Origin of the sequence: Sulfitobacter sp. CW3 (assembly GCF_019392245.1) — a bacterium.
Taxonomy (GTDB): Bacteria; Pseudomonadota; Alphaproteobacteria; order Rhodobacterales; family Rhodobacteraceae; genus Sulfitobacter.
On record NZ_JAHXRL010000013.1, the window covers coordinates 1 to 53,142 of the forward strand.

Here is a 53,142-nt window from a genome sequence, read left to right on the forward strand (position 1 = left end):
TATGCTAACAGGTCAGAAGAGGACCAAAACTTGAACAGAGCTAACCTAAATTAGCGGACTCAATGGGGAGCAGGTCAGCTGGTCCAAGGTTGGGGGCAAGTGCACAAACCAAATGCCTCCAAGCGAAGCTGGAGGAAACGTGGGGCGCGGGTCAATGCCTTTGTCGCCGCACTCTAACTCGTTCATGGTGAACGAGTTAGAGTGCGGCCGCCAGCTCAGTCCTAGCTAAAATACAGATTGAGTAATCGACAGGCCCAACACTTACTGTTAATCCATCATCCAGACTTTAGAGCGAAGAAGATATTCTTGCGCTCTCGAACCTAGTTTTCTTAAGGAATTTGAGCTAATGGATCTGATTGAAAAGCTTAATAGCAGGACTGCTACTATTGGCATCTTAGGTCTTGGCTACGTTGGTATACCTCTGGCTCTGACGGCATCGCGTGCTGGGCTGCGAGTTGTTGGGTTCGATGTCGTTCAAAGCAGAGTTGATCAACTGAACGAGGGAAAAAGCCCGATCAAGCATATCGCTCATGATGAGATAATCTCTATGAAGGAAGCTGGGTTTGACGCGACAACTGATTTTTCCAGAGCGGCTGACTGTGACGCGTTAATTATATGTGTGCCAACACCATTGAATGAATATCGTGAGCCCGATCTTAGCTTTGTAGTCTCCACAATGGAGATGGTTGCGCCATATCTGCGTGAAAATCAGTTGTTAAGCCTTGAGAGCACAACTTGGCCGGGGACAACCAAAGAAATATTGCTTCCGTATGCTGAAAGGGCCGGCTTCGTAGTTGGGCAGAATTTCTTTCTTGTTTATTCGCCAGAACGCGAAGACCCTGGGAACCCAAATTTTGAGACACAGACCATTCCAAAGGTCGCAGGTGGCCACACGCCCGCATGCCTGAAGGCAGCCGAGGCACTTTATGGGATTTTTATTGATCGCGTCGTTACCGTTAGTTCCACTGAAGCTGCCGAGATGGTGAAGCTTTTGGAAAACATTCATAGATCGATCAATATTGGTCTTGTTAATGAAATGAAAATCGTAGCTGACGCCATGGGCCTTGACATATTCGAAGTCATTGATGCCGCAAAAACTAAACCTTTTGGTTTTACGGCATACTACCCCGGTCCGGGAATCGGTGGCCATTGTATTCCAATCGATCCTTTTTACCTCACTTGGAAAGCCCGTGAATATGGGTTGCATACAAGGTTCATAGAATTGGCTGGGGAGGTGAACGCCTCGATGCCCCAGTATGTAGTAGACAAAACGGTACGGGCGCTGAATGAAGCTGGAAAAAGCCTTAAAGGGGCTAAGGTGCTCGCGCTTGGCATAGCCTATAAACGTGACGTAGACGACATGCGCGAAAGCCCGTCGGTTTTTGTGATGGAGCTGTTGCGCGACTGGGGGGCCGATATTGCCTATTCTGATCCCAATGTACCTGTTTTTCCCGAGATGCGTGAACACAGCTTCGATCTTTCGTCCGTAGACCTGTCGCCCGATGTGGTCGCTGGATATGATGCCGTGATCTTGCTGACCGATCATACTGACTTCGACTACGACATGATCCATAAGAATGCACAGCTGCTTGTGGATACGCGGGGCAAGTTCCGCGGTGAAGCCGACGTTGTTCGAGCATAAGGGGATTTGAAGTGACTACACAATACGCTCTAATAGGTGCTGCGGGATACATTGCGCCACGGCATCTTAAAGCCATTAAAGACACTGGCGGAAACCTCGCCGTAGCCTTTGATGTCAATGATAGTGTCGGCATCATGGATAGCCATTTTCCGGATGCCGCGTTTTTCACAGAGTTTGAGCGCTTTGAGAGCCACGTGGACGATCTGCGTCGTAAAGGGCGGGGGCCATCCTATGTTGGCATCTGTTCGCCGAATTACCTTCACAAAGCTCACATGGGTTTCGCCTTGAGGTCTGGCGCTGATGCAATTTGCGAGAAACCTTTAGTCTTGGAAGTGAGCGATATCGACGATCTGGCAGCGCTCGAAAAAGATACCGGCCAACGCATCAATTCGATTCTTCAGTTACGTTTGCACCCAGCAATTATTGCCTTGCGCAATCGCATTGCCGCGGGCCCCAAGGACAAGGTCTACAATGTAGACTTGGGGTACTTTACGTCTCGTGGTGCTTGGTATCACGCCAGCTGGAAAGGTTTCGATCAAAAGTCCGGTGGCATCGCAACAAATATCGGTGTGCATTTCTATGATATGCTAAGCTTTGTATTTGGCCCGATCCGTGGAAATGTCGTACATCATCGCGGCTTGGATTCAGCTGCTGGATACCTAGAATTTGCTCAGGCTCGGGTACGTTGGGTACTGTCGATCAACCGTGATCACCTGCCCGCACACACACCTGCTGGTCAAACAACGCATCGGTCAATCACAGTTGAAGGCGAAGAGATCGAGTTTTCAGGTGGGTTCACGGACTTGCATACTGCAAGCTATCAAAATGTGCTTGATGGACATGGATATGGGTTAGATGTTGTTCGCCCGTCGATTGAAGTTGTGAGCCATATCCGTACAGCGCCTATCGAACCGAGCAAAGGTGAACAGCATCCTGACATCGCGAAAGTGCTAGGATAGACAAGTGTTTACAAATAATACAATTGATCTCGCTTCCCTTGCTATGGGTGAAGATTTCGATGTTAAGCGTGATTGTCAGCTTTCGTATATCGGGAAAATACCTTCACGTTTACAAAGAAGGTTTGTTCCGTGCCGTGAACCTCATCACATTAGCGATGCAGCGAAGATTCCTGATATTGTAGGCATAGCGACCACCGAGGAGTACGCACATCTAGTCCCCGCCAATTTGGGGTTGCTGGTTGCCGCAGACCCAATAGCAGCTACGCTGACGCTTCATGAAAAGTTGTGCGATATTGATGGATTTTTATGGAAGCATTTTGATTCACGGATTCATCCGACTGCCAAAATCCATCCTCGAGCTGTTATTGCTGACCGTGATGTTGAAATAGGGGCAAATGTTACCGTTGGCCCAGGAACGGTCATCCAAGAGCGTAGCATTATTGGCGAAAGCTGCCACTTGGGCGTCGACGTGGCCGTTGGCGTCGACGCATTGGAGATTTTCCAAGGGACGCAACCTCGACGCATCCTCCGCCAAGCAGGAGGAGTATTCTTGGAGCGAGGAGTGACCGTCATTGCGAAGTGCATAATAGCAAGAGCAACTTTCGGTGGATTTACCCAACTTGGTGAGGGATCAATACTCGAATCCCTGGTTCATCTGGCTCATGACTGCCGGCTAGGAAAGAACGTTACTTTAGTAGCCTGTTGTGAGGTCTCTGGCCGATGTGAGCTAGGAGATGGAGCGTATGTTGGGCCGAATGCATGTATTAGGAATGGCGTGAGGGTTGGGATTGGCGCAACTGTGACGATGGGCGCAGTCGTAACGAGAGACGTGCCAGATCATGAAACTGTATCTGGAAACTTTGCTGTACCTCACAGTAAATGGCTTAAGTTTATTAAGGGTTTGTAATGAATTTCATTGATCTCGCGGCCCAACAGGACCGACTCCGCACGGAAATTGAATCAGGGATTTCTCGCGTGTTGGCGCACGGGAAATACATCATGGGCCCAGAGGTAACCCAACTGGAAGAAGCCTTGAAGGCTTACACAGGCGCTAAATACTGTATTTCTTGCGCGAACGGGACAGATGCATTGCAAGTTGCCTTAATGGCACTGGGCGTCGGGAGGGGTGACGAGGTCATAACCCCGGGATTTAGCTACATAGCTACTGCTGAAACTGTAGCACTCTTGGGCGCTAAGCCAGTCTACGTTGATATTGATCCTTTAAGTTTTAATATGGACCCGCAGTTGCTTGAAGCCGCGATTACGCCAAAGACGCGAGCCATTATTCCAGTTTCTCTGTACGGGCAATGCGCTGATTTTGATAAAATAAATGCGATTGCCGAAAAGTATGGACTGCCAGTAATTGAAGATGGCGCTCAAAGCTTTGGCGCTTCTTACAAGGGGCGCAAATCTGGTAACTTAAGCACAATCGGATGTACGAGCTTCTTCCCTTCAAAACCACTAGGCTGTTACGGGGATGGCGGCGCTATTTTCACTAACGATGACGAACTTGGTCGCGTTATGCTACAGATTGCGAGACATGGGCAGGATCGTCGCTACCACCACGTGCGTATAGGCGTTAATAGTAGGCTTGATACGATTCAAGCCGCTATTCTGCTACCAAAGTTAGCAATTCTCGATAACGAAATCGAGGCGAGACAGCGTGTGGCAGAACAATACGATAGATTACTTGAGGGTAGTAACGTACTGGCTCTACCAAAGATCCAAAGTCACACTACAAGTGCTTGGGCACAATATACTGTAAGATTACAAAACCGGGCTTTTGTTCAGTCTGCGCTGAACGAGGCTGGAGTTCCAACGGCAGTGCATTACCCTTTGCCGCTCAATCGGCAGCCTGCTGTGGCCGATGACAATGTGGTATTGCCCCATGGCGATCTCGCATCTAACGAGGTGATGAGTTTGCCCATGCACCCTTATCTCAACTCAGAAGATCAACACTATATATTCAAAACGATATCAGCCGCGGCATGTTGATAAAAGCAATACGACCCAATGGTAAACCCAATACACGGGTCATTACACTCATCGTAATGTTTCTTGTGGCGGTTTGGGTCTACGCACTTTTCTATCCAGCGCTGAACTGGCCGGATGAGGCTTATAAAGTTGCAAGGGTTGGGCAAGACCCAAACCCGTATTTGCAACTTCTGTCATGGTTAACTGTTGACTACTGCTATCTCACTTACGAACATGACCTTCAAGCGGGGTACGTATCTAACACTTTGCATATGCATCTGACAAATGGGCACTCCTGTTATTATATGCTTAAGATCGCCAATACTGGGCTAGCTTGTATTATTTTCTTGACGTGTATGTTTGCACTAAAAACCCGTGAAAAGCGCGAGCTGTTCGGCATGTCCTTAATTTGGCCTGCCGCAGTATTTTATATGACTGGAATTAATCAGCAGGTTGTTTTTTCAATAGTTTCACCAGCAATAGTTATTGGGGTTATATATTCATCTAAAGTGTGGCCTTATATACTGGCTTCACTTCTTCTAACCGCAATTGATCGATCCTTCGTTGCGCTATTCACCTTTCTAGCTATGTTATCGGTTTTTCGGTCAAGTCCGCGACTGGCATTTCTTATGTTCGTTTTATTGATCATCGCGGGAAAGGTTATTCTTTCATACATAGGTGGTCTGAGTCTATTCCTAGGCGGACAACAGTCTCTTAATGAACTAAAGTCCAGCTTATCTTATCTGTCTGACTCGCCTCTATTAAGCCTTATGTTCTTCTTTATTTCATTCGTGTACCTTGGAGGTACTAATTCCATTCTTGGTATAGGGCTAGACTACGCCATAGTTTTTTTTGCACTTGTCGCACTGTTGTGGAACAACAGGAGTAACTCACAGATGGTCCCTTATCTTGTTTCGTTCTTGGCGACCTTTTTTATTGTAATAAACTTTGTTCCTACATTGCAAAGTTTTAGATATTATGTTTTTATAATGCCTGCAATTATTCATTTTTTGGCCTACAAGAGAATAAATAAAGATTTATATGTTGGGTATTGTTCAGTGATGTTACTTGTTTATATTTTTCAGGTGAGTTTGATAAATGCCTAAATCACTCCCGAGAATTGCCATATTGATGGCTAGTTATAATGGCGAAGAATGGATTGCGGAGCAGATTCAATCCATTCTTCGCTGTTCCAATGTTGTTACTCATATTTTCTTGTCAGATGATGGCTCGACAGACAATACAGTGGCAATTGCGCGGGATGTTGGCGGTAGTGATATAACGATTCTACCCACCAAACGGCAAGGATCAGCGGGAGCCAACTTTTACCGACTAATACTGGATACTCCGTGGGATGACTTTGACTTCGTCGCGTTAGCCGACCAAGATGATATATGGGTGCCTACTAAACTTGCGCGGGCGGTCACGTCGATCCAGAGCGGTGGGTATGCCGCTTATTCTTCTGATGTAATCGCGTTTTGGCCCGATAATAGAACGCTCTACATACGAAAGAGCCAACCGCAGCGCAAATGGGATCACCTATTCGAAGGTGGTGGACCCGGCAATACTTTTGTTTGGCCACGTGTTGAGGCAGATTTTTTACGAGAACGATTGCTCGCCAGTGACCCAGACGTATTGGCAGCGACCGCACCTCACGACTGGTTGTTTTACGCTATTTTCCGAGAGGCAGGAAAGAGCTGGCTAATTGATGAGTACTCGGGTTTGAATTATCGTCAGCATGGCGCAAATGTCATGGGGGCAGCGACAGGGCCAGCGGTAATTTTGAAACGAGTAAAGATGCTACGCAACCAGTGGTATCGGTCGCAAGTTTTGAACATTGCCCATATTACATCTGCAGAAAATCCAGTATTAAATTTCGTGCGGGCACCCACTCTTATAAATGTATGGAACGCTCTTGCTATTTCCCGACACTGTCGACGAAAGCGGCGTGATACTGTGGCGCTCATGATTTTCTTTTTTCTCATGGCCGTCAGACATAAATCAAAGGAATAGATATGCGTATTCTTTACCTAACATGGGGTGAGGTTCCACGTCTTTCATCGGTATACGGTGGACAGGCGGTGCAAATGGTTTCAGCCTTTCAACGGCAAGAGACAGTTGAAAGTGCTCAGCTATTGGCTGGTTATCCAATAATCCACTCTGGTCTTGTCCGCGAAAAATGGCGTTATAAGCAGCAACTAACTGCAATTTCTGAACGCCTAGGTGCCGAAAACTTTACGACCCGACGGATTCCAGTACCACCCGTCGGCGTGCATCCCAAAAAATGGCAGCTGCCATCGTTTACGATGGGCCAACATCGTTTCCTGGCCAAGAAAATTAGGAAATGTCGGGCTGATGTCATTCAATGTCGTTCCTATGTCGCAACGCATTTAGCCCTTGAAACGCGCGCGCGTTTCGGCCTGACATGTAGGGTCGTATTCGACGCGCGGTCACTGATGCCCGAAGAAGGTGCGATTAGTGGACGGTGGGATCATAATGACGCTAATTTTGCCTTCTGGAAGCAGCGAGAGGCTAATATTCTTGCCTCCGCCGATCTTTCTTTAGCAGTGTCGCAGCCAATGCAGGATCGCTTTGATAAACTTGGTGCGCGGCGCAGTGCGTTAATTCATCTTAATGTCGATATTGGCGCACTTGATGAAAAGCGAATTGCCGATACTTCTCGGGTTAAGGCGGGCGCGCCTGTCGTTGCATACTGTGGTTATCTGGCAGAGAATACTTGGCATAGCCCTACTAATCTTTGGGAGGCCTTTAATTCGTTCCTGAGTCATTGCCCAGGGGCTCGCTTACTGGTCATTACAAAATCTAGTCACAAAATGCTACGCGAAAGCCTGAAGGCACAAGGCATGGCAGAGATGTTGAAAGTCATAACATTTACCTCAGCTCCTTCACCCGCAGAGACTGTATCACTTTTGCAGGATGCAGATCTGTCCATATTCAGCTACAGAACTCCTGCCAACTCTTTTGAAAAAGAAATGGCGGAGCCAGTTTTTGCTACTAAATCGGCGGAGTATCTCTGCGCTGGCCTACCGATGATTGTGAATAATTTTTGTGGTGGCGCTCGAGACTATGCAATTGATCGCGATGCAGGTGTAGGATATGACGTTGAGGCATTGCTATCGGCGCAAGATGTAGAAACTTTGATGCGGCAAGCGTGTGACAGAGTCCGCATTTCGCATACTGCACGAGCGGACTTTTCTATTGACCAGAATGCGAAGCGGCTGGCGTCCCTCTTTCATGACCTTTCCCCCAGGACACCGGACTCTATGAATTATGGTGATAATGCCAGATAACCCAAGAAGGTAGCGTCGCAAACCCGGCGCGGTTCAATCGCGAGCGCTCCCAATTGACTGACCAGATCGAGGCTTTCAAAGTGTATGCAGAGCGCCGACCACAGGCAGGCTCTAGCGGTTCTGACAGATCAGCGTGAGAAGGAAGGGCACAGAGCCATCCAAGCGTGGCCTCTGGGCACGTTTTATGAAGTGATGAGGTGCCCCTAGATTTGTAGACGCTTTGCTTGGTAATTTTGGAACCAAGGAGAGACGGAAATGAACAAGGGAATACGTTTTACGGACGAGTTCAAACAGGACGCTGTGGCGTAGGTTGTTGAGCGTGGATATGCGTTCAGCGAAGTAGCTGAGCGGCTAGGGATCAGCACTAAGTCGTTGTACACGTGGAAGGCTCAGTTTTCGAAGTCGCCACGTGTCCGATCTGAGTTTGCCGATCAAGCTGCTGAGATCAGACGTTTGAAGCGGGAACTGGCGCGGGTCACCGAGGAACGTACCATTCTAAAAAAGGCGACCGCGTACTTCGCGCGCGAGTCTCAGTGAGGTACGCGTTTATTCATTGCCCGGCAGTGTATGTTTACATGCACGAGAGGGGAGGCTCACCGCGAGGAGTTTTCGGTACGGTCGATGTGCCGGGTACTGACGGTGCATTTCAGTGGGTTTTACGCATGGCTTAAAGAACCGTTAAGTGCGCGTGCGCTTGAAGATGCACGGCAGACCGAACTGATCCATCAGGCCTGGACCGACAGCGGCAGGGTCTATGGATATCGGAAGCTGACAGATGACCTGCGTGACGCAGGCGAGGTCTGCTCGGAGAACCGTGTGGCACGTTTGGCCAGTCTTGCGGGTATCCCGGCGCAAATCGGCTACAAACGCCGCCCTGGTCGATATGGTGGCAAGCCTGCTGTGGTCGCTGACAATACGCTGGATCGACAATTCGAGATTGAAGCGCCCGATACGGTTTGGGTGACCGACATAACTTACATCAGAACGCATGAGGGGTCGTCTTATCTGGCCGTCGTGATTGATCTGTTCTCAAGACGGGTCGTCGGATGGTCAATGCAATCTCGCATGACAACGGACCTTGCGTTGCAGGCTTTGTTGGCTGCCGTTTGGCGGCGCAAACCAAAGCAAAAGGTCATGATCCACTCCGACCAAGGTTCCCAATTTACCGGTAAAGAGTGGCAGTCGTTCTTAGCTAAACACAATCTGATGGCCAGCATGAGCAGGCGCGGGAATTGCCACCCCTCTCACACATGTAAGCATGTGTTGCCGGGCAACGGACAATGCGGTCGCGGAAAGCTTCTTTCAGTTGTTGAAGCGAGAACGGGTCAGGCGGCGAACATACCTCACACGCGACGCAGCAAGGCAGGACGTGTTCGAATATATTGAGATGTTCTACAATCCGACACGCAAGCACACCAACAACGGCATGCTATCGCCAGTTCACTATGAGGCAAGAGAGTTGAAACTGAACAAAGCAGGCGTCTAGGAAACTAGGGGCACCTCAGACTGCCGTATCTTGGCGCATGGATGAAACGTACATTAAGGTTAAAGGAAAATGGACCTACTATTACAGAGCCGTCGACAAGACAGGCAAAACCCTTGATTTCATGCTCTCTGAACGTCGCGACAAGGCTGCAGCGCGGCGGTATTTCAAGCGCGCAATTTGGACCTGTCGCGGTTTGATGCCGCTCCTTTGATAGCATTTACTGCACCAAAGGAGACTGACTATGGGACTAAAACGGACAGACGAATTCCGCCAGGATGCGGTGCGTATCGCACTGACCAGCGGGCTTACACGCAAGCAGGTCGCTGACGATCTGGGTGTTGGGGTGTCGACGTTGAACAAATGGATCACAGCGCATCGAGACACGGATGTGGTGTCAAAAGAGGATATGAGCCTCGCTCAAGAGAATGACCGGCTTCGACGTGAGAACCGCATTCTCAAGGAGGAAAGGGGAATCTTAAAAAAGGCCACGGTGTTCTTCGCGAGCCAAAAGCCGTGAGGTTTAGGTTCATTGAGGAACACCAATCTGCATTCTCTATCGGACGGATGTGTCATGTCATGAATGTCAGCCAGTGCGGTTTACGTGCGTTCCGCAGCCGCCCCGCCAGCCGCAGGCAGCGATCTGATTTGGTCACGCTCGCCCATATCAAGGAGCAATCACGTCTCAGTCTGGGCAGTTATGGCAGGCCGCGTATGACTGAGGAGCTCAAAGAGATAGGACTTGATATCGGTCATCGTCGCGTGGGCCGCCTGATGCGCCAAAACGGTATATCGGTGGTCAGAACACGCAAGCACAAGGCAACCACAGACAGTAACCACAAGTTCAACATCGCCCCGAACTTGCTGGATCGTAACTTCCCAGCGGATCAGCCAAACCAGAATTGGGCTGGTGACATCACTTATATTTGGACGCGTGAAGGCTGGCTCTATCTTGCTGTGATCTTGGATCTACATTCGCGTCGAGTGGTTGGTTGGGCCGTCAGCAACCGCATGAAACGAGACCTGGCGATCCGAGCGCTAAACATGGCTATCGCTTTCCGTGCGCCGCCTAAGGATTGCATCCACCACACGGACCGTAGCAGTCAATACTGTTCGCACGATTATCAGAAAATCCTGCGGCAGCACGGCTTCAAAGCGTCGATGAGTGGCAAAGGGAATTGCTATGATAACGCCACAGTCGAGACGTTCTTCAAAACCATCAAGGCTGAGCTGATCTGGCGGCATTCATGGGGAACGCGGCGACAGGCTGAGATGGCCATCTTCGAATACATCCATTGCTTTTATAATCCACGACGACGCCATTCAGCATTGGGCTGGAAAAACTCCGTCGCTTTCGAAAGGAAACTGGCTTAGACGAGCACCCGGGGCGGCACAAAAGCGCGACAGGTCCAATTGGCACCAATGGTGTGCCGGATCGGGTCGTCATCGACAAGAGCGGCGCTAACCTGGCAGGCCTGCAATGTGTCAACGTCATCCTGAAGTTCACGAACTCAGGGAACACCATCAAGATCCTCCAAGTCAAATACCTTAACAACATCATGGAACAGGATCACCGTTTCATAAAGCGGATCACGCGCCCTATGCTTGGCTTCAAGGCCTTGCACTCGGCCGACGCAACATTGGCTGGGATCGAGACTGCACACATGATCCGAAAGGGGCAACTCGACGCCATCGGGCTCACCGCATTCCAGCAGTTTGGGGCGCTCGCAGCATAATTGCGTCCGCACAACGGCCGCCACCCGAGCGCCCAAAAACTAGGCGACACTCTTTAGATGGCCTCAAAATCTTGCGTTGACTGTTGTACCTCTGCATCCCGCGCGGCAACAATTACCTATGTCAGTAATACCCGCGATCCCGATTTTAGTATTTACCGACCTCGACGGAACGTTGATTGACCACGCCACATATGATGCTTACGCAGCGCGGCCCGCATTGGATGCATTACGTGCCTGTGGCGGTGGGTTGGTTATGGCCAGCAGTAAAACCGGCCCCGAAATCGCACGCATCCGCGACGCCCTGGGTTGGCCGGATTTTCCGGCGATTGTTGAGAACGGCGCGGGTCTGTTGCCAGTCAGCGGGGCAGGGCAGGGCGACACCGCACAATATGATGCGCTGCGCGAGATTTTGAACAAGGCACCGGAAGCGCTGCGGAACGGATTTGACGGATTTGGAGATATGACCGCTGCCGAGGTTTCTGCCGCAACTGGGCTGAGCGAGGATGACGCGGCGCTGGCAAAACAGCGCGCGTTTTCCGAGCCGGGCCTGTGGCGGGGGGGCGATCGCCAGCTTGATCAGTTCTTAAACTATCTGTCGGGGCAGGGGGTGACAGCGCGCGAAGGCGGCAGGTTTCTTACCCTGTCTTTCGGCCAAACCAAGGCGGACCGGATGGCGGATTTGATAGCCGAATTTAACCCGTCGCACACCGTCGCCTTGGGCGATGCGCCGAACGACGTTGAAATGTTGCAAGCCGCAGACACCGGCGTGATCGTGGCAAACCCGCACCGCTCCGCGTTACCCCGCCTGCCGGGCGAAGAAACCAGCCGCATCATCCGCACCACATTGCCCGGACCGCAGGGCTGGAACGCTGCAATCCTCGAACTACTCTTAGAGTTAAAGCTTAGATAGGAACGATTACACATGTCAGATTTTCATCAAAACGGTAACATCGCGACGCTGCATAATCTGCGCACCCGTTCGTTGCAGGAACTGACCTACGAGCTGGAGACATTCGCGCAGACCCGCAAGATGACGCTGATTTTGCCCTGTCTCTATTCCGAGCTTGAAACCGATGCGATGCCCAACATCCTGGCCGAACTGTCCAAGGTCACATATCTGCACCGTATCATCATTGGCCTTGATCGCGCGGACGAGGCGCAGTTTCGGCATGCCAAGAAGTTCTTTGAGGGGTTGAACCAGAACCATATCGTAATCTGGAATGACAGTCCGCGGATGCTGGAACTGGGGGCGCGGCTTGATGCGTTGGGGCTGGCCCCGACCGAACCGGGAAAGGGCAAAAACGTCTGGACCGCGTTGGGGTATCTGATGTCGTGTCAGGACAGTTCGGTGATGGCGCTGCATGATTGTGACATCGTGACCTACACGAACGAATTGCTGGCGCGGCTGATTTACCCCGTCGCAAATCCACATTTTCCCTATCAGGTGGCCAAGGGTTATTATGCGCGGGTGGGCAATGGCCATCTGAACGGGCGGGTGACGCGGCTGCTGATCAGCCCGTTGCTGATTGCGCTGAAAAAGGTGGTCGGGGATCGCGACTTTATCGATTATCTACGGTCGTTCCGTTATCCGCTGTCGGGGGAATTCGCGATGCGCACGGGGATTTTACCTGATCTTCGCATCCCGTCCGATTGGGGGCTCGAGATCGGGGTGCTGTCCGAGGCGTGGCGCAATCTGGCCCCTCAGGCGGTCTGCCAGGTCGAGATTTGCGACAACTATGATCACAAGCACCAAGACCTGTCTGCCGAGGATGCATCCGCAGGTCTAAGCCGGATGTCGACCGATATTTGCAAGGCGATGTTCCGCAAGCTTGCAGCGGATGGGACCATCTTTACCAACAATGTTTTCCGCACCCTTAAGGCCACATATTACCGCACCGCACTGGACCTGCTGGAGGCGTATCACGCGGATGCGGTGATGAACGGGTTGACGATCGACCGCCACAAAGAAGAACAAGCCATCGAATTGTTCGCGGATAACATCATGCGCGCGGGCAGCTTTTTCCTGGAGAACCCGCACGAGACGCCGTTTATCCCCACGTGGAACCGAGTGCATTCGGCCGATCCGGGGTTTCTGGCCGACTTGCACGCAGCCGCGGCGGCGGATGAGGCTGAATTTAGCTAGGGTGGTTGGTGATCCAGCGGCACTGGTAGGGGGCCAGCGATATCGGTTCGGCCTCGGGGTGGATGGTGTCACCTGACAGCAGATCAACCCATGTTTCGTCTTCGATCATGTTAAGGGCTGTGGCCGCGATGGTGACGGTTTCATCGCTGACATTATGCAGGGCAAAGATCGATTGCCGCCGGTCCAGACTTTGCCGCCACAGCGCAAAAACCCGTGCGTCTTCAAGGTTAACGGTGAATTGTGTGGCATTGGGGTGAAAGGCGGTTTGGCGCGCGCGCAGCTGTAGCCGGTCGGTGAGGGCGGCCATCACGGCGGCCTGCGGGCTGGTCTGGTCTGCAAGCAAGGCCTGAAGGCTGGGGTAATCCCAGCGGTGGCGGTTGATGGCGCGGTTCATGCCCCGATGTTCAACGCCTGCGTGATCGTTGGACGTGGCGAGCAGCGAATGGATGTAGAACGCGGGGATCCCTTCGAGGGACATGACGATGGTTTGGGAACAGATAAACCGGTCGAAATGATAGGCATCGGTGCCTTTGAAGGTGCGGCTCATCGCGTCGTAAAACGTCGTGTTCAGCTCGTAGGGGGATTGCCCGCCATCAGGCAGGGCGCGCATGGACACCAGCCCCCCCAATTCACGCACCGTTTGAATGACCTTTTCTTTCTCATCCTCGGGTAACAGACCTTCGGCGGGGCGCATCCCGATGCCGTCATGGCTGGCGGTGAAATTTAGATACGCACAGCCCAGCGGGGCAGGGGGCATGGCGCGCTGCCATTTGCGCAGATATTGGGCCGACCCTGACATCATCGCGTGCAAAATCAACGGCGGGAGCGGGAAGTTATAAATCGCATGCGCTTCGTCCCGCTGGCCAAAATAGCTTAGGTTTTCGCCCTTGGGGACGTTGGTTTCGGTCAGCAGAATGATTTTTTCGGGCGTGTAATCACACAGCAGGCGCATCAATTTAATGATCGCGTGGGTTTGGGGCAGATGCACCGAGGGGCTGCCGACGACCTTCCAGACAAAGGCGACGGCATCAAGGCGAATGATCTGCACACCATTGTCGACATGCAGCCGGATGATCCGCAGAAATTCAAGCAAAACCTCGGGGTTGCGGAAATCAAGATCGACCTGATCATGGCTGAAGGTACACCAGACATGGCGCGGGCCGTTGGTGGTTTCGATCTCTTGCAGCAGCGGGGTCGTGCGGGGGCGCACCACCATGCTGAGATCGTCGGTTGGGTCGGCCTCGAAAAAGAACCGGTCATAGGGCGCTTGGCCTTGACGGTAGGCGTTGAACCAATTGCTTTGGCTCGAGACATGGTTCAGCACCAAATCCGACATCAGCGAGAAATCTTTGGCGATACGGTTAATGTCAGGCCAATCGCCCAATTGCGGGTGCACCGATCTGAAATCGGACACGGCAAAACCGTCATCAGACGTATAGGGGAAAAACGGCAGGATATGGACGCTGTTCACCGCCCCCTTGAGGTAGCGCAGCAGGAAATCATGGAGCAAATCCAAAGGCTTGTATGCACCGTCGACAATTGAATTGCCGTAGGTGATGATCAGCGCGTCTTTCTCGGACCACAGATTGTTGCCGGGGAAACGGCCGCGTTTGCGGCGGGGGGCCTGTGCGGGCCAAAAGGCGTCGACGATCAAACTGGCAAGAACATTGGCGTCTTGATCGGGATAGATATCCTGAACGATCCGCGCGATTTTGACGCTAAGGGGCGGTGTTTTCTCGACCATGAAAGGCTGCCTAATTATTGGACTGCCCGATGATTTTGAACCAACCACTAGAAAAAGCAAAGGCTTTCAAAGGGATCGCGCGGGACTCTGCGCGCTTGTTTGGGGCGGATGGCCTAACGATTGGGCAGTTTGGCCATCGGGGTTTGATTAATCATACCCGCCATAGCCGATGCCGGCCCCCTGATGGCGGCATTTGTTCAAGATTACCCCCAGCATTTCCGCCTGGCCCGATAATTCACGTTCGCATTGGTCAATCTCTTTGGTCGTTGTCACCTCGGCAGCGGCGACGATCAGAACGCAATCAACGTGGCTGGCGATGGCCATCATATCATGGCTTTGCAGCATGGGCGGGGTATCAAGGATCATGATGTCGGGGGCATAAGTTTTCTGGATATCACCCAGGGCAAGGGGCAGGTAGCGGCTGGCCAGGATCGGCGCTGCGTCGGGGGCGGGGGCGTTGTTGGTTCCGATGGCCAGATTGTCCCCGACACGCAGCGCGGCCGAACCAAACGGCCGGTCCCCGCGCAGAAAATGTGCCAGATCAACGGGCGGGGCGGTGCCCAGCATATCGGCCAGAGACGGGCGGCGCATGTCCATTTCCAACACAATACTATGGCAATCGCGCAGGCGCTGAAGGCTCAGCGCGAGGTTCAGCGCGACCGTGCTTTTGCCGCATTCCGCCGTGGGAGAGGTGATCGCGACACGCCGCCACCCGTTTGCGCGCATGTGCCGGATCAGGCGGGTGCGCAGCATGTCATAGGGCATCGCATCAATGCCCGAACCATGGGCGAAAACGCGGTGTGATGACAGGTGATCGGGGTCGAGCGTGCAAGGATGAAGCGCGTCCCAAGCGGCATGAAATGCGCGGGTTTCCTGTACCGAAGGAATGGGCTTGAGACGCGGGTTTGTCGCTGCCCTTGGCGGGTCGGGTATGGGGCGCGGAACAGTCACCTTGCGGGTTATCCTTGTGGCTTGGGCAGGGCTGCGACGACATGTGCGTTGCTGCCGGTTGAGGCACCGCCATAGTAGGTTTTCATCGCCCAAACCCCGGCGGGCACCCCGGCCAAAAGCATGACAGCCGCTGCAACTGTCAGCCTGCGACGGCGCTGTATTTCGGCGCGGGTACGTTGATAGGGGAGCGTGGCAAACGGCGTGATACCCAATGCGCCACTGATATCTGCGGGGCGGCGAATGCGTTTGCTGACGTGGTCCCTGAGGAACACAAAAACAAGCCCGGCAAACAGCCCAAACGCCAGGCCCGCGGCAAGGGCCATCGTCCGGCTAGGCCCTTGGGGATAGAGGGCGGGGATGGCGGCCTCGAACAATGAAACATGTTGCCCCTGGCGTAGGGTCTCGATCGTCTTGCCGGTTTGCGCCCGGACCTTGTTGGCGATCGCCTGATCATGTTGCAGGCGCGTGTTGGCCTGCGCGCGTTCCAGATTGCCAAGGGTGATTGCGTTGGAGGGCGTTGCTTGGATCGACGTCGCAAGCGCCGCCATTGAGGCCAGTATGCGGGTTTTGCGGGCCGCCAGCTCGGCCAAATCGGCGTCGACCTCGGCGCGTTCAATTTCGTAACCGGTTAACGGATCGGGGATGGCTGCGGTGTCATCCGCAGTTTCCAGTCGCTGATGAAGCCCCTTCACCTGAGAACGCAATATCTTAACCCGTGGATTGTCGGGGGAAAACAAGGTGGATTGCGTCGCTAGATCTTCCTCAAGCTGGGCCAGTTGCATTGCCTCGTTCGACTGGGAACCCTTGCTGGCCGCAGCGGCAAGGATTTTCTGGTGACGTTGCGCCTTGGCCCGGCGGTCTTGCAGGTTTCCGATTTGCTTTTCGACCTGCAACAGACGTTCTTGGCCGGTGGTTTGTTGGCTGCGCCGAAAGGCGAGGCTATCGGGCAAGCTGTTTGCATTTTGCTGCCGGAAGGCCAGAATTTCAGCATCTTGCGTGGCCAGTTCCGCCTCGAGCCGCGCGACGTCTTGGGTAAAAAACTCCAATGTTTTACGCGCGGTTTGGGTGCGCGTGGCAACGTCATCTTGCAAAATCATATCCGCAATATCATTCGCCACATCTGCGGCCAACTGGGGAGAGCGCCCCTTGAATGTGACGCTGACAAGGGGGGCGGCATCGCGGCCGGGCGTATGGGTCATGGCGATTCTCGCGCGTAAATCGCGGACCAGATCATGCGGTGAAAGGGGTGCCGTTTGATAAACCGCCTTGCGCGCGGCCAGCTGTAAAAGACTGTCGCGGGCGAGAATGCGTTGCAGGGTCAGCTCCAGCTGCGCAAGTGTTTGCAAGCGTACGGTCGATGGGGCCAGATCACCCGGTATTTGTTCGGATTCCACCAAAATACGCGCGGTTGCGACATAGGTCGGCGCACGCAACCCCATGAACGCCGCGGCACCGGCCACCCCCAACATGCCGAAAACCAAAAGCCAATGCAGCTGTCGCATCAGCCGCGCCATCTGAAACCGGATGTCCATGGCTTAGCCCATACAGTCCAGCGCGGGGCGATCAGCGGTGTCGTACAAGAACCGTTTTTGGGGCATTGGCGCGGGCGCTTTCCGTTCGGTGAAATGTGAACAAGGGGTTTGGCAATCGCCCTCTAGTTGGTCCGCATAACGTTAAATCGTGGTTAACGGTGCCGCGCTTTTCGGAGCCATGTGCGTCAAGTGGGACAGGCCACAAAATCCCCGGTGAACTTAACCTTCTGGTAACGGTCTTGGGCCTAGCACTTTGACAGCGATTAACCACCATACGGTCCCGGTTCGGGGGATCGAAGCGGCCCGACGGGCCCAAATAAGGAGAGCGCTGCGATATGATATTTCACGATTTTGACCGTGCTTCACCGTCGATCCACATCACCCGTGCGCATCCCCTACGACCATATAATCTGCACGAATCCGATCGAAAAAGCCTGTACCGGAATGGTGGGAAACGTGTATTTGATCTGCTGGTCTGCCTGGCCATCACACCGCTGGTGGTTCTGCTTGTCGGGCTTTGTGCCGGGCTGATTGGGTTAACCGGATATAAACCGTTTTATTCGCAGTTTAGGGTCGGGCTGAATGGGCGGGTTTTCAAGATGTGGAAGCTGCGGTCGATGGTTAACAACGGCGACAAAATCCTTGCCCTGCATCTGGCGCGCGATCCGGTTGCGAAACTGGAATGGCACTGTCTTCAAAAGCTGAAACGCGATCCTCGGGTGACCCGGTTGGGGGGCTTTCTGCGGCGGACGTCCTTGGATGAGCTGCCGCAAATCTGGAACGTCATAAAAGGCGAGATGAGCCTTGTGGGACCGCGCCCGATGATGATCAGCCAAGAGCCGCTTTATTGCGGGCGGGATTACTATGATTTGGTGCCGGGGATCAGCGGAAACTGGCAGGTATCTGCGCGCAATCAAGCGGATTTCGCCGACCGGGCGGGGTTCGACAGCGACTATTCCGCGACCCTGTCCTGGCGCGGTGATCTGGGGATTCTGGCCAAGACCATCGGCGTGGTTCTTAAGGCCAATGGTCACTGAAATGGGCCGACCAGCGGCCGCCGAAGTGACGGTGATTATCGTCAGTTACAACACAGTCCAACTGACCTTGAAGGCGATCGCGACCCTATACGCCAACACCCACGAGACGACATTCGACTGCGTGGTGTTCGACAACGCGTCGCACGATCATTCGGCGGCAATGATACGCGCGGCATTCCCCCAAGTGCAGGTCATCGCATCGAATCAGAACATCGGATTTGCGGCGGCGAATAATCGGGTCGCCGCGGGGTGTGAAACGCCATATTTACTACTGCTGAACCCGGACACGGAAACCCACCCCGGCGCTGTGGATGCGTTGGTTCGGTTCGCCAAATCGCGGCCAAGCGCAGGTATTTGGGGCGGGCGGACCGTCTTTGCCGACGGGTCATTGAATCGCGCATCATGTTGGGCAACGCCGTCCCTCCGAGGTCTGTTTTTCAGAGCGGTTGGTGTCGCAGCCCTGTTCAGAGAAACGCAGTTCGTGAACCCCGAAGCATATGCCGGTTGGCAGCGCGATTCGGTCCGCGAGGTGGATATCGTCGTGGGATGTTTTTTGCTGATTGGCAGGCCGCTTTGGCGGCAGCTTGGTGGCTTTCAGCGCAAATATTACATGTACGGTGAGGACGCGGATCTGTGTTTACGGGCGCGTCAGATGGGGTATCGGCCCTGCATTACGCCCGATGCGCCAATCATCCACCATGTCGGTGCATCTACGGTGCGAGACGAGGAAAAAACGATACTGGTCATGAAAGCCCGTGCGTCGATCATTCGTGATCATTGGCCGGAATGGAAGGTGGGGGCCGGGATTTTTCTGATGTGGCTGTGGGCCGCATTGCGGTATTTAGGGTCCCGCCCGTTTGCGAAGTCGCGGCGCGCGTCGGCGGATCGTTGGCGCGCGGTTTGGGTGCGGCGGGCGGAATGGTTGCAAGGTTATGCGTAGGCCTGAACCCACCGTTTGGCGACGACAGTTGGTGAATAACGATCAACGTCATGTAACTGCGTGCGCGACATATTTCCCAGATACGAGGCGGTCACCGAAAACGTCGAATGGCGCGAATAAATCAGATGATCACAGCGCGACAAAAGCCACATGTCGATCAGGGCATTTTCGGCCTCTTGCAGTTTTTCAATATCCGATGTCGGCCAATGCAACCTGCTGCCGTCGTCCGGAAGATGCTTGTTGATATGATGCACATTGCTGAATTCCGACGCGATCTGTGCTTGGATATCGGCGTTATCGGTCGCCAGAAAAATCGAGGCATCTGGCATTTCCGCCAGTTTTTGCCTCAGCGCGTTTTTGATGGGGCCGAGCGGAATTTTACGATCCGTATAGCGAATATGAACGCCGATGCTTGGCGCAGTGAGCGTGGCCGCGACGGTGTTCACCTGTTGTAAAATGCGATTATTCGGGGTGAAGAACTGCTCAAGATAGCCGGCGATGATGTCTTTTTCGGACCTTGTGGCGAAATTGGAGTCGCGGCGCAGATGGTGGGCGATCCGTTTGAATTTCGGCAGATATGACCAGAACACAGCGATGTCTTGGGGCGTATCCAGATCGGCCAAGTTCACACAAAACCTCCGATAGGCGAGGGGGTTTGAATGGCTGCGCGGGGCGAATTTTTCAATCATCTCTTGGGGGGTTAGATTCAGGTTTCCGGCCCAAATAAGGGGCGAAACCGATGTCGAAACTGGGTCAAATGCTTCGCATTTTTGGGTGATCGGCGTTTGGAACAGCAGCGGATAGGCGTTGGTTCCGATGGGGGCATAGCTTCCATCGCGCCAATCGATAATCGCGGTGCGACCGGTCAGATCGGCAAAGGCAAGGCCGCAGATGGCGGACAGCATGCGATTGCCCAAGCCACCTTTGCCCTTGATCAACAATATCGGTTTGACCATCGATCGCCGGACCCCTTTTACCCTGCGCCAGCCGCGCATGGGGTCAGGATCATGGTTAACCATTTACATTTCTTTAACCGCTGAGGGGCCAAGCTGAAGCGATCGTCGTGACGTTTGAAAGGAATGAAATGCGCCGCTTGAGTGCTTGGAAGTCAGAGGCCCTGTGGCGGATATTTTTGCTGTGTTTTGCGATGCTGCTGGGTGTAAACAGCGCCGCCGCGCAATCCTATCACATTCGGGCAGGCGATATTTTACGGATCGAGGTGTTGGAAGACCCCGAATTAAACCGGTCGGTTTTGGTGACGCCCGATGGCCGTATATCAGTGCCGATGGCCGGAACGATGCGGGCATCGGGCCAACCGATCGAGGCGGTTCAACGTGGGCTGGCGGGGCGTCTGGCTGGTGCTTTTACCAACCCGCCCAACGTTTTCGTATCCATTGAGCGTTTGGCGGACCCACGTCTGGATGCACGGAAACAGGCCAAGCCACAGCTTATTTCCGTCTTTGTGATGGGCGAGGCGAACACCCCCGGCATGTTGGAAATTCCGCCAAATACCAGTGTCTTGCAGGCTTTTGCCGCGATGGGGGGATTCACCAAATTTGCGGCGATTAAACGCATTCAACTGCGTCGCGCGGCCACGATTGTGCCGCTGAACTATCGTCAGATCGAAGCGGGATCAGCAAGTGGGCATATGAAATTGCGCGATGGCGATGTGATAATCGTGCCGCAAAGACGGTTGTTTGAATAAGGGCATTCGCGTGACTGGCGGTGTATGTCGGTGCTGTGCAGCTTTGGTCTGTTTTATGGCCTTCCCCGGGCTGGCGCAGGGCGCGGGATCGGGCGGGATGGCGCTTGATCTAGCGGTTGAAACCTCGGTTGATGTTCGATCAAACCCACAACTGGACGTGGTAAACCCGCAGCGTGTGGATGAGATCAGCAGCGCGTTCAGTTTTGGATTTCTTACCGAAACGCGTAGCCAAAAGCTGTCGCTTGGGGGTGGAATATCGCTGCGCGGCTCAGATGGGCCAGGCGGTGGAGGGGTCGCAAACGGGGTCGTCGATCCGTTCTTAGCCCTGCGATATTTGCGGCAGGTACGTGATGCATCTTTGTCCTTTGATGCACGGATGCAAGAGACGGATCTGACACAAACCGACCCCGGCGAATTTGCCGTCATGATCCCAACCGGGAGCGCGAAACAGCGGTCTTATAGCGCTGAAATCAACATGAGGTGGAGGGAAACGGCACCTTTGGGATTTGGTGTTTTGGCGGGCTTTCAAAAAGCCGCGTTCATCGATGGGTCGGCGTTCGGGCAAGGCGGGCAGGCGCTAAGCGGCACGACGCGGCATCGGTTCGATTTTCTGGCTCGCCTCGATCTGGATGCGGCCCATCATTTAACCACGACTTTGGGCTATCGCGTGTTCGGGCAAGAGGCTGCTGCGGGCCGCCGCGAGAGTTTTCAGTTGAACAGCGTTTATCAGATTGATCGGCCGCGGGTGCCATTTGCGATCAAGCTTGGATATATCACGACCGAGGCGGGCCACCAATTGAGCGGATTGGTGGCCCGTCATTTAGCATTGCCGAACGGTGCCGCGCGGGCGGGCATCGGGGCCGCCCGTGCGACGACCGGTGGCAGATATGTGACGGGTCATTTGCATTATGAAACTGTATTTTCGCGGGGCCTGTTCGAGGCCAGTGTGAACCGGAAACTGACCAGCAGTGATCAAGACGACAGTGAACAAATCAGTACGGCGATGGGCCTGCAGTACAGGATAGACGCGACGCCATTGGACGGATTTGCCGTTGGCATTGATTGGGCCGAAGCCAAAAACACCCATTCAGGATTAACCACGATGAACCGTATCCTTACTGTTTCCTATACCCGGCAGATGGGCCGCGAGGTGGATTTCAACATCGGGCTGCGCAGGCGCGATGTGCGCGACAGCGTCACCGGAGCGAGACAGTCGAATGAGATATTCATGTCACTGACGCGCAAATTCAGGACGCATTTTTAGGGCGATTTTTCAAACAAGCGCGCGTATGCCGCCAAAAGATGCGGTTCTGAATGCGCCCAAGACAGCTGATCCAGAACCCGTTTTCGCCCAGCCCATCCCATGTCCCAACGTAGCGACGTGTCATTCATCAACGTTTCGATTTTACGCGCAAAATCAACAGGATCGTTTGGATGCGCATAAAGAGATGCGTCGCCGGCCGAGACGCGCCCCTCGGTCAGGTCGAACTGCACGACAGGTTTCTCCAGCGTCATATATTCCATCACTTTATTCATGGTGGAAATGTCGTTCATGGTGTTCTTGGGGTCTGGGGCCACGCCGATATCAATGGCGTTCAAAGCATCCTGAAGATCGCGGTCGTACAGTGCGCCGGCAAAGGTAAAGTGGTCTTGCAGCCCTTGTTGTTCGACGTCGCGGGTCATGTCGCAATGTGCCGGACCAAATCCGATAATCAAAAAATGTACATTTGCGCCGATCGTATTAACCAAGTAATCGGCGGCGCGGACCAGCAGATCCATACCCTCTTGCTGGCCGATGACGCCGACATATCCAATCAGGGTTGCGGCCCCCTTGCGATAGGTTTGATTTCCGGCGGCGGGTAAAAATTCATCGGTTTTTGGCGCCGAACGGACAGTAAAAACATCCGACGGGTTCATGCCGCCACGCGTTATTGCGATGTCACGAAAACTGTTATTGGTCGCGATTGAAACATCGGCAGTCTTAAAGGTGATACGTTCAAGCAGGCGCATCAAGTGGTAAATAGGGCCGCGTTTCGCAAACTTGGCTTCGAACAGTTCGGGGCTGACATCGTGGTGATCAAAGATATAGCGCGCGCCGCGACGCCGATACCAAAGTGCTAGCAGAAACACGAGGTCAGGCGGATTGCAGCCCTGAATGGCGTCGAACGGGCGTCTTTGCCAGATCTTTTTAGCGAGTTTGAACCAGTGCCGGATCGCATGCCCGTATTCGCGCGCATAGGCGAAAACGCCTGAATGTGCCTCGGTCGGTTGGGGGTAGCGGTAGATGTGAACGCCGTCGATCAGTTGGTAGTCTTGGTCCCAGCCGCGCCCCATGGGGCAGATGACCGATACCTCATAACCGGCACGCTGCAAGGTTGTTGCCTCGAGCCAGACGCGGCGGTCTAGGGGGACTGGCAGATTTTCCACTACGATTAGGATGTGGCGATCTGGAGTGGTCGTCATATGTCCAACGTGACTGGGGGAGGGTCCGTCTATTGAGGGCAGAAGGTATAAATTTTCGGTAAACCTGCGAAAATTTATTCTTAAACCGTCTGAATGGGGCCCATGTTCGACCGCGGATTGCCGCGAAGTTGACACATCTTTGCGGTGGTTTGACGGTGCTGTCGTCCCATGCCCGAGAGAAGTCCATGCAAACCGAAGAACCGCTCATACCTGAAACCAGTTTGGCCGCGCTTAATATTGCGGGGATGATCGCCATTTTTGCGCTTGTTTTCATATTGGGCGGATGGGCGGCGACCACAAAAATCAGCGGTGCCGTCGTTGCAAAAGGCCAGGTCGAAGTCGCCGGAAAACGAAAGATTGTGCAAACGCTTGATGGCGGAATCCTTGCCGAGATTTTGGTGACTAACGGGGATCATGTGGCAAAGGATCAGGTGCTTGCGCGGCTGGATCCGACGCTGTTGCAGATCAATCTGGATATGGCGCGCACGCGGTTGGCAGCAGCCCTTAGCCTGCGGGCGCGGTTGGAGGCTGAGCGTATGGGCACCGTGGATTTGGTGTTTGATTACGCAGATTTGCCAGTGCCTGCCCAACATCTGGGAGAGGTCATTCGCAAGGCTGAAAGCCGCCAGCGCGATATATTTGAAGCCCGGCAGGAAATGCGCGCAGGCGCGGAAAAGCAGATGCGCGGCCGCTTGGCGGATCTGGACACCCAAGCGCAGGGTATTTCAGGGCAGATGACGGCGTTAGAGAGACAGCTATCGTTTGTGGGGGGCGACTTGGCGAATATTAACGCGTTGCTAGGCAAAGGGTTGTCGCGCCGCGATAAGTTAACCGAGGCCTTGCGCAGGCAAGCGGCGCTGCAAGGTGATCTGGCACAGCGACAGGCCGAGTTGGCAAGCGTGAACAACCGGCGCCGCGAGATAGCGGTAAATGCAGATCAAGAGAAGCGGGCGCTGCAGGAGCAGACCGTGACAGAACTGCGCGAGCTGTTCGTCGAAATAGAAGAACTGACCTTGGCGATTGTCACGCGCGAAGCACAGCTGGAACGCGTGGAACTGCGCGCACCGGCGAGCGGCATTGTCCATGAATTACAAATGACGACATTGGGCGGTGTGATCCCTGCGGGGGGGACGTTGTTGCATGTTATCCCGCAGGATTCAGGGTTGGCATTCGAAGTGCGCGTGCCACCGCGTGACATCAACAAGGTCCGCCGTGAACAGCCGGCACAGATTGTGATGACGGCCCTTGATCCGCAGAAAACGCCAAAATTGGCGGGGCGGGTCGGGGCCGTGTCGCCCGAAACCGTGAATGATCCCGTAACCGGGCAGCCGTTTTACCGCGTGGCTGTGCACATCGCCCAAGAGGAACTGGCCCGTTTGCCATCGGCAGCGAGATTGATCGCAGGGATGCCCCTTGAGGCGTTTTTACAGGCGCGCGAAAAAACCGTGTTAAGCTATCTTACCGAACCTTTGATGTCGCAGTTGAGCCATGGGTTTCGCGAATAAAAATGCGGGCGCAGACGCCGCGCATTAAAGAATATTTAACCTCGAAGATGCCCTAAGAGGGGATGACTTACGCGCGCTTGCCCTCTGTTATCACGGTCGTGGTTCCGCATCTTAACCAGCGTCTTGGGCTGTTTCGCTGTTTGGCGGCCCTAGAAGCGGGTCATCGTCGCGCAGATGGAATTATCGTCGTCGATAACGGGTCTGAACGCCCGCCCATCGAAATTTGCGCCCAGTTTGAAAATGTTCGACTGCTGCATCAGCCTGCCGCCGGGCCCGGCCTAGCGCGCAATCTGGGGGTGGAGAGCGCGGTGGGCAACGTCCTTGCGTTTATTGACGCGGATTGCATCCCAAGCCCCGAATGGCTGGCGGTTGCGCAACATGTTTTGCAATCGGGGCAGTTCGACATTTTGGGCGGCGATGTGCGCATTGCCTGCGAAGACCCCAAATCGCTGACGATGGTTGAAGCTTACGAGAGCATTTTTGCCTATCGAATGGATCGGTATATTGCGCGTCAGGGGTTTACGGGGACGGGAAATCTGGTGATGCGGCGCGATGTATTTGACCGCGTCGGGCCGTTTGCGGGGCTGACAACAGCCGAAGATCGCGAATGGGGCCAGCGGGCCACCGCGTTGGGGGAACATATCCAATTTGTCCCCGACATGCGGGTATTTCACCCCGCGCGCGCCAGCTTTGCCGCGTTGCAGATTAAATGGGACCGCCAGATTTTTCACGACATGCAGCGGTGCAGGGGGTGGCAAGGCAAATTCAAATGGACCTTAAAGGCGGTGATGTTAGTCGGATCCCCGATCGCCGAGATTCCGCAGATTTTGATGAGCAAACGGATCACGGGTACCCGCAACCGGGCCAAGGCGTTCATCTGCCTTGCAGGCATCCGGCTCCATCGTGCCGCGAGGATGCTGCAGATGTTGGGCGGCGGGAATACGGGTCATTACATCGCCCGATGGAACCGATCAGATGCAGGTTGAACAATGGGCGTGTGACCCTTTGCGAACCGGCCCGAACGCGCCAAAGCCGGGCTGAAGCCGGATGGTGCGTTCTATCGGATTGATCCTGTCGGGAAATATAGCAAGTGCGGCGTTGATGATGGCGCGTACCCTGTTGGTTTCGCGGCTTATCAGTCTTGAGGATTTTGGCACCGCGTCGGTTTTCCTGTTGGCGGTTGCGCTGGTCGAAATGGTTTCGGCCTTGGGATTCCAGCAGCAAATGGCCCAATCGGCCAATGGCGATGCGCCCAAATTTCAATCGGCATTGCAGGGGTTTTCGATGCTGCGGGGTCTGTTCAACGCGGGCTTACTGCTGGCCCTTGCGGCACCACTTGCGTCGTTTTTCGGCGTACCGCATGCGATCTGGGTGTTTTACGGGATCGCAGTCTTGCCACTGATGTCTGGCTGCGCCCATTTCGATGCTTTCCGGTTTGGCCGTCAAATGGCGTATAAAGCATCAATGTGGGTGACCGTGCTGCCGCCGGTCGCGTCGCTGATATCGGTGTGGCCGCTGTTTCACCTTTTCGGCGACTACCGGGTTTTGGTCTACGCGATCTTGGTGCAGGCGGCGCTGTCGCTGGTGATCTCTCATGCTGTTGCGACACGGCCGTACCTGCTGCGGTTTGACGGTGCCTTTATCAAGCAGTCTTTCAAATTTGGATGCCCGTTGATGATAAGCGGCACCTTAATGTTTTTGGTATTTTACGGTGAAAGAGGCATTATCGCGCGTCATTTCGGCTTGGAAATGATGGCCGTTTTTTCAATGGCACTGTCGCTGACTCTGACGCCTGCACTGGTTCTGACGCGCAGCACAATGAGCTTTTTCCTACCTCAGCTGTCCGCCGCGCTTGGTACGGGACTCTATCCGAATTTAGCCGTCATCGTCTTGCAAGCGCATCTGTTTTTGGGCTGCGTCATGGTCGTTTGCGTCGCCCTTTTAGGCGCGCCGTTCCTGATGGCCGTGTTGGGCGATAAATACGCCGCAGCGGTGCCCTTGCTGGTTTGGCTGGCCAGCTTGATGGCATTTCGTGTCTTCGCGGGGGGATGCGCAATTGTTGCGTTGGCCGCAGGACACACGAAAAACGAGGTGCTGTCGAATGTCGTGCGGGTGTCGCTGCTACCGATTGGCTGGCTTGTGGCGCGGGCGGGCGGCGACATCATGACGTTGATCTGGATCGGACTTATCGGCGAGGCGGCAGGATATGCGATTGGCCTGACCTTGGCGCTTGGTAAACAACACCTGCCGCTGCGGCCGATGGTGCTGCCGCTGGCCATAGCGATGATGGTGTTGGTCTGCGCGTGTACGCTGGAGGTTCAGCAAAATTACTGGGCCAGCGTCGTTATTTTCACAGCGTTATTAGGGATGGTGCTGCTGAGTATGCCACAGCTTGTGACGTATCTGCGCAAGAATACCGCGACGGGTTTCGCGGTGGGGTCATGAGGATGGACGCCAATTGGGCCACCGGTATCTGTCTGCGAGATGTGGCGCAGGGGCGCGATAATAATTTTAACCTGATCCGGTTTTGCGCGGCAACCGCGGTGCTGGTCTCGCATGCGTGGCCCGTAGCACTCGGGCAGGGGCAAATCGAGCCGCTCAAATCCGCGCTTGGGCATTCCTTGGGGCAGCTGGCAGTCTATGTGTTCTTTATGCTTTCAGGGTTCTTCATCACGGCCAGTTTTGAACGGTCAAATTCACCGGGAGGTTTCATCATAGCGCGTGCAGCCCGGCTGTTTCCGTGCCTTGCTGTATCCCTGATTTTCGTGGCGCTTGTCGTGGGGCCATTCGTTACGGTTTTGCCTGCGTCAGACTATTGGTTTGATCCAGAAACAGGCGCGTTTTTCTTTCGAAATATTGGATTGCTCTGGCCGCAATATACCCTGCCGGGCGTGTTCGCTGACAACCCTTACCCCGCGGTCGAAGGGTCGATCTGGACGTTGTCGCATGAAGTCGCCTGTTATTTTTTCGTGCTGGTTTTGGGGGTGACAGGTTTGCTGGCCTCGCGTGTTTCGCTGCTTTGCGTTTTGGTGGCGTATGCCGCTTTTTATGCAGCACCCGTTGAGTTTCACCACCGGGTTGTTCAGCTGCAAGGGCTGTCTGTGCCGTTTGTCATTGGCATCGTATTTTGGAAATGGCGGGGTTGGATGATGCTGTCCCTGCCGGTTTTGGCGGGCCTCGGTTGCATTGCGTATCTTGGCCGCAACACGACCTTTGCCTATCCGTTGCTGATCTTGGCGCTTAGCTATGGGGTGTTTTGGTTGGGCTATGCGCCGTCGGGTCGGATCAGGCTGTTCAACCGGCTGGGGGACTATTCCTATGGCATCTATATCTATGCCTTCCCTCTGCAAGGGTTGGCGGTTTGGCTGTGGGGTGCTGGATCGCCGGCGGGCAACATCCTGTTATCATTTCCAATGGTGCTGATTTGCGCGGTGATATCTTGGCATTGGATAGAGCGGCCCGCGCTTGAGATTGCGCGGGCGGAAACGGTTAAGTTGCCCCTGTTCAAGCGGGTGTGGTGATTGCGCCAATACACGACTGGCCCGCTGTGATGGTGTTTCCGACCAAATCGACGTGATAGGCGGCCAGCCCGACGGGGATGACAGGCACGGCTGAAGCCAGCGTTGGGGTATAGTCGCCGCCACCCAAGTTAGACCCTAGGTGCGATCTGTCATCGACAAACGCGGTAGCCGTGCTGGTGGTCTCTCCCGCTGCGGCGATCTCTCCCAGCCAGGAAACAGCGCTATAACCTGCGGCGTTGTTCGATCCGTTGGCGATTGCGTTATGCGTCCAGCCGACCTTGTAGCGGACGGGCCAGTTGCCGGTATTGTTGGCTTGGCTGGAAAATACATCGCTTTTGATGTTTAGCCGCTCGAACAGGTTAAAGCTGACATGCGCAGATTTGGCGACGTTCACGGTGCCGTCAAGATACATCAGATTGATGCGTTCGCCGACGATGCTGTTATGCTGAAAAACAACATTTTCGGCAGAGCTGGCATCACCATCTGCATTCAGGCGGATGGCGGCGTTGCTGCTGCTGCCCCAGCTTTCAACGATATTGCCGACAAAAGCCAAACCACGCGGGCCAATCGGGGCGCTGATATTGACGATCGGGTTAGAGGTCGCGCCGTTCGTGAAAACGTTCCAGCCCAGAAACAGGCCATCCATTGCAGGCCGTGCACTGGTGGGTGCGCGCCAGGTGAATTCCGACAGGTTTGAACATCCCGCCGCCTGATAGGTGATTGAGCCTGCGCAATGGTCGCATCCCACCGCGGTGACCATCGTCGCCTCGGTCGAAAAGAAATTGCCCTGTCGTGGATCGCCTCCTGCGCCAATCGCGCAATTGCGCTGAAAGAACCGACCGACACGGTACACCCACGCACCATAGTAGCCGGTGTTATTGGCATCCCAAATGCAATTTTCGGTCACGAATAGATGGCTGGCCGACGCGGCACCACTGTCCAAAAACACCACGCTGCCCCCGGCCTTGCGCAGGGTCAGATCGCGGATCTTAAGCTGGGTCGGGATGGCATTAAATTTGCTGCTACCCCCGTCGGTTAGAATGGTGGTGTCGCGTTTGGCTGGATCGGCCGCTTCGATAATGACCGGCACGTCAACGCTGCTGCCCTGACTTTTGAAGGGGGTAAAATCATGCACCCCTTCGATCAGCCTGATAACGCCGCCGCCTGCGTCATTCGCGCGCGCATAAGTGTTTGCGTTGAACGTGCGAATGGCCGCGCTTGCCGCTGCGATTGTGGCAAAGGGGGAGGGCGCCGCCGTCACTGCATCGCTGGCAACCGCGCCGGTGCTGTCACTTCCTGCAGTTGCATCAACATAGGCAAACGCCGTGCCATATGCGCCGGTCCGATCGTTCAACAAACGCAAGGTTGTCAGATTGGGGGAAGGGTAGGGATCGCCGTCCGTCGAGATGGTAAACGCGTCGCCGACCCACGGGTAAATCACCGCATCAATCGTTAACAACGCGCCTTGGGTCAGGGGGACCAAATCCATGTCAGCGGCAAAATGCGGGATATGCAGGGAGGACGCATCAAATTGCGTTGATGTCATCGCGGACACCGTCTGTGTCACTGTGTTCACCCCATCACTGGCGATGAATTTCACAGCGGCGACCGGACGGCCCAACCTGGCAAAACCATGTGCAACGGCAAGGCGCAGGGTATGGATCGGCCCGCCTGCGTGTTCGCGATCATGGTTCAACCACATCGCGATGGGTTTCGGATAGGCGAGGGTGCTGGTGTTGGTGACACTGCTGATCGTGTCGCCCGCGTATATAAAATCAGACAATGCTACATCGGTGTCGGTCAGGGTTTCGTGGCTCGGATAGGGTTCACGGGTCTGGGTTGTGATGGCAATGCTGTCTGTCTGGGGTGCTGGATTTCCCGCCCCATCAAACCCTTGTCTGGTGACAGAAATGGGGCTTGGCGCGGTGGAAAGCCCGGCGATCTGGGGATGGATTGCACGCCAGCCGTCGCTCAGAATATGGGTCACACCAGAGGGGGGTGATACCTCGGGCGCAGCCAAGTGGTCGCCCGTAGCTGTTTGCCCCAGATGCGTGCCGATCCCGATTGTCATTTGCATGTCAGACCTTCCCGTTACCAATTCTTCAAGGCTGTCGGGTATATCAGCAGGCTCGGTCGCGTTGCGTTGGCGGGCGATTGGTCGGCGGTGTGGTTAATCTTTACGGTTTTTTAAGGTCCGCAGACTTCTGTAGGAGGCGTGCGCTTTTGTCAGCAGCGCTATGCGACAGGATTGAATGGATGAGCATCGCGGACAGTGAATTTTCGCGTAATGCGGATCGGTTGAACGACCCAGACACGCGGCGGCGCGATGTTGTGGGCGTTATCGTTGGCATATTTCTTGCGCTGGTTATTCTGCCGATCGGGGTGAAACTTGGGCCGCTCCATCTAAGTGGCACGCGGTTTTTTCTCGTGTTGCTGATCCTTCCGCTTGCGGTGCATTTACTGCGGGGGCGTTATGGGCCGCTGATTGCGACGGATGTATTATTTGCGCTGCATTTTGTTTGGGTGACCTTGGCCTTGTGGGTGAACAATCCTGATCAAGTGGTGCAAAATGCAGGTGCGACGGGGGCGGATTTCTTGGGCGCCTATTTACTGGGCCGGGCCTCGATCCGCAGCCGCGATGATTTTCTGACCCTTATGCGCGCAGTTGTTGCGTTGATCGTTCTGTGTTCGCCCTTTGCTGTGTTCGAAGCTGTTACCGGAGTATCGCCGCTGATTGAAATTGCGGATCGTATTCCATTTGTCTCTGCGCCGCTTGATCTGTCCATCGACAGACGTTTGGGGTTGGAGCGGGTCCAGCTTGGCTTTGAACATCCAATTCATTGGGGGGTGTTTTGCTCTCTTGGCGCGGCGTTCTGTCTTGTGGGGCTGCAATCGACATTAACGTTGTTCGCACGTGTTCTGCTGACGGTATTCATATGCCTTTCTGGCCTATTGGCGCTTTCCAGCGGGGCGATCCTGTCCATCGCTGTGCAGGTCGGGCTGATCATTTGGGCGATGATTTTTCGCACGCAACCCAAGCGGTGGTTGATCCTGCTGGCAGGTTTGACCCTGTGCTATGTTGTTGTCGATCTGCTGTCGAACCGCACGCCCCTGCGCGTTTTCATGAGCTATGCAACCTTTTCAGTCGATAGCGCCTATTGGCGCGCGACCATTTTCGAATGGGGCATGGTTAACGTTTGGGCGCATCCGGTCTGGGGATTGGGCCTGAACGATTGGGTCCGCCCGGTTTGGATGCATACGCCTAGCATTGATAACTTTTGGCTATTGTCTGCCATGCGATATGGCATACCCGGCTTTGTGTTTTTGGTCGCGGGTTATGGGTATTCTATCTGGCGTATTGGCATGCGGCCCCTGCGTGCCGATGACCCGCTATGGCCCTTGCGGCGGGCGTGGATGTTTTGTTTTGTCGGTCTGACATTCGCGCTGGCGACAGTGCATATCTGGGGCACACTATATGCGTTGGTGTTCTTTTTATTCGGGGCTGGCATGTGGCTGTTTCCGGGCAAAGTTGATGCCGTTCGCAGATCCAAAATAAGGTACGTTCAAGAATGTCCGTCACCCCCATTTAGAAGCGTGAATCCAGTGCATTACACGCGATCCCTGAGGCCAAAGTTTGCGCGCTCTGGCGCGCCAGAGTGATCGTTCGGCCCGAGCTTTAATTGAGATAGCTAAAGTTTTCCGCGCATAGATTTGGCCCGCTTTAGAAAGCGAAAGGTTTTTCCCGTAGCATCGGTTTCGACCACGGTTTTCAGGAGCAATTGCAATGGCGGGGGCAGAAGCGTCAAATAAATATGCTATCGCGTTGCGCAGACAAAAGCCGGGGTTCGCGTTTGTCCTGATTATCAGCGGGGTTATCAGTGTTCTGATGCTCACCGGCTCGATCTATATGCTTCAGGTTTATGATCGCGTTTTGTCCAGCGGATCCATCGTTACGTTGATGGGTCTTTTTGCCATTGTTGTTGTTTTATATCTGTTCTTTGGCCTGTTTGATCTGTTGCGGCAACGTATGTTGGCCCGTATCGGCACACGGCTGGAATGTGATCTTGGCCGCAGCGGATTTTTGGCCCAGCTTCAGGCAAAGCAAGGGGATAAAAACGGCGCTGTCGATCCGCTAAGGCACCTGTCGGTGATCAGTCAGTTTTTGTCGGGCCCTACGGCCGGAAATTTGTTTGATCTTCCCTTTGTCCCGGTGTTTTTGGCCGTTCTGTTTATTGTCCATCCGGTGCTTGGGTTGATCGTTGTGGGCGGGGCGGTGGTCGCGGGGCTATCGGCATTGATCGCTGGTTTCATCGCGCGCCGGTGGCAAGAGCACCGCAATCAGGGTGCCGCCCGACAAGCGGAATTCGCTGCCGAAACGGTGCGAAATACCGAAACAGTGATCGCGATGGGGATGCAGAACAACCTAGCCGCCCATTGGCAGACGATGCAGTTGGCAAGCCTGAAAACCCATCAACAAGCGGCGCGCGGGACGGAAATCCTCGCCTCCTTTAGCAAGACATTCCGCATTTTGCTTCAATCCTCTATCCTGACTGTGGGTGCCGTTCTGGTTCTCAAGGAACAAATTTCCCCCGGCATGATCATCGCGTCCTCGGTTTTGTCGGGCCGTGTCCTTGCCCCCGTTGATCAAGCTATCGGACAATGGCGGGCGATTGCGCAGACAGTTTTTGCGCATCGCGCTTTGCTGAGTTTTTTTGAGCGGGCCAAAGATAAAGCTGGCGACATTCACCTGCCAAAACCGTCCGGGCGTCTTGCTGTGACGTCGCTTACTAAATTCGCTGCCGGTGCCACGGCCACGCGCCAAGAGCTGTTGCTGCAAAGCGTTAGCTTCAGCCTTGAACCCGGGGACGGTTTGGGTGTGATCGGAAAATCTGCGGCTGGTAAGTCCATACTTGCCCGCCTTTTGGTAGGTGCGTGGCAACCCGACCGGGGGGAGGTGCGCATTGACGGGGCCGGTTTTGACAAATGGCCGGCGGGTGGGATCGGCCGCCATATCGGATATCTGCCACAATCGGTCACGCTTTTGCCCGGCACAATCGGTCAGAATATCGCCCGGTTTGACCCGCACGCCACCGACGGTGATATCGTTGCCGCCGCACAGCTTGCGAATGTACATGACTTGATTTTGCGGTTGCCAAACGGCTATGCGACCGAGGTTGGCGGCGCTTCTGGTTCGCCTTTGTCGGGGGGGCAAATCCAGCGTATTGCCCTTGCGCGCGCTGTCATTTTCAAGCCGTCGTTGATCGTGCTGGATGAACCGAACGCGCATCTTGACGGGGCAGGGGACACCGCTTTGGAAGATGCTATTACGCAGTTGCGCGCCGGGGGGAGCACCGTGATCGTGATGGCCCACCGGCCAAGTGCAATCGCCGCCGTAAACAAGATTTTGATCCTTGATCAGGGGCGCATGACCAAATTCGGGGACAAGGACAAAATCCTAGGCAAGCCCGCGAGACCACAAAGCCCCCCGGTTCGACAGCAACTTTCCAATCACGCCAGACAAGGGTGATTGGAAACTGGTCGAGCAAAAGGGCCTTGAGGGCCGGCAGATATCAGGCGTCTTGGTCTACCTTTTGGCGCTGTTGCCCAAGGCCCTGAATGGTCAATTCCATCACGTCGCCCTTTTTCAAATAGACCGGGTTCGGCTTCATGCCCATGCCCACGCCCGGAGGCGTACCCGTGGTGATAACGTCACCGGGGTGCAGGGTCATCAATCCGCTTAGATGTTCAATAATCTCGGCCACGGAAAAAATCATCGTGCCGGTGTTGCCTGTCTGCATCCGCTTACCGTTCACGTCTAATGACATATCCAACGCTTGCGGGTCGGGAATTTCATCACGGGTGACAAGCCAGGGGCCGGTGGGGCCAAAGGTGTCGCAGCTTTTGCCTTTGGTCCATTGCCCGGTCAGTTGGGTCTGAAAATGGCGCTCGCTCACGTCGTTTATCACGCAATAGCCCGCAACATAGTCCAGCGCGTTCTCTTTCGAGACATATTTCGCTTTCTTGCCGATCACGACGCCCAGTTCGACTTCCCAGTCTGTGTGGGTCGATCCGCGCGGCATGACCACATCATCATTTGACCCAACGATGGCCGAGTTGGCTTTGAAAAACAAAATAGGGTGTTCGGGGATCGCCGCACCGGTTTCAGCGGCATGATCTGAATAGTTTAGCCCGATGCACAGGAACTTGCCGATGTTGCCAACGCAGGGCCCAAGACGGGGATTTCCGTTTACTTCTGGCAAGGAAGCAGGGTCGATTGCGCGGAGTGTATCAAGGGCTGCGTCGTTCAGTATCGCACCACTGATATCTGTTACGTGGTCTGATAAATCGCGCAATATGTCACCGTCCATCAGACCCGGTTTTTCTGCGCCCACCTCACCATAACGTACCAGCTTCATAACTTATCCCTTGTAATCAATCATGCCGCGCGGCGGCCATCTTGGCGCAATGTCTCTGAAAACGGGCGGCCCGTCCAGCACCATCGCACGATGCCCTTTGACGCGTAAGTGCCCAGTCGCAAGGAAACGACTGGGCACTTAACACAATGTCAGCGGGATTAGTGTGCTAGAAAAACCGCCTGATCCGTTTGCTCGACCAGCGTGCGTGTTGTGCCGCCAAAGATGGCTTCCCGGGTTCTGGAATGTCCGTAAGACCCCATGACAACCAAGTCTGCGCCGGATTCTTTGGCGCGGGCTAGAATGCAGTCGCCGACCCTTTGGCCGCCGGTTGGATACTGCTTAACAGTGACGTTGCAGCCATGATGTGTCAGCCATTTTGCGGCATCTACACCGGGGTCTTCGCCTTCGCGGAATTCGGTCATGACCGGATCGAATGTGCCGATGACCACCTCGTCTGCCTGGCGCAACAGGGGCAACGCTTGGTGAATGGCCCGTGCCGATTGCAATTGCGTATTCCAGGCAACAAAAACCCGTTTGGAATGCGGCAGAACATCGCCTTTTTGATCGTTCAATAGAACGCCGACAGGGGATTGGAACAACACACCATAGAGCGCCTCTCGGAAAAGCGTATCAGATGCGCGAAGCCCCTCATCAATCCAAGCCATATCGCTGAGCATTGCGCGACGGGCAATGTGGTCGGCAATCGCCGCCGGTTCAGCGGCAATCGTGGAGACATCGCCCGACAGATCATGCTGCTGAAGCAAGGTTTGAACTTCGTCCTCTTTGGCGTGCAGTGCGGCTTTGATGGCCGTGACCTCTTGCTGCCATTCCGGCGAAATATCCGGCGTGCCAAAGGGTTCGACGCCGACTGCATAGTACGAGAAAACCGGCATCTTTGCGATAATAACGATGGCAGCATGGGCAGGGGTGGCCCGGATCGTCTCGAGCTTTTGTGCCAAGGTAGTGAGCGATGAATCTTTGTCGATCACCAATAGGATTGTGCTATTTTTCATGTTTAGTTCCTGACCTAGCGATGCGGCTCAAACCGGCACTGTATGTGCTTGGGGTTTCTCGAGCAGGGTTTTACCCATTTCGACCAGTTTGGCATATTCAGCTGAATAGTCGTCGATCGCCTTTTGGAAGAACGCCGTTTGTATTTTCTGGACGTCGCCGATCTCTTTTGCCTGCAACAGTTTTTGCTGGGTATCGACGTCGTCTTTGATCCGGGTGGCGGTAAAGTTTAGCATTTCGTTGCCCATCTCAACCATCGTTTCCATCCAGTCGGCCCCGGAAATGGACGGCGCGTGGAAGCCGGTTTCTTGCATGGATTTCATCAATTTTACCATTGAAGGGGCTAGATCAGTCGTCTTTGTCGTCGTGTTCATGGCGTGTCCTTTCAGGTGCACTTGAAGATGGCCCGATTCTAGCACTTTTTGCGGGAACCTGATTGATTCAGGTCAATCAACGGTTTTCCGACCAAACATTTAGGGCCGTGATTTTCCGGTGCCCTGCCCCGAAATTTCTGGCTGGATTGACGAAGATCAATCCTGTGCGGTGCCAATCCTGACATGTCTGGCCACAACTGACCGCGCCGAGTCGCCCGACGGACTGCGCAGGGTGCAGTGCCATGGAAAATTCGATGCGACGGGTCCAGCCAGTTGCAAGAAGGAGAGAACCGATGCCAGCAGATATAGGTGCAACCGACGTAAAACAGGGCGGGTCTGCGTCCGGCAAGTTGGGGCTTTTGCCGCTTACCGCTTTGGTTGTGGGCTCCATGATCGGGGGGGGCGTTTTCAGTCTGCCGCAGAACATGGCGCGTGGTGCTTCCGCAGGTGCAGTGACCATCGGTTGGCTGATTACCGGGATCGGGATGCTGGCCTTGGCCTTTGTTTACAGAAACTTGTCCACGCGCAAACCCACCCTTGATGCGGGGCCGTATTCATATGCGCGCGCAGGGTTCGGCAATTTTGTCGGGTTCAACAGCGCGTGGGGATACTGGCTCAGCGCGTGGCTTGGGAACGTATCTTATGCCGTGCTGATCTTTGGCGCGCTTAGCTATTTTTACGCGCCCTTTGGCGAAGAAGGAAACACATGGCAAGCGATTGTGGGCGCATCAATCGCGCTATGGCTGGTGCATGCCCTTGTGCTGATGGGAATCCGGCAAGCGGCGGTCGTCAATACGATTACCACCATCGCCAAGCTGGGGCCGATATTCCTGTTTATCGTCCTGGTTTTTGTGGCGTTCAATATGCCCACCTTCGAATTGGATTTTTGGGGTACGGAATCGTTGTCGCTGGGCAGCATCACGACCCAAGTGCAAAGCACGATGTTGGTCACGCTTTGGGTGTTTATCGGCATCGAAGGGGCCAGCGTCGGGTCTGCCCGTGCGGCCAAACGCAGTGATATAGGTAAGGCTACGATCCTTGGGTTTGTTAGCGTTTTGCTGGTCTATATGCTTGTGTCCTTGCTCTCTCTTGGGGTGATGTCGCAGCCCGAACTGGCGCAGTTGCCTGCGGCGGCGTCGATGGCGAATGTACTGGAATCCGTGGTCGGGCCTTGGGGCTCTGTGCTGGTGCGCATCGGGCTGGTCATCTCGGTGGCAGGCGCATTCCTAAGCTGGACATTGCTTGCCGCGGAAATCCCATTTCGCGCCGCGCAAGAGGGCATGCTGCCCGCGTTCTTTGCCGTTGAGAATGAGAACGGGTCGCCCTCTGGCGCGCTTTGGATCACTAACATCTGCGTGCAGGTTGTGTTGATCGTAACGCTTTATGCCAACTCGACCTACCTCGCGCTGTTCTACATCGCGTCGACCGCGATCCTTGTGCCTTACGTCTTTTCGGGGGCCTACGCGCTTAAGCTGGCATTGACCGGCGAAAGCTATGGGCCGGGCGAGGGGCGCGGCATGGATATCGCGATTGGCGGGCTGGCAACTGTCTATGGCGCGTGGCTCGTCTATGCTGCCGGGCCTGCATATCTGCTGATGTGTGCGATCCTATATGCTGTGGGTATCCCGCTTTATATTTGGGCGCGCAGTGCAAATCGCGAACGCGCCTTCACCGGGGCTGAGCTGTTGACCGCGCTGGTGTTGGTCGGTGCGGCTGTTGTGGCCGCCTACCTGATGTGGACCGGCGTCATTAGCGCGCTCTGACTTTACCAAGAAAAGGAAACCGTTGTGATGGAAAATCTCGGGAAGCTGGGTGTTTATTCGGAAACTGGCAAATTGCATCAGGTGGTCGTGTGTCGGCCCGGCCTGGCGCACCGCCGCTTGACGCCTGCAAACTGCCAGGAGTTGTTGTTCGACGACGTGTTCTGGGTCAAGCAAGCCCAGAAAGATCACGATGTCTTTGCAAGCACGATGCGGGGCGAGGGTATCGAGGTATTGGACGTCAACGATCTGCTGGCCGAGACGTTGGACATTCCCAAAGCGCGCGATTGGGTGCTGGATCATCGGATCACGCCAGACCAGATCGGCGTTGGCATGATGTCTGAACTGCGGGCGTGGATGGGTGAACTGTCGGGTGCCCAGTTGGCTGATTACCTGCTTGGCGGGCTAGCGACCGATGATCTGCCGTTCAAGCCATCCGGTCTATTTGGCAGCTATCTGGGTGCGCATGGGTTTATTCTTCCGCCGCTGCCAAACGCGTTGTTCACCCGCGATAATTCCGCTTGGATCTACGGTGGGGTGGCCGTCAATCCGATGCATTGGGCGGCACGACGTCCCGAAACATTGCTGAACACAGCGATCTACAAATTCCACCCCAAATTTGCCGGTAAGGCCACGATCCACTGGGGCGATCCGACCGTCGATCACGGCTTGGCCACCGTCGAGGGGGGCGACATCATGCCTGTTGGCGATGGTGTGGTTCTTGTTGGCATGGGGGAACGGTCGTCGCCGCAAGGTGTTGGCCAGCTCGCCGAGGCCTTGTTCGATACGGGTGCCGCACGCCGGGTTCTGGCCTTTGCGATCCCTAAATCACGTGCCGCGATGCATCTTGATACGATTTTTACCCTATGCGGCGGCGATGTGGTGACCACCTTTAAGGAGGTGGCCGATGAACTGGTGTGCTACGACATTCGCCCCGGCGATGGGGCCGCACCTTTGCAGTTCCGCCATGATCCACGGCCGATCTTTGACATCGTGGCCGAGGTGCTTGGCTATAAAACTTTGCAGATCGTACCCACTGGCGGCAACACCGCCGAGGAACGCGCCCGCGAACAGTGGAATGACGGCAACAACGTGCTGGCACTGCGCCCCGGTGTGGTCATCGGATATGACCGCAACGATGACACCAATGCCGCGCTTAAGGCGGCGGGGATCGAGGTGCTGGCCATTCCCGGTGCTGAATTGGGGCGCGGACGCGGCGGCGGCCACTGCATGAGCTGCCCCACCATGCGCGACCCTGTTTGAGCTGAAAGGAGCCCCAATGGCTTACAATCTGAAGAACCGGCATTTCCTGACACTTCGCGATTATTCCCCGCGCGAGATTGCGTTCCTGCTAAAGCTTGCCGCCGATCTGAAGGTGGCAAAATACACGGGCACCGAAGTACCAAAGCTGCAAGGCAAGGACATCGCGCTGATCTTTGAAAAAGACAGCACGCGGACCCGTGTCGGCTTTGAGGTCGCGGCCTATGATCAGGGCGCGCGGGTGACGTATCTTGGACCCACCGGTTCGCATATCGGCCACAAGGAATCGGTCAAAGATACCGCGCGGGTTCTGGGCCGGATTTACGACGCGATCGAATATCGCGGCTTTGGCCAAAACATAGTGGAGCAGTTGGCGCAGTATTCAGGCGTGCCTGTCTATAACGGGCTGACCACCGAATTTCACCCGACGCAGATCCTTGCTGATTTTCTGACCATGCAAGAACATGTGGAAAAGCCCCTACACCGCGTGGCTTATGCCTTTTTGGGCGATGCGGGCAATAATATGGGTGACAGCCTGCTGATTGGCGGGGCCAAGATGGGCATGGATGTCCGGCTGTGTGCGCCCAAAGCATGCTGGCCCGACGCTGAAATCATCAAGGAAGCCGAGGCGATTGCCAAGGAAACCGGCGCGCGTGTCATGATCACCGAAGATGTGGATACCGCCGTCAAAGACGTTGATTTCGTCTATACTGACGTTTGGGTGTCCATGGGCGAGCCCAAGGAAAAATGGGCCGAACGGATCAAGCTGCTATCGCCCTATCAGGTGACGGCAGAGGTGATGGCCAAAACCGGCAATCCGCGCGCCCGTTTCATGCATTGCCTGCCTGCGTTTCATAACACGGAAACCACCGTTGGTGCTGAGATCAAGGCCGAGTTCGGGTTGGACTGCATGGAAGTGACCGAAGAGGTTTTTGAAAGCGCAGCCTCCATCGTTTTTGATCAAGCGGAAAACCGGATGCACACGATCAAGGCGGTTCTTGTCGCCACATTGGGGGCCTGAAATGCTGGTTGTCGCAGCCATTGGCGGTAATGCCCTGTTGCAACGGGGCCAGCCATTAACGGCCACCGCACAGCGCGCCAATGTTACAATCGCGGCCAAAGCCCTGGCCGAGATCGTACGGGCGGGTCACCAGCTGATCGTGACCCATGGAAACGGGCCGCAGGTGGGTCTGCTGGCCCTTCAAGCAGCGGCTTATAAACCTGACGAAGCTTATCCGCTTGATGTTTTGGGTGCCGAAACCGAGGGCATGATCGGGTATCTGATCGAACAAGAGCTTGAGAACGCGCTTGGCCATGATCACGCGGTAGCAACCCTGCTGACCCAAGTGATTGTTGATGGCACTGACCCTGCCTTCCGCAAGCCAACCAAATTTGTCGGCCCGACATATTCCCAGCAAGAAGCCGAGGCACGGGCCAAGGTTGCAGGCTGGACCATTGCGCAAGACGGGCAATATTGGCGCCGGGTTGTTCCGTCGCCTAAACCCATCGAAATTCCGGATTTGCGCGTGGTGCGGATGCTGCTTGATCAAGGGGTGATCGTCATTTGTGCGGGCGGTGGCGGCATCCCCGTTCTGCGCCGTCGCGACGACAGTCTGATCGGTGTCGAGGCAGTGATAGATAAAGACGCGGCCAGTGCGCTTTTGGCCGGGGATATTGGTGCAGATGCGTTGTTGCTGCTGACAGATGTCGATGCGGTTTACCAGGGTTTTGGCACTGATACTGCCAGCCGCATCGGGTCTTTGACGCCGGATCAAGGCCGCGCGCTTGATATGCCAAAGGGGTCGATGGGGCCGAAATTGGACGCAGCTTGCGGTTTTGCCGATCGGGGCGGGATCGCGGGTATCGGCCGGTTGGCGGATGCATTGTCGATCCTTAACCGCACGGCTGGCACCCTTGTTACCGCAAAAGCAGGGGCGAAATAATGACAGCCAAGGCCCAAACCGTACTTGCCACAACAACTGACGGCCGCATCAGTGCCATTCGTGGCGGGGTCGTTGATGTGGTCTTTGACGGGGCGGTGCCGCGCATCCACGATCTGCTATATGCGGGCGATATTGCGCTGGAAGTCGCGGGCCTGATTGGCCATGGCAAAGTACGCGCCATGGCGATGGCACCTGTGCGCGGACTGGGCCTTGGTATGACCGTCACAGCCACGGGCGGCCCGATCAAAGTACCGGTCGGCGACGCCGTTTTGGGGCGGATGCTGGATGTTTTCGGTGCGCCGATTGACGGACGTCCTGCCCCTGTCGCGACCGAGCATCGGGCGATTCATCAGCCGCCGCCATTGCTCAGCGAACGCGCGCCGCAATCAAAGATTCTCGAGACCGGGATCAAAGCCATTGATCTGTTGTCGCCGATCGAACGCGGCGGCAAGACCGGGCTGTTCGGTGGTGCTGGCGTGGGGAAAACCGTGCTGATCACCGAGCTGATCAATAACACCGTGCAGCACCATCAGGGTGTCAGCCTGTTCTGTGGCATCGGCGAGCGGTCGCGCGAGGCTGAAGAGTTGTACCGCGAAATGGGCGAAGCGGGGGTGCGCGAGAAAACCGTGATGCTGTTTGGCCAAATGAACGAGGCCCCCGGCGTTCGATTTCTGGTCGGCCACACTGCCCTGACCATGGCCGAGTATTTCCGCGACGACAAAGGTCAGGATGTGCTGTTGCTGATCGATAATATCTTTCGCTTTGTACAAGCGGGGTCCGAAGTGTCGGGCCTGCTGGGCCGCATGCCATCGCGCGTTGGATACCAGCCAACTTTGGCCACCGAACTGGCCGGGCTTGAGGAACGGATCACATCGACCAAACGCGGCGCGATCACTTCTATTCAAGCGGTCTATGTGCCCGCTGATGATTTCACCGACCCTGCCGCGGCGCATATTTTTTCGCATCTATCCGCATCGGTCGTTCTGTCGCGCAAACGGGCGAGCGAGGGGCTGTATCCGGCAGTCGATCCTTTGGCCTCGGCGTCGGTAATGTTAACGCCGTCGGTCGTTGGACAGCGCCACTATGATATTGCCCGCGAAGTGCGCCGGACCCTCGCTGAATATGAGGAACTGCGCGATATTATCGCGATGCTTGGCCTCGAGGAGCTGTCATCTGCCGATCGTGCCACCGTCGGTCGCGCGCGCCGGTTGGAACGGTTCCTGACGCAGCCCTTCTTTACCACCGGATCTTTCAGCGGGGTAGAGGGCAAGCTCGTTCCGATTGAGGATACCCTGTCGGGCTGCGAAACAATCCTAAGCCAAACCGAGTTCGAGCACCCGGAAAGCGCCTATTACATGATCGGCGGATTGGATGATCTGGAGAACGCATCATGAGCATGGCGTCTGACATGACCGTCACGCTGCGGTTGCCGACGCAGACATTGTTCGAAGGGCAGGCGGTTCAAATGACCGGTATGGCCCCGAACGGGTCGTTCGGTATTTTGCCGAACCACATGGATTTTGTCACGGCGATTGTGCCGTCGGTCATGACGCTGCGCCTTGCAGACGGGTCCGAAGAAATCTTTGGTCTGGATGAGGGGTTGTTGGTCAAAAAGGGCCACCAGATTACCGTTTGTACCCTGCGCGGTGTGCGTGGTGACAATCTGAGCACGCTGCAAGATACGGTCGAGGCGAGTTTCATACAAATGGACGAGGACGAACGCCAAGCACGGGCGGCCTTGTCGCGGCTCGAGGCAGACATGGTGCGCAGATTTGCAGAGCTGAAAAGGCCGCAGCTATGACGCAAAAGCCAGATAAATCCAGCGACGACATCATCCGTCAGGCCAAGCGGATGAAATCCAGACGCGATAACCCCGGCCCCAGCCCGCTGCGCGGCATTGGCACCTTTGGCATGATCGGTTGGTCCATCGTCGTCCCGACAGTTGGCGGCGCTTTTCTGGGTCTCTGGCTGGACCGTGTCGCACCACAAGGGTTCTCATGGACCCTCGCGCTGATTTTGGGCGGCGTGGTGGTGGGCGCAATTATTGCCGCATCATGGATCAACAAAGAAAGGGATGACAAATGATTGCTATCGATTGGACTGCGCTCCTGATGGGTGCTGCCGCAGGGTTTGTCCTTAGCGCGTTATTCTTTGTCGGGCTGGCCTTTGGCATGCGGCAGGCATTGCGGCGTGAAAGCCCGGTCGTATTGCTGACGGTCAGCGCCGTGATCCGGATTGCGGCCTTGCTTGGGGTTGGATGGGTCGTGCTGGGGCAGGGCGGGACATGGGCCTTTCTTGGGTATGCGTTGGCGTTTCTTTTGACACGTATCATTGCCACGACATTTGCCCGTATCGGCCTGCCTGCAAGGGGCGCATCATGAACCTGTCACCCGATCAAACCATCATGTTCGAGGCATGGGGCCTACCGGTTAACGCGACGATTTTTTATACGTGGGTCGTGATGATATTGCTGACCGTCGGGTCGATGCTGATCACGCGTAATCTGCGCCCCGACGTGCCGCCGAACCGGTGGCGCACTACGCTCGAGGTGGTCGTGCAGGGCATCCAAAGCCAGATCAACGAAGTCGCGCGCGGCTCCTCTCGGTATTTGCTTTACTATGCCGGTACGCTTTTCCTGTTTGTCGCGACGTCAAACCTCTTGCTCGTTGTTCCGGGGTTTGAACCTCCGACGTCGTCACTCTCGACTACCACTGGGCTGGCCATCTCTGTTTTGATTGCGGTGCCGCTGTTTGGCATCACCAGTCGCGGCATTGGCGGGTACCTTAAAACCTATGTTCAACCGTCGTTTATCATGCTTCCGTTCAATATCATTTCCGAATTTTCGCGCGGTATATCGCTCGCGATACGTCTGTACGGCAACATCATGAGCGGGGCGGTAATCGCTGCGATCCTGCTTTCGGTGGCCCCGTTTTTCTTTCCAGTGGTGATGGATGTTCTGGGGCTGCTGACCGGCATGATCCAGGCCTATATTTTTGCGATTTTGGCGACCGTCTACATCTCCAGCGCCATCGCACCCACACCCCAGCCTCAAAAGGAAACACCATGACTGAACTTGCCATCATCGCCGCCATTTCGATTTTCACAGCGGGGCTGACCGTTTCATTCGGGGCAATTGGCCCGGCCCTGGGCGAAGGGCGTGCAGCGGCGACCGCGTTGAACGCGATTGCGCAGCAGCCCGATGCCGCACCGACCATTTCACGCACGCTGTTTGTCAGTCTTGCGATGATCGAATCCACGGCGATTTATTGCTTTGTCGTCGCGATGATTTTGATTTTTGCGAACCCGTTCTGGATCGCAGCACTGGCCGCTGCGCAATCTACAGGGGGGTAAGGCATGTCCATCGATTGGATCACTGTCTTGGCGCAAATCGCCAATTTTCTGGTGCTCGTATGGCTTTTGAAACGGTTTTTGTATCGTCCTATCCTAGACGGCATTGACGCGCGCGAGGCCGAGATTTCGAACCGGATGAACGAAGCGGTCGAGGCCAAGGACAAGGCGGCAGCCGTCGAGGCCGACTATCACGATAAACTGCGCGCATTGAACCTTTCACAATCCGAAATATCCGAAACGATCCGCAAATCGGCAGAAGATCAACGTGACGCATTGCTGGCCGAGGCCGCACAGCAGATGAAGGCCGAGCGCGAAAACTGGCAGGCGCATCTGGGTGACGAGGCGCACAAATTCACCACGCATCTGCACCGTGTGGGGGCTGAAACGCTGCTGTCTTTGACGCGCAAGGCGTTGACCGATCTGGCCGACGAAACCCTTGAGGAACGCATGGCGCGTCATCTTGTTCAGCAGATCAAACCGATGGTGGAGGATTTGAAAAAGGCGGCAGGCGACGCCACCGTAGCAACCGTGGTAAGCCATGATGCCTTGCCAGTACCTGTTCAGAAAATCCTGAAAGCTGAAATATTGGCGCTATGCCCCAATGCCACAGTCACATTCAAAACGGACAGCGCCCAAGTGCCGGGTCTTATGTTCCGCTTGGGTGGGGCACAGATCGCTTGGACGCTTGATTCCTACATTGAGGGACTTGAAAGCCTGATGGAGGATCGTTTGAACACGAGCGCCGGGCCGAAGGTGGTAACTGATGCGTCTTGATGCCCATAAAATCGACACGAACCCCGATGCGCTGGTGCAATCCCTGTTGGAGTGTCCGGCACCCCGCCCCCGACTGAGCGAGATCGGGCAGGTTGCCGAAATTACCGACGGTATCGCCATTGTAACGGGGTTAGAGCGGGCGTTGTCCGACGAACTACTGCAGTTTGAAAGCGGCGTGCAGGGCATCGTGCTGGATTTGGAACCCGGGCGGTTGGGTGTCGTGCTTTTGGGGTCTTCCGAGAATGTTGGCGTCGGGCAAAATGTTTTCAGAACCCACACCGTCGTAAGCACAAAAGTAGGCAACGCACTGTTAGGTCGGGTTGTTGATGCACTAGGAAATCCCGCCGATGCAAAGGGGGTGATCAAAACTGAAACCTCCCGCCCGGTAGAGGCCGAAGCGCCGGAGATCCTTAGTCGAAAGGCGATCACACGACCGCTGGCGACAGGGATCAAAGCGGTGGATGCCGCAGTGCCGATCGGGCTTGGGCAGCGCCAATTGGTGATCGGGGACCGGCAAACTGGCAAGACCTCATTGGCGGTTGATGCGATTTTGAATCAAAAAAGCACCGATGTGATTTGTATCTATTGCGCGATTGGCCAGCGCGGCGATGCGGTGGCCAAGGTGATTGGTGCCATCACCGATGGTGAAATGATGGACCGTACGATCATCCTTGCCGCTGGTGACGCAGATGCAGCAGGTTTGGCCTATATCGCCCCTTATGCGGCGCTGACGATGGCAGAGTTTTTTGCAGGGCAGGGCCATGATGTTTTGGTGGTTTTGGATGACTTAACGCATCACGCGCGGTCCTATCGCGAACTGTCGTTGTTGCTGCGCCGCCCACCGGGGCGCGAGGCATTTCCGGGCGATATTTTCTATATTCACGCCCGGTTGTTGGAACGTGCAGGGCAGTTCACCGATGCCATTGGCGGTGGCTCCATTACGGTTTTGCCCGTCGTTGAAACACAGGCCGAAAACCTATCTGCCTATATCCCGACCAACCTGATTTCGATTACAGACGGGCAGATTTATCTGTCGCCACGCCTTGTGCGCAAGAACCAGTTCCCCGCCGTGGACCTTGGGGTGTCGGTAAGCCGGGTAGGGGGCAAAGCGCAAAGCCGTGCGTTTCGTTCTGTTGCGGGCAACCTGCGCGTGACCCTCTCACAGTTCGAAGAGTTGGAGGATTTTGCCCGCTTTGGCACAAGGCTGGATGACGCGACCCGTGCGCGACTGACCCGTGGCGCGGCGGTGCGCGCATCGCTGCGTCAAGCGGAACGCGACCCCATCCCGGCGGTTGAACAACTGGCGGTTTTGGTCGCCGCGATGGATGGTCAGTTTGATGGCCTGAACGAGGCGGATATCTTTGCCGTTATGGGGGCCATCAGAATCGCGGCCGTTCGTGACTTGGGCGATATCGCCGAACTGATTGCACAAAACGAACCCTTTGAGGACGCCGCCCGGACCCGCATGATCACGCTTGGACAACAAGCGCGCGCTACATTGAAAGACGCCGATGGCACAATCGCTTGAAAGCCTGTCACGTCGGATCACCAGCATGCAAGGCATTCGCGGTGTCGTGCATACGATGAAATCCCTATCGGTGATCAACTCGGCCCCTTATGAACAGGCCGCCCGCGCGATTGAGGCCTATCATGAAACGGTCCTGACGGGGTTGCATGCTTTGCTATCGCAATCGGGCCCAATTAAGGGCGCAGGGGTGGGGGCTGCGGCCCGCGTTATCGTGGTTTTCGGGTCTGATCACGGGCTGTGTGGCAACTATAACGAGGCGCTAGCCGAACATGTTGGCACCCATATTAAGTCTGACACAGACGCAGAAACCACGGTGTTGTGCATCGGGGCGCAGATGGAAGGGGCGCTTTGTGACCTTGACCTTGCGGTGGAAGAGACGTTTTTCCCACCGGCCTCGGTTGACGGTATTGGGCGGCTTGCCAATCTTTTAACGCAAAAGCTGGATGATATTCGCCGCGCCCGTCGCCCGCACGATATATCTGTAACCCTTGCCTATTTCGCGCGGTCCGAACAAGGGATGCAGGCCCTCAGGATTGATGCGCTGCTGCCGCTTGATCCCGATTTGGTGCGCGATCTGCAGTCTAAGCGATGGGTCTCGCGCAGTTTACCCCACTTTTCGATGCCGCCCGAGGATCTGTTCATATCCCTTATCCGCGGGCATCTTTTCGCGTCCCTCTTCCGAGCAGCGGCAGAGGCCTTGGTCACAGAGAACGCGGCGCGCCTTGCACTCATGCAGCAAGCCGAGCAATCGGTTGACGATAGGTTGGATGCCTTGAAATCCGACACACGCGCACTGCGTCAAAGCGAGATTACGACAGAGCTTTTGGATGTGATCATCGGCTTTGAAGCGCTTAAGAAAGAAACACGATCGGAGTAACCCCGTGTCAATGAGCTATGTCTCATTAAAACTGGACCTGTCTCGCTTTCTTGCCACCCCAAGTGCTCGTTTAAGCCACCTTCCGTTCGAAGGCGACGGGGCTTTTCCAGCCCAGTGCTGAACGGCGTCGACGTGGATTATAGAACCCGTTGATGTATTCGAAGATGGCCATCTCAGCCTGCCGCCGCGTTTCCCATGATCTCCGCCAGATCAGCTCGGCCTTGATGGATTTGAAGAAGGTCTCGACGGCTGCGTTATCATAGCAATTTCCTTTGCCGCTCATCGACACGCTGAACCCGTGTTGTCGCAGGATCTTCTGATAGTCGTGAGAACAGTATTGGCTGCCCCGATCCGTGTGATGAACGCAGCCCTTGGGCGGTGCCCTGAAGGCGATGGCCATGTTCAGCGCTCGGATCGCCAAGTCCCGCTTCATCCGATTGCTGACGGCCCAACCGATGACCCGCCGGGAATACAGGTCCAGGATGACAGCGAGGTATAGCCAACCCTCACGGGTCCAGACGTAGCTGATGTCCATTGCCCGGCAGTGCATAACTGCCCAGGCTGAGACGCGACTGTTCTTTGATGTGAGCCAGCGTGACTAGGTCAGATCTTTGTCTGTGGCTGGCTGGCCGACTGCGGAACGCCCGCAAACCACGCGTGCTGAGGCCAACGACGCTGCACAAACGATTGGCTGGGAAGTGGCTCACGTGTTCCAAGACAAAACCACGGCCATCACTCAACTGTGTCAGACCGACTTCACCTATCTGAAGATAATCGGCCGAGGCTGATTCTATCTCAGCACGATCTTGGACGATTACAGCCGCTAGACCATCTCATGGAAACTCTGCACCAACATGAGGACTGAGGATGTTACTGATACGTTGGATCTGGCTTTAGAAGCGTCTGGTTGTGACCAAGAGCACGTTGTTCACAAGCCGCGTTTGCTCAGCAACAACGGATCCAGCTACGTCTCAGGTGAACCGGCTGAATGGTTGCAAGGCAATGGAAAGAAGCACTCGGGCGGAGCGCCCTAACATCCCCAAACCCGAGGCAAGACCGAGCTGGCACCACTAAACTGCGGCAACATGCGGTAGAATGAAGCTGCGGTTGTCTAGTGGTGCCAGATTAACCCTAAGCGTACGCCCGTATGCCTGCGACAGCACGTCGTCCGTCATCACCTCCTGCGGTGTACCCGCTGAAAGAATGCTGCCCTGAACCACCATCACCATGTGATCGGCAAACATCGCGGACAGGTTCAGATCATGCATGACCGCCACAACCCCGCCCCCACGCGCAGCATAGTCTTTTAGCAACCGCATAACCATCAACTGGTGACCGATATCAAGGCTAGCCACGGGTTCGTCCAACAGCAGCCAATGCGGGGTATCTGCTTGGTCGACCGGGTCCCACACTTGGCACAGAACCCTTGCCAATTGGACCCTTTGCTGCTCACCGCCCGACAGTTCTTGATATAGTCTGTGGCTGTATCTCTCTAGTCCGACGCGGGCCAACGCGGTGTCGGGCAGATGGTCTCTTTGTCCCGAATGGCCGCTCAGCAGCCCCATACGAACCACTTCAATCACCGTAAAGGGGAACGCCAGCGTTGTGGATTGCGGCAGCACTCCCCGAATGGCGGCTAGATCCCAGGGGCGCGCCAACCCGGCGTCCTCGCCGTTGAAACGCACTTGGCCAGCAAAATCGATCTCGTTTGTGATCGCCTTTAGAAGGCTTGATTTACCCGCGCCATTCGGCCCGACAATGGCAGTAAGCTGCCCGGCCACCGCACGAAAAGACACGTCTTGCAGAATGGTTTTATGGCCGATCCACGCCTTTGTTATGTCTGCCTCTAGCATCATAAATCCACCAATCCGCGACGGCGCAGCAATATCCACAAAAATACCGGTGCGCCCAGAACCGCCGTGATGATCCCGATGGGCAGCTCTGCCGGGGAAATGATCACTCGGCTGATCACATCGGCAATCAGCAACAGGCTTGCCCCAAGCAGCGCCACGTTGATCAGCAGCGGCCGATGATCCGGCCCTGTCGCCAAACGTAAAAGATGGGGCACGACAATACCGATAAAGCCAATACCCCCAGACACCGCAACCGCAGTGCCTGTCGCTGCAGCGACGGTAAGTATCGCGATATTTTTGACTCGTTGAACCGGGATGCCCATATGCGCCGCCGTCGCTTCGCCAAATGCGAGGCCGTTCAGCCCCCGCCCAAGGCACATCGCCACGCCGACCGAAGCCGCAATAAGCGGGCCGGCCACCAGCGTTTTGGCCCATGTGGCCCCGGCAAGCGACCCCAACCCCCAGAACGTCAGATCGCGCAGCTGCGCATCATTCGCAAGATACACAAGAATACCGGACACGGCCCCTGCCAAGGCACCCAATGCGATGCCCGCCAGCAACATAGTCGCCACAGATGTGCGGCCCCGTCTGGTCGACACGCGGTACAGCAGCATGGTGGAACCCCAGCCGCCGAAAAAGGCGGCCAGCGGGACCAGCCACATTCCAAAGACCGCCATAACGCCTGCTGGCAACAGGCCGCCCAATACAATCGCGACAATTGCACCCAGACCGGCACCAGCACTGACACCGACCAGACCCGGATCGGCAAGGGGGTTGCGAAACAGCCCCTGCAGAACCGTGCCGGATACGGCCAACGACGCCCCTACACAGATGCCCAGAATGATCCGGGGCAGCCTGATATCCCACAACACGATCCGTTCCATCTGGGTCAGCGGTTCGCCGATGATCAGCTTTTGCAACGCCCCCCAAAGCGACGTACCGGACGCACCAATGGCGAGGCTGGTGATGCTGATCACCACCAACGCCCCTGCCAGCCAGAAATGGGTACGCCGGGCGGTGGTGCGACGGTCACGTGGTATACCGATATCTGCAACATGCGCCATTAGATCAGCTGCCGTATAGCGCGGCAGAAAGGTCAGACACAGCATCCGCAGTGCGTGGCCCGAACCCTAAAAGGTACAGCCCGTCCATCCGGATCACCGCCCCTGTTTGACCGGCGGGCGTCGATGCAATCACTGGCAACGCCAAAAGATCGGCGACCGTGCTGTTGTGATCACCCTCCCGCTCCATCATCAAAATCGCATCGGGTGCGGCAGAAATCACAGCTTCGTCTGTCATGGGTTTGTACCCGTCAAACCCCACAGCGGCATTCTGTGCGCCAGCCATTTCGATCATCGCTGACGCGGCAGTGTTTTGCCCCGATGCCATGATCCGACCGCCTTGGGTGCTGAGGATAAACAGCACCTTCTTAGGCTCTTGCCCCGCATCTTGTTGGGCCGTCTGCACCACCGCATCCAACCGCGCCGTCAGATCACCGGCAAGCTGCTTTGCTTTTTCCGGCTCGCCGATTGCCTGACCAACCGCGTTAATCTTGGCGATGATACCCTCGGCCGAGTACACATCGGGGACGGTCAGGAACGGAATGTTAGCCGCCTCTAGCACGTTGATCGTTTCAAGAGGGCCAGCACCGTCTTCCGAGATAATCATCTGCGGATCGACCGACAGCACCCCTTCGGGGGACAAGGCGCGCATATAGCCGACATCAGGCAGGGCCTGCGCCTCGGCGGGATAGTTTGACGTGGTATCGCGGGCAATCAGCCTGTCACTGGCACCGAGGGCAAAAATGATCTCGGTAATCGAACCGCCGATGGCAACAATGCCACCGGTTTTTTCTTGGGCCGCCACTGGGAAAGCCGTCACAACGAGCAGGGCAAAAACAGATGCCCGTAGCGTGAAACCTGATCGACAACACATCATGCTGGCACCTCAGACTTCAGTCCTTCAAGGCCCTCAACCAGTTTGCCCCATCCCTGACGGCTATCGCGCCCCTCTTTGCCGACGCCAAATACCTGAAAGATCAGCCCGCCGTCTTTGTTAAACGCCTCAACCGATACGGCTGGGCCGCGCTGCGTTGGCTTTTCGACCGCCCAAACTTCGGCGATGTGATCAAGCCGCAGGTGCAGGTTGAACCGTGAGTCCAGCACATTCTGCCAAGGGCCCATTGCCTTGAGGGTTTCAATCGGGCCGGAGTGGATCTGGATACATCCCCGGTTGCCGGTGAACACCATGACCTCGAGATCACTGGCAGCGACCTGTTGCAGCATTTGATCCACGGCACCCGGTACCAACGCCCGGACAAAGGGCGCGCCAACGATGCGATATGCCCCCAAACGGTTCATCTTCAGCTTCGAGGTCAGGCGCATGAACTGATGCGTGTCTGTCATTCTGGCCCATTCCTTGCGCAGAATATCGACCTTTGTTTCGTCCGCCTTTGGTGTCTCATCGGGCTTGCGCTCTGACACATCCACGGTTTGCGATTGATTCTCCAGCTGCAAGGTTTCTTTTGCCTGCGCCCATGCGTCCAGATCGGAACTGTCACGCAGAAAAATCTTGTGAACCGCATCGCCTGCTGCATCAAACACCTGCAAGCTGCGCCGCACGCCGGTGTCTGTTTCCTTTTCGACCATAAAGGCGTGGCACCAATGGCTAGGGAAAATCCGTAGGTCAATTTCATCGTTCAGGATCATCGACGCATGCGGCCCGGAACGATAGTTGTCATACACACCGACCTTTTCATTCACGCAGGACAGGTTGCGCGTCAGGGCCATCACCTCGCCCAGGGTTTGTGCAGCACCCATCACTTTGTCGGGGTGTGCATCTATCCGGGTCACGCCCTCACCACAGGATGCCGCGACAAGCTGCGCCTCGCTGATTTTTAGCTTTTCCGCAATGTCACGCTCGCGCAGCTTGGAATGTTCAGCGCGAAAGTCGCGAATATAGGCGGGGGATACCGCTTGGGGATTGGTCATGATGCACCTATTGGCTGGGTTATATGATCTGAGAAGGGGCTGGCGTCGCGCATCAAAACACGGGCTGGCAACGGGTGAGTTAAACACTCAACCTTTATTGTTGACACTTTTAGTAAGCCTTTCTAAAAACCGCAAGAGCGCATCGATAATCAGCGCGGATATCTCAAAACGCCACAGCCAGCCCACAGCAAGCACTAGGCCACCTACATGCTTGCGAGGCACGAAATGACCCCGACGACGAGAAAACGTTCCCTTTTGCTGGGTACGACCAGCCTGTTACTCATCACGATCAATGCTGCAACGTTGCACGCACAAGAAGCCGACCAAGGGTTTCTGGGCACGCTGGTTCTGGGTGAAAG

Annotated in this window: 46 protein-coding genes and 5 pseudogenes; 37 read left to right on the plus strand and 14 right to left on the minus strand. The window is 55.5% G+C overall.

What is annotated here, in order from left to right; all coding sequences use genetic code 11:
- Positions 1-346 precede the first annotated feature (346 nt).
- From KZZ06_RS19290 to KZZ06_RS19350, 13 genes and pseudogenes are all read left to right on the plus strand, one after another.
- Positions 347-1,642, plus strand: coding sequence for a nucleotide sugar dehydrogenase (locus KZZ06_RS19290; RefSeq protein WP_219581642.1), 1,296 nt, complete (start codon positions 347-349; stop codon positions 1,640-1,642).
- 11 nt (positions 1,643-1,653) lie between these two features.
- Positions 1,654-2,601, plus strand: coding sequence for a Gfo/Idh/MocA family protein (locus KZZ06_RS22720; protein ID WP_219581643.1), 948 nt, complete (start codon positions 1,654-1,656; stop codon positions 2,599-2,601).
- Positions 2,602-2,605: 4 nt separating this feature from the next.
- The gene (locus tag KZZ06_RS19300) at positions 2,606-3,508 is read left to right on the plus strand and encodes a hypothetical protein (RefSeq protein WP_219581644.1); all 903 of its coding nucleotides are present in this window, start codon (positions 2,606-2,608) and stop codon (positions 3,506-3,508) included.
- Positions 3,508-4,596, plus strand: a complete 1,089-nt coding sequence (locus KZZ06_RS19305) for a DegT/DnrJ/EryC1/StrS aminotransferase family protein (RefSeq protein WP_219581645.1) — start codon at positions 3,508-3,510, stop codon at positions 4,594-4,596. Before KZZ06_RS19300 ends, KZZ06_RS19305 begins: the two co-directional genes overlap by 1 nt.
- Entirely contained in the window at positions 4,590-5,681 is a 1,092-nt protein-coding gene (locus KZZ06_RS19310) for a hypothetical protein (RefSeq protein WP_219581646.1), read from the plus strand. Before KZZ06_RS19305 ends, KZZ06_RS19310 begins: the two co-directional genes overlap by 7 nt.
- The gene (locus tag KZZ06_RS19315; protein ID WP_219581647.1) at positions 5,674-6,588 is read left to right on the plus strand and encodes a glycosyltransferase; all 915 of its coding nucleotides are present in this window, start codon (positions 5,674-5,676) and stop codon (positions 6,586-6,588) included. Before KZZ06_RS19310 ends, KZZ06_RS19315 begins: the two co-directional genes overlap by 8 nt.
- Positions 6,589-6,590: 2 nt before the next feature.
- Positions 6,591-7,886: a hypothetical protein gene (locus KZZ06_RS19320; protein ID WP_219581648.1), complete on the plus strand. Its 1,296-nt coding sequence runs from the start codon at positions 6,591-6,593 to the stop codon at positions 7,884-7,886.
- A gap of 255 nt (positions 7,887-8,141) precedes the next feature.
- Positions 8,142-9,372: pseudogene (locus tag KZZ06_RS19325) on the plus strand (IS3 family transposase).
- 28 nt (positions 9,373-9,400) lie between these two features.
- A pseudogene (locus KZZ06_RS19330) lies at positions 9,401-9,550 on the plus strand (DDE-type integrase/transposase/recombinase); the annotation flags it as partial.
- A gap of 63 nt (positions 9,551-9,613) precedes the next feature.
- A protein-coding gene (locus KZZ06_RS19335) for an IS3 family transposase (RefSeq protein WP_219581649.1) occupies positions 9,614-10,743 on the plus strand; the annotation gives its coding sequence in 2 pieces (ribosomal slippage) (positions 9,614-9,845 and positions 9,845-10,743; 1,131 coding nt in all).
- A 38-nt stretch (positions 10,744-10,781) separates the two neighbouring features.
- Positions 10,782-11,105, plus strand: a pseudogene (locus KZZ06_RS19340) (DDE-type integrase/transposase/recombinase); the annotation flags it as partial.
- A 118-nt stretch (positions 11,106-11,223) separates the two neighbouring features.
- Positions 11,224-12,015: a mannosyl-3-phosphoglycerate phosphatase gene (locus KZZ06_RS19345; protein WP_219581650.1), complete on the plus strand. Its 792-nt coding sequence runs from the start codon at positions 11,224-11,226 to the stop codon at positions 12,013-12,015.
- Between the two features lie 12 nt (positions 12,016-12,027).
- Entirely contained in the window at positions 12,028-13,248 is a 1,221-nt protein-coding gene (locus KZZ06_RS19350; protein WP_219581651.1) for a glycosyl transferase, read from the plus strand.
- Here the strand turns inward: KZZ06_RS19350 and KZZ06_RS19355 are convergent.
- The 3 genes from KZZ06_RS19355 to KZZ06_RS19365 all read right to left on the minus strand — a co-directional run bounded on the left by KZZ06_RS19355 (position 13,241) and on the right by KZZ06_RS19365 (position 17,475).
- Positions 13,241-14,992 carry an alpha-amylase family glycosyl hydrolase gene (locus tag KZZ06_RS19355; RefSeq protein ID WP_219581652.1) on the minus strand — a complete coding sequence of 584 codons (1,752 nt, stop codon included), beginning with the start codon at positions 14,990-14,992 and terminating at the stop codon, positions 13,241-13,243. The genes KZZ06_RS19350 and KZZ06_RS19355 overlap by 8 nt on opposite strands.
- A gap of 147 nt (positions 14,993-15,139) precedes the next feature.
- Positions 15,140-15,943: a CpsD/CapB family tyrosine-protein kinase gene (locus tag KZZ06_RS19360; RefSeq protein WP_219581653.1), complete on the minus strand. Its 804-nt coding sequence runs from the start codon at positions 15,941-15,943 to the stop codon at positions 15,140-15,142.
- 8 nt (positions 15,944-15,951) lie between these two features.
- On the minus strand, positions 15,952-17,475 hold the full coding sequence (locus KZZ06_RS19365; protein WP_219581654.1) for a lipopolysaccharide biosynthesis protein: 1,524 nt from the start codon (positions 17,473-17,475) through the stop codon (positions 15,952-15,954).
- Positions 17,476-17,810: 335 nt separating this feature from the next.
- Between KZZ06_RS19365 and KZZ06_RS19370 the strand changes: the two genes are divergently transcribed.
- The gene (locus KZZ06_RS19370; RefSeq protein ID WP_219581655.1) at positions 17,811-18,512 is read left to right on the plus strand and encodes a sugar transferase; all 702 of its coding nucleotides are present in this window, start codon (positions 17,811-17,813) and stop codon (positions 18,510-18,512) included.
- A 1-nt stretch (position 18,513) separates the two neighbouring features.
- Positions 18,514-19,452, plus strand: a complete 939-nt coding sequence (locus tag KZZ06_RS19375) for a glycosyltransferase family 2 protein (RefSeq protein WP_219581656.1) — start codon at positions 18,514-18,516, stop codon at positions 19,450-19,452.
- Here KZZ06_RS19375 and KZZ06_RS19380 read toward each other — a convergent pair.
- Positions 19,443-20,471 (minus strand): NodZ family protein, encoded by a 1,029-nt coding sequence (locus KZZ06_RS19380; RefSeq protein ID WP_257884494.1) that lies wholly within the window; start codon positions 20,469-20,471, stop codon positions 19,443-19,445. The two genes, KZZ06_RS19375 and KZZ06_RS19380, sit on opposite strands and share 10 nt — an antisense overlap.
- Before the next feature lie 65 nt (positions 20,472-20,536).
- Here KZZ06_RS19380 and KZZ06_RS19385 point away from each other — a divergent pair, with 65 nt between their 5' ends.
- The gene (locus tag KZZ06_RS19385; protein ID WP_219581657.1) at positions 20,537-21,157 is read left to right on the plus strand and encodes a polysaccharide biosynthesis/export family protein; all 621 of its coding nucleotides are present in this window, start codon (positions 20,537-20,539) and stop codon (positions 21,155-21,157) included.
- 55 nt (positions 21,158-21,212) lie between these two features.
- Entirely contained in the window at positions 21,213-22,421 is a 1,209-nt protein-coding gene (locus tag KZZ06_RS19390; protein ID WP_219581658.1) for a hypothetical protein, read from the plus strand.
- On the opposite strand, the gene KZZ06_RS19395 is transcribed toward KZZ06_RS19390, so the two are convergent.
- A complete protein-coding gene (locus tag KZZ06_RS19395) occupies positions 22,418-23,620 on the minus strand; it encodes a glycosyltransferase family 4 protein (protein ID WP_219581659.1) in 1,203 nt (400 codons plus the stop codon). The two genes, KZZ06_RS19390 and KZZ06_RS19395, sit on opposite strands and share 4 nt — an antisense overlap.
- A 128-nt stretch (positions 23,621-23,748) precedes the next feature.
- Here KZZ06_RS19395 and KZZ06_RS19400 point away from each other — a divergent pair, with 128 nt between their 5' ends.
- The 4 genes from KZZ06_RS19400 to KZZ06_RS19415 all read left to right on the plus strand — a co-directional run bounded on the left by KZZ06_RS19400 (position 23,749) and on the right by KZZ06_RS19415 (position 28,646).
- Positions 23,749-25,125 carry an HlyD family type I secretion periplasmic adaptor subunit gene (locus tag KZZ06_RS19400; protein WP_257884495.1) on the plus strand — a complete coding sequence of 459 codons (1,377 nt, stop codon included), beginning with the start codon at positions 23,749-23,751 and terminating at the stop codon, positions 25,123-25,125.
- A 62-nt stretch (positions 25,126-25,187) separates the two neighbouring features.
- The gene (locus KZZ06_RS19405; RefSeq protein ID WP_219581660.1) at positions 25,188-26,111 is read left to right on the plus strand and encodes a glycosyltransferase family 2 protein; all 924 of its coding nucleotides are present in this window, start codon (positions 25,188-25,190) and stop codon (positions 26,109-26,111) included.
- Between the two features lie 61 nt (positions 26,112-26,172).
- Entirely contained in the window at positions 26,173-27,570 is a 1,398-nt protein-coding gene (locus tag KZZ06_RS19410; protein WP_219581661.1) for an oligosaccharide flippase family protein, read from the plus strand.
- 2 nt (positions 27,571-27,572) lie between these two features.
- Positions 27,573-28,646, plus strand: coding sequence for an acyltransferase (locus KZZ06_RS19415; RefSeq protein WP_219581662.1), 1,074 nt, complete (start codon positions 27,573-27,575; stop codon positions 28,644-28,646).
- Here the strand turns inward: KZZ06_RS19415 and KZZ06_RS19420 are convergent.
- Positions 28,630-30,723 carry a hypothetical protein gene (locus KZZ06_RS19420; RefSeq protein ID WP_257884496.1) on the minus strand — a complete coding sequence of 698 codons (2,094 nt, stop codon included), beginning with the start codon at positions 30,721-30,723 and terminating at the stop codon, positions 28,630-28,632. The genes KZZ06_RS19415 and KZZ06_RS19420 overlap by 17 nt on opposite strands.
- Positions 30,724-30,902: 179 nt before the next feature.
- Between KZZ06_RS19420 and KZZ06_RS19425 the strand changes: the two genes are divergently transcribed.
- Both KZZ06_RS19425 and KZZ06_RS19430 read left to right on the plus strand, forming a co-directional pair.
- Positions 30,903-32,306 carry an O-antigen ligase gene (locus KZZ06_RS19425; protein WP_219581663.1) on the plus strand — a complete coding sequence of 468 codons (1,404 nt, stop codon included), beginning with the start codon at positions 30,903-30,905 and terminating at the stop codon, positions 32,304-32,306.
- A 124-nt stretch (positions 32,307-32,430) separates the two neighbouring features.
- Positions 32,431-34,173, plus strand: coding sequence for a type I secretion system permease/ATPase (locus KZZ06_RS19430; RefSeq protein ID WP_219581664.1), 1,743 nt, complete (start codon positions 32,431-32,433; stop codon positions 34,171-34,173).
- A 43-nt stretch (positions 34,174-34,216) separates the two neighbouring features.
- On the opposite strand, the gene KZZ06_RS19435 is transcribed toward KZZ06_RS19430, so the two are convergent.
- The 3 genes from KZZ06_RS19435 to KZZ06_RS19445 all read right to left on the minus strand — a co-directional run bounded on the left by KZZ06_RS19435 (position 34,217) and on the right by KZZ06_RS19445 (position 36,447).
- A complete protein-coding gene (locus KZZ06_RS19435; protein WP_219581665.1) occupies positions 34,217-35,062 on the minus strand; it encodes a fumarylacetoacetate hydrolase family protein in 846 nt (281 codons plus the stop codon).
- A gap of 158 nt (positions 35,063-35,220) precedes the next feature.
- Positions 35,221-36,075 (minus strand): universal stress protein, encoded by an 855-nt coding sequence (locus KZZ06_RS19440; protein ID WP_219581666.1) that lies wholly within the window; start codon positions 36,073-36,075, stop codon positions 35,221-35,223.
- Positions 36,076-36,102: 27 nt separating this feature from the next.
- Positions 36,103-36,447 (minus strand): phasin family protein, encoded by a 345-nt coding sequence (locus tag KZZ06_RS19445; RefSeq protein WP_219581667.1) that lies wholly within the window; start codon positions 36,445-36,447, stop codon positions 36,103-36,105.
- Between the two features lie 293 nt (positions 36,448-36,740).
- Between KZZ06_RS19445 and arcD the strand changes: the two genes are divergently transcribed.
- The 13 genes from arcD to KZZ06_RS19510 are packed head-to-tail and all read left to right on the plus strand — an operon-like array spanning position 36,741 to position 47,940.
- Positions 36,741-38,210, plus strand: a complete 1,470-nt coding sequence (gene arcD / locus KZZ06_RS19450; protein WP_219581668.1) for an arginine-ornithine antiporter — start codon at positions 36,741-36,743, stop codon at positions 38,208-38,210.
- A 27-nt stretch (positions 38,211-38,237) separates the two neighbouring features.
- Entirely contained in the window at positions 38,238-39,470 is a 1,233-nt protein-coding gene (locus tag KZZ06_RS19455; protein WP_219581669.1) for an arginine deiminase, read from the plus strand.
- A gap of 16 nt (positions 39,471-39,486) precedes the next feature.
- The gene (locus tag KZZ06_RS19460; RefSeq protein WP_219581670.1) at positions 39,487-40,488 is read left to right on the plus strand and encodes an ornithine carbamoyltransferase; all 1,002 of its coding nucleotides are present in this window, start codon (positions 39,487-39,489) and stop codon (positions 40,486-40,488) included.
- A gap of 1 nt (position 40,489) precedes the next feature.
- Complete coding sequence (gene arcC / locus KZZ06_RS19465) at positions 40,490-41,410, plus strand: carbamate kinase (protein WP_219581671.1); 921 nt, start codon at positions 40,490-40,492, stop codon at positions 41,408-41,410.
- On the plus strand, positions 41,410-42,804 hold the full coding sequence (atpD, locus tag KZZ06_RS19470; protein ID WP_219581672.1) for a F0F1 ATP synthase subunit beta: 1,395 nt from the start codon (positions 41,410-41,412) through the stop codon (positions 42,802-42,804). The genes arcC and atpD overlap by 1 nt, the downstream gene beginning before the upstream one ends.
- Positions 42,801-43,211 carry an ATPase gene (locus KZZ06_RS19475; protein WP_219581673.1) on the plus strand — a complete coding sequence of 137 codons (411 nt, stop codon included), beginning with the start codon at positions 42,801-42,803 and terminating at the stop codon, positions 43,209-43,211. The genes atpD and KZZ06_RS19475 overlap by 4 nt, the downstream gene beginning before the upstream one ends.
- Positions 43,208-43,495 (plus strand): AtpZ/AtpI family protein, encoded by a 288-nt coding sequence (locus KZZ06_RS19480; RefSeq protein WP_219581674.1) that lies wholly within the window; start codon positions 43,208-43,210, stop codon positions 43,493-43,495. Before KZZ06_RS19475 ends, KZZ06_RS19480 begins: the two co-directional genes overlap by 4 nt.
- On the plus strand, positions 43,492-43,791 hold the full coding sequence (locus tag KZZ06_RS19485; protein ID WP_219581675.1) for an ATP synthase subunit I: 300 nt from the start codon (positions 43,492-43,494) through the stop codon (positions 43,789-43,791). Before KZZ06_RS19480 ends, KZZ06_RS19485 begins: the two co-directional genes overlap by 4 nt.
- Complete coding sequence (locus KZZ06_RS19490) at positions 43,788-44,477, plus strand: F0F1 ATP synthase subunit A (protein WP_219581676.1); 690 nt, start codon at positions 43,788-43,790, stop codon at positions 44,475-44,477. The genes KZZ06_RS19485 and KZZ06_RS19490 overlap by 4 nt, the downstream gene beginning before the upstream one ends.
- Positions 44,474-44,761 (plus strand): F0F1 ATP synthase subunit C, encoded by a 288-nt coding sequence (locus KZZ06_RS19495; RefSeq protein ID WP_219581677.1) that lies wholly within the window; start codon positions 44,474-44,476, stop codon positions 44,759-44,761. Before KZZ06_RS19490 ends, KZZ06_RS19495 begins: the two co-directional genes overlap by 4 nt.
- Before the next feature lie 3 nt (positions 44,762-44,764).
- On the plus strand, positions 44,765-45,535 hold the full coding sequence (locus tag KZZ06_RS19500; protein WP_219581678.1) for a F0F1 ATP synthase subunit B: 771 nt from the start codon (positions 44,765-44,767) through the stop codon (positions 45,533-45,535).
- Positions 45,525-47,063 (plus strand): F0F1 ATP synthase subunit alpha, encoded by a 1,539-nt coding sequence (locus tag KZZ06_RS19505; protein ID WP_219581679.1) that lies wholly within the window; start codon positions 45,525-45,527, stop codon positions 47,061-47,063. Before KZZ06_RS19500 ends, KZZ06_RS19505 begins: the two co-directional genes overlap by 11 nt.
- Positions 47,047-47,940, plus strand: coding sequence for a FoF1 ATP synthase subunit gamma (locus KZZ06_RS19510; protein ID WP_219581680.1), 894 nt, complete (start codon positions 47,047-47,049; stop codon positions 47,938-47,940). Before KZZ06_RS19505 ends, KZZ06_RS19510 begins: the two co-directional genes overlap by 17 nt.
- 70 nt (positions 47,941-48,010) lie before the next feature.
- On the opposite strand, the pseudogene KZZ06_RS19515 reads toward KZZ06_RS19510, so the two are convergent.
- Positions 48,011-48,638: pseudogene (locus tag KZZ06_RS19515) on the minus strand (IS3 family transposase); the annotation flags it as partial.
- 12 nt (positions 48,639-48,650) lie between these two features.
- Between KZZ06_RS19515 and KZZ06_RS22630 the strand changes: the two are divergent.
- Positions 48,651-48,971: pseudogene (locus KZZ06_RS22630) on the plus strand (DDE-type integrase/transposase/recombinase); the annotation flags it as partial.
- A gap of 39 nt (positions 48,972-49,010) precedes the next feature.
- Here KZZ06_RS22630 and KZZ06_RS19520 read toward each other — a convergent pair.
- The 4 genes from KZZ06_RS19520 to KZZ06_RS19535 are packed head-to-tail and all read right to left on the minus strand — an operon-like array spanning position 49,011 to position 52,783.
- Positions 49,011-49,796: a heme ABC transporter ATP-binding protein gene (locus KZZ06_RS19520; protein ID WP_219581681.1), complete on the minus strand. Its 786-nt coding sequence runs from the start codon at positions 49,794-49,796 to the stop codon at positions 49,011-49,013.
- Positions 49,793-50,857, minus strand: a complete 1,065-nt coding sequence (locus KZZ06_RS19525) for an iron ABC transporter permease (protein WP_219581682.1) — start codon at positions 50,855-50,857, stop codon at positions 49,793-49,795. Before KZZ06_RS19525 ends, KZZ06_RS19520 begins: the two co-directional genes overlap by 4 nt.
- Positions 50,858-50,861: 4 nt before the next feature.
- Positions 50,862-51,728 (minus strand): hemin ABC transporter substrate-binding protein, encoded by an 867-nt coding sequence (locus tag KZZ06_RS19530; RefSeq protein ID WP_219581687.1) that lies wholly within the window; start codon positions 51,726-51,728, stop codon positions 50,862-50,864.
- Entirely contained in the window at positions 51,728-52,783 is a 1,056-nt protein-coding gene (locus KZZ06_RS19535; RefSeq protein ID WP_219581683.1) for a hemin-degrading factor, read from the minus strand. The genes KZZ06_RS19530 and KZZ06_RS19535 overlap by 1 nt, the downstream gene beginning before the upstream one ends.
- Between the last annotated feature and the right edge of the window lie 359 nt (positions 52,784-53,142).

What these genes read in the sequence shown, in the direction of transcription:
- KZZ06_RS19485 (WP_219581675.1), top strand. Translation starts at nt 43,492, where the DNA reads ATGATTGCTATCGATTGGACTGCGCTCCTGATGGGTGCTGCCGCAGGG.
- atpD (WP_219581672.1), top strand. Translation starts at nt 41,410, where the DNA reads ATGACAGCCAAGGCCCAAACCGTACTTGCCACAACAACTGACGGCCGC.
- KZZ06_RS19430 (WP_219581664.1), top strand. Translation starts at nt 32,431, where the DNA reads ATGGCGGGGGCAGAAGCGTCAAATAAATATGCTATCGCGTTGCGCAGA.
- KZZ06_RS19505 (WP_219581679.1), top strand. Translation starts at nt 45,525, where the DNA reads ATGCGTCTTGATGCCCATAAAATCGACACGAACCCCGATGCGCTGGTG.
- KZZ06_RS19525 (WP_219581682.1), bottom strand. Translation starts at nt 50,857, where the DNA reads ATGGCGCATGTTGCAGATATCGGTATACCACGTGACCGTCGCACCACC.
- KZZ06_RS19455 (WP_219581669.1), top strand. Translation starts at nt 38,238, where the DNA reads ATGGAAAATCTCGGGAAGCTGGGTGTTTATTCGGAAACTGGCAAATTG.
- KZZ06_RS19410 (WP_219581661.1), top strand. Translation starts at nt 26,173, where the DNA reads ATGGTGCGTTCTATCGGATTGATCCTGTCGGGAAATATAGCAAGTGCG.
- KZZ06_RS19395 (WP_219581659.1), bottom strand. Translation starts at nt 23,620, where the DNA reads ATGACGACCACTCCAGATCGCCACATCCTAATCGTAGTGGAAAATCTG.
- KZZ06_RS19535 (WP_219581683.1), bottom strand. Translation starts at nt 52,783, where the DNA reads ATGACCAATCCCCAAGCGGTATCCCCCGCCTATATTCGCGACTTTCGC.
- KZZ06_RS19460 (WP_219581670.1), top strand. Translation starts at nt 39,487, where the DNA reads ATGGCTTACAATCTGAAGAACCGGCATTTCCTGACACTTCGCGATTAT.
- KZZ06_RS19350 (WP_219581651.1), top strand. Translation starts at nt 12,028, where the DNA reads ATGTCAGATTTTCATCAAAACGGTAACATCGCGACGCTGCATAATCTG.
- KZZ06_RS19435 (WP_219581665.1), bottom strand. Translation starts at nt 35,062, where the DNA reads ATGAAGCTGGTACGTTATGGTGAGGTGGGCGCAGAAAAACCGGGTCTG.
- KZZ06_RS19290 (WP_219581642.1), top strand. Translation starts at nt 347, where the DNA reads ATGGATCTGATTGAAAAGCTTAATAGCAGGACTGCTACTATTGGCATC.
- KZZ06_RS19310 (WP_219581646.1), top strand. Translation starts at nt 4,590, where the DNA reads ATGTTGATAAAAGCAATACGACCCAATGGTAAACCCAATACACGGGTC.
- KZZ06_RS19365 (WP_219581654.1), bottom strand. Translation starts at nt 17,475, where the DNA reads ATGGACATCCGGTTTCAGATGGCGCGGCTGATGCGACAGCTGCATTGG.
- KZZ06_RS19345 (WP_219581650.1), top strand. Translation starts at nt 11,224, where the DNA reads ATGTCAGTAATACCCGCGATCCCGATTTTAGTATTTACCGACCTCGAC.
- KZZ06_RS19390 (WP_219581658.1), top strand. Translation starts at nt 21,213, where the DNA reads ATGGCCTTCCCCGGGCTGGCGCAGGGCGCGGGATCGGGCGGGATGGCG.
- KZZ06_RS19445 (WP_219581667.1), bottom strand. Translation starts at nt 36,447, where the DNA reads ATGAACACGACGACAAAGACGACTGATCTAGCCCCTTCAATGGTAAAA.
- KZZ06_RS19405 (WP_219581660.1), top strand. Translation starts at nt 25,188, where the DNA reads ATGACTTACGCGCGCTTGCCCTCTGTTATCACGGTCGTGGTTCCGCAT.
- KZZ06_RS19520 (WP_219581681.1), bottom strand. Translation starts at nt 49,796, where the DNA reads ATGATGCTAGAGGCAGACATAACAAAGGCGTGGATCGGCCATAAAACC.
- KZZ06_RS19420 (WP_257884496.1), bottom strand. Translation starts at nt 30,723, where the DNA reads ATGCAAATGACAATCGGGATCGGCACGCATCTGGGGCAAACAGCTACG.
- KZZ06_RS19380 (WP_257884494.1), bottom strand. Translation starts at nt 20,471, where the DNA reads ATGGTTAACCATGATCCTGACCCCATGCGCGGCTGGCGCAGGGTAAAA.
- KZZ06_RS19375 (WP_219581656.1), top strand. Translation starts at nt 18,514, where the DNA reads ATGGGCCGACCAGCGGCCGCCGAAGTGACGGTGATTATCGTCAGTTAC.
- KZZ06_RS19490 (WP_219581676.1), top strand. Translation starts at nt 43,788, where the DNA reads ATGAACCTGTCACCCGATCAAACCATCATGTTCGAGGCATGGGGCCTA.
- KZZ06_RS19425 (WP_219581663.1), top strand. Translation starts at nt 30,903, where the DNA reads ATGAGCATCGCGGACAGTGAATTTTCGCGTAATGCGGATCGGTTGAAC.
- KZZ06_RS19530 (WP_219581687.1), bottom strand. Translation starts at nt 51,728, where the DNA reads ATGTGTTGTCGATCAGGTTTCACGCTACGGGCATCTGTTTTTGCCCTG.
- KZZ06_RS19370 (WP_219581655.1), top strand. Translation starts at nt 17,811, where the DNA reads ATGATATTTCACGATTTTGACCGTGCTTCACCGTCGATCCACATCACC.
- KZZ06_RS19315 (WP_219581647.1), top strand. Translation starts at nt 5,674, where the DNA reads ATGCCTAAATCACTCCCGAGAATTGCCATATTGATGGCTAGTTATAAT.
- KZZ06_RS19415 (WP_219581662.1), top strand. Translation starts at nt 27,573, where the DNA reads ATGGACGCCAATTGGGCCACCGGTATCTGTCTGCGAGATGTGGCGCAG.
- KZZ06_RS19320 (WP_219581648.1), top strand. Translation starts at nt 6,591, where the DNA reads ATGCGTATTCTTTACCTAACATGGGGTGAGGTTCCACGTCTTTCATCG.
- KZZ06_RS19480 (WP_219581674.1), top strand. Translation starts at nt 43,208, where the DNA reads ATGACGCAAAAGCCAGATAAATCCAGCGACGACATCATCCGTCAGGCC.
- KZZ06_RS19305 (WP_219581645.1), top strand. Translation starts at nt 3,508, where the DNA reads ATGAATTTCATTGATCTCGCGGCCCAACAGGACCGACTCCGCACGGAA.
- KZZ06_RS19355 (WP_219581652.1), bottom strand. Translation starts at nt 14,992, where the DNA reads ATGGTCGAGAAAACACCGCCCCTTAGCGTCAAAATCGCGCGGATCGTT.
- KZZ06_RS19385 (WP_219581657.1), top strand. Translation starts at nt 20,537, where the DNA reads ATGCGCCGCTTGAGTGCTTGGAAGTCAGAGGCCCTGTGGCGGATATTT.
- KZZ06_RS19500 (WP_219581678.1), top strand. Translation starts at nt 44,765, where the DNA reads ATGTCCATCGATTGGATCACTGTCTTGGCGCAAATCGCCAATTTTCTG.
- KZZ06_RS19495 (WP_219581677.1), top strand. Translation starts at nt 44,474, where the DNA reads ATGACTGAACTTGCCATCATCGCCGCCATTTCGATTTTCACAGCGGGG.
- KZZ06_RS19475 (WP_219581673.1), top strand. Translation starts at nt 42,801, where the DNA reads ATGAGCATGGCGTCTGACATGACCGTCACGCTGCGGTTGCCGACGCAG.
- arcD (WP_219581668.1), top strand. Translation starts at nt 36,741, where the DNA reads ATGCCAGCAGATATAGGTGCAACCGACGTAAAACAGGGCGGGTCTGCG.
- arcC (WP_219581671.1), top strand. Translation starts at nt 40,490, where the DNA reads ATGCTGGTTGTCGCAGCCATTGGCGGTAATGCCCTGTTGCAACGGGGC.
- KZZ06_RS19510 (WP_219581680.1), top strand. Translation starts at nt 47,047, where the DNA reads ATGGCACAATCGCTTGAAAGCCTGTCACGTCGGATCACCAGCATGCAA.
- KZZ06_RS19440 (WP_219581666.1), bottom strand. Translation starts at nt 36,075, where the DNA reads ATGAAAAATAGCACAATCCTATTGGTGATCGACAAAGATTCATCGCTC.